Source organism: Campylobacter concisus, from assembly GCF_050447505.1.
Classification (GTDB): Bacteria; Campylobacterota; Campylobacteria; order Campylobacterales; family Campylobacteraceae; genus Campylobacter_A; species Campylobacter_A concisus_BP.
In genome coordinates this window covers 115,344-170,883 of the sequence record NZ_JALMFZ010000001.1, presented here as the reverse complement: position 1 = coordinate 170,883, position 55,540 = coordinate 115,344, and the positions used below count along the sequence as shown (strand labels likewise).

Annotated in this window: 62 protein-coding genes, 1 tRNA gene, 1 other RNA gene and 2 pseudogenes (2 of these 66 only partly in view); 36 read left to right on the top strand and 30 right to left on the bottom strand. The window is 40.5% G+C overall.

Going from position 1 to position 55,540, the window contains the following annotated elements:
• On the bottom strand, positions 1-670 hold the start of the coding sequence (locus MTT09_RS00815; RefSeq protein WP_149712408.1) for a nickel/cobalt transporter. The gene continues 824 nt to the left of window position 1, outside the view; only the first 670 of its 1,494 coding nucleotides appear in the window; its start codon is at positions 668-670; its stop codon lies off the left edge, out of view.
• A gap of 2 nt (positions 671-672) precedes the next feature.
• A complete protein-coding gene (locus MTT09_RS00810; protein ID WP_429801975.1) occupies positions 673-1,581 on the bottom strand; it encodes a metal ABC transporter solute-binding protein, Zn/Mn family in 909 nt (302 codons plus the stop codon).
• A gap of 145 nt (positions 1,582-1,726) precedes the next feature.
• On the opposite strand from MTT09_RS00810, the gene MTT09_RS00805 reads away from it, so the two are divergent.
• A complete protein-coding gene (locus MTT09_RS00805) occupies positions 1,727-2,086 on the top strand; it encodes a Fur family transcriptional regulator (RefSeq protein WP_103615929.1) in 360 nt (119 codons plus the stop codon).
• On the opposite strand, the gene MTT09_RS00800 is transcribed toward MTT09_RS00805, so the two are convergent.
• The gene (locus MTT09_RS00800; protein ID WP_194170984.1) at positions 2,077-2,469 is read right to left on the bottom strand and encodes an acyl-CoA thioesterase; all 393 of its coding nucleotides are present in this window, start codon (positions 2,467-2,469) and stop codon (positions 2,077-2,079) included. The two genes, MTT09_RS00805 and MTT09_RS00800, sit on opposite strands and share 10 nt — an antisense overlap.
• A gap of 46 nt (positions 2,470-2,515) precedes the next feature.
• Here MTT09_RS00800 and MTT09_RS00795 point away from each other — a divergent pair, with 46 nt between their 5' ends.
• Positions 2,516-3,241: a class I SAM-dependent methyltransferase gene (locus MTT09_RS00795; protein WP_429801972.1), complete on the top strand. Its 726-nt coding sequence runs from the start codon at positions 2,516-2,518 to the stop codon at positions 3,239-3,241.
• Here the strand turns inward: MTT09_RS00795 and MTT09_RS00790 are convergent.
• Together MTT09_RS00790 and MTT09_RS00785 are read right to left on the bottom strand one after the other, a co-directional pair.
• Complete coding sequence (locus tag MTT09_RS00790; RefSeq protein WP_429801970.1) at positions 3,238-4,116, bottom strand: DMT family transporter; 879 nt, start codon at positions 4,114-4,116, stop codon at positions 3,238-3,240. The genes MTT09_RS00795 and MTT09_RS00790 overlap by 4 nt on opposite strands.
• Entirely contained in the window at positions 4,113-4,862 is a 750-nt protein-coding gene (locus tag MTT09_RS00785) for a DUF4197 domain-containing protein (RefSeq protein WP_429801968.1), read from the bottom strand. The genes MTT09_RS00790 and MTT09_RS00785 overlap by 4 nt, the downstream gene beginning before the upstream one ends.
• Before the next feature lie 108 nt (positions 4,863-4,970).
• Here MTT09_RS00785 and MTT09_RS00780 point away from each other — a divergent pair, with 108 nt between their 5' ends.
• Complete coding sequence (locus MTT09_RS00780; protein ID WP_429801966.1) at positions 4,971-5,528, top strand: manganese efflux pump MntP family protein; 558 nt, start codon at positions 4,971-4,973, stop codon at positions 5,526-5,528.
• On the opposite strand, the gene MTT09_RS00775 is transcribed toward MTT09_RS00780, so the two are convergent.
• The gene (locus tag MTT09_RS00775; protein ID WP_429801964.1) at positions 5,525-6,283 is read right to left on the bottom strand and encodes an exodeoxyribonuclease III; all 759 of its coding nucleotides are present in this window, start codon (positions 6,281-6,283) and stop codon (positions 5,525-5,527) included. The genes MTT09_RS00780 and MTT09_RS00775 overlap by 4 nt on opposite strands.
• Positions 6,284-6,336: 53 nt before the next feature.
• On the opposite strand from MTT09_RS00775, the gene MTT09_RS00770 reads away from it, so the two are divergent.
• On the top strand, positions 6,337-6,702 hold the full coding sequence (locus MTT09_RS00770; RefSeq protein WP_429801962.1) for a diacylglycerol kinase: 366 nt from the start codon (positions 6,337-6,339) through the stop codon (positions 6,700-6,702).
• Positions 6,693-6,926 (top strand): winged helix-turn-helix domain-containing protein, encoded by a 234-nt coding sequence (locus MTT09_RS00765; RefSeq protein WP_149701115.1) that lies wholly within the window; start codon positions 6,693-6,695, stop codon positions 6,924-6,926. Before MTT09_RS00770 ends, MTT09_RS00765 begins: the two co-directional genes overlap by 10 nt.
• 27 nt (positions 6,927-6,953) lie before the next feature.
• Here MTT09_RS00765 and MTT09_RS00760 read toward each other — a convergent pair whose 3' ends face one another.
• The 4 genes from MTT09_RS00760 to rpsT all read right to left on the bottom strand — a co-directional run bounded on the left by MTT09_RS00760 (position 6,954) and on the right by rpsT (position 10,966).
• A complete protein-coding gene (locus MTT09_RS00760; protein ID WP_429801959.1) occupies positions 6,954-8,519 on the bottom strand; it encodes a flavocytochrome c in 1,566 nt (521 codons plus the stop codon).
• Between the two features lie 363 nt (positions 8,520-8,882).
• A complete protein-coding gene (locus tag MTT09_RS00755) occupies positions 8,883-9,302 on the bottom strand; it encodes a TOBE domain-containing protein (protein WP_429801957.1) in 420 nt (139 codons plus the stop codon).
• A gap of 312 nt (positions 9,303-9,614) precedes the next feature.
• Positions 9,615-10,682, bottom strand: a complete 1,068-nt coding sequence (gene prfA, locus MTT09_RS00750; protein ID WP_004317452.1) for a peptide chain release factor 1 — start codon at positions 10,680-10,682, stop codon at positions 9,615-9,617.
• A gap of 14 nt (positions 10,683-10,696) precedes the next feature.
• Positions 10,697-10,966: a 30S ribosomal protein S20 gene (gene rpsT / locus MTT09_RS00745; RefSeq protein WP_004317319.1), complete on the bottom strand. Its 270-nt coding sequence runs from the start codon at positions 10,964-10,966 to the stop codon at positions 10,697-10,699.
• A 157-nt stretch (positions 10,967-11,123) separates the two neighbouring features.
• Between rpsT and glmM the strand changes: the two genes are divergently transcribed.
• From glmM to MTT09_RS00715, 6 genes are all read left to right on the top strand, one after another.
• Entirely contained in the window at positions 11,124-12,464 is a 1,341-nt protein-coding gene (gene glmM, locus MTT09_RS00740) for a phosphoglucosamine mutase (protein ID WP_021086624.1), read from the top strand.
• Complete coding sequence (lspA, locus tag MTT09_RS00735) at positions 12,457-12,909, top strand: signal peptidase II (protein WP_021086998.1); 453 nt, start codon at positions 12,457-12,459, stop codon at positions 12,907-12,909. Before glmM ends, lspA begins: the two co-directional genes overlap by 8 nt.
• Positions 12,899-13,261 carry an NINE protein gene (locus tag MTT09_RS00730; RefSeq protein WP_103615258.1) on the top strand — a complete coding sequence of 121 codons (363 nt, stop codon included), beginning with the start codon at positions 12,899-12,901 and terminating at the stop codon, positions 13,259-13,261. Before lspA ends, MTT09_RS00730 begins: the two co-directional genes overlap by 11 nt.
• A 9-nt stretch (positions 13,262-13,270) precedes the next feature.
• Positions 13,271-13,705 (top strand): CopD family protein, encoded by a 435-nt coding sequence (locus MTT09_RS00725; protein WP_004317437.1) that lies wholly within the window; start codon positions 13,271-13,273, stop codon positions 13,703-13,705.
• A gap of 9 nt (positions 13,706-13,714) precedes the next feature.
• Positions 13,715-14,260: a hypothetical protein gene (locus MTT09_RS00720; protein WP_429801954.1), complete on the top strand. Its 546-nt coding sequence runs from the start codon at positions 13,715-13,717 to the stop codon at positions 14,258-14,260.
• Positions 14,261-14,377: 117 nt separating this feature from the next.
• Positions 14,378-15,817 carry an acetyl-CoA carboxylase subunit A gene (locus MTT09_RS00715; RefSeq protein WP_149706495.1) on the top strand — a complete coding sequence of 480 codons (1,440 nt, stop codon included), beginning with the start codon at positions 14,378-14,380 and terminating at the stop codon, positions 15,815-15,817.
• Positions 15,818-15,857: 40 nt separating this feature from the next.
• Here MTT09_RS00715 and MTT09_RS00710 read toward each other — a convergent pair whose 3' ends face one another.
• Positions 15,858-16,787 (bottom strand): PQQ-binding-like beta-propeller repeat protein, encoded by a 930-nt coding sequence (locus MTT09_RS00710; protein ID WP_429801952.1) that lies wholly within the window; start codon positions 16,785-16,787, stop codon positions 15,858-15,860.
• 100 nt (positions 16,788-16,887) lie between these two features.
• Here MTT09_RS00710 and MTT09_RS00705 point away from each other — a divergent pair, with 100 nt between their 5' ends.
• Together MTT09_RS00705 and gdhA are read left to right on the top strand one after the other, a co-directional pair.
• Positions 16,888-17,460: an SMI1/KNR4 family protein gene (locus MTT09_RS00705; protein ID WP_103645889.1), complete on the top strand. Its 573-nt coding sequence runs from the start codon at positions 16,888-16,890 to the stop codon at positions 17,458-17,460.
• A 195-nt stretch (positions 17,461-17,655) separates the two neighbouring features.
• A complete protein-coding gene (gene gdhA / locus MTT09_RS00700; protein WP_149722429.1) occupies positions 17,656-19,014 on the top strand; it encodes an NADP-specific glutamate dehydrogenase in 1,359 nt (452 codons plus the stop codon).
• Positions 19,015-19,190: 176 nt separating this feature from the next.
• Here gdhA and MTT09_RS00695 read toward each other — a convergent pair whose 3' ends face one another.
• Positions 19,191-19,331, bottom strand: a complete 141-nt coding sequence (locus MTT09_RS00695) for a hypothetical protein (RefSeq protein ID WP_429801951.1) — start codon at positions 19,329-19,331, stop codon at positions 19,191-19,193.
• Positions 19,332-19,395: 64 nt separating this feature from the next.
• On the opposite strand from MTT09_RS00695, the gene MTT09_RS00690 reads away from it, so the two are divergent.
• Entirely contained in the window at positions 19,396-19,545 is a 150-nt protein-coding gene (locus MTT09_RS00690; RefSeq protein ID WP_429801950.1) for a hypothetical protein, read from the top strand.
• Between the two features lie 647 nt (positions 19,546-20,192).
• Here the strand turns inward: MTT09_RS00690 and infC are convergent.
• The 3 genes from infC to MTT09_RS00675 form a co-directional block, all read right to left on the bottom strand.
• Positions 20,193-20,711: a translation initiation factor IF-3 gene (gene infC / locus MTT09_RS00685; RefSeq protein WP_009295104.1), complete on the bottom strand. Its 519-nt coding sequence runs from the start codon at positions 20,709-20,711 to the stop codon at positions 20,193-20,195.
• Positions 20,708-22,528: a threonine--tRNA ligase gene (thrS, locus tag MTT09_RS00680; protein ID WP_103581238.1), complete on the bottom strand. Its 1,821-nt coding sequence runs from the start codon at positions 22,526-22,528 to the stop codon at positions 20,708-20,710. The genes infC and thrS overlap by 4 nt, the downstream gene beginning before the upstream one ends.
• Before the next feature lie 341 nt (positions 22,529-22,869).
• Positions 22,870-23,445: a YbaK/EbsC family protein gene (locus MTT09_RS00675; RefSeq protein WP_429801949.1), complete on the bottom strand. Its 576-nt coding sequence runs from the start codon at positions 23,443-23,445 to the stop codon at positions 22,870-22,872.
• Positions 23,446-23,509: 64 nt separating this feature from the next.
• On the opposite strand from MTT09_RS00675, the gene ung reads away from it, so the two are divergent.
• Complete coding sequence (ung, locus tag MTT09_RS00670; protein ID WP_429801948.1) at positions 23,510-24,202, top strand: uracil-DNA glycosylase; 693 nt, start codon at positions 23,510-23,512, stop codon at positions 24,200-24,202.
• 1 nt (position 24,203) lies between these two features.
• Here ung and MTT09_RS00665 read toward each other — a convergent pair whose 3' ends face one another.
• Positions 24,204-24,497 carry a hypothetical protein gene (locus tag MTT09_RS00665; RefSeq protein WP_429801947.1) on the bottom strand — a complete coding sequence of 98 codons (294 nt, stop codon included), beginning with the start codon at positions 24,495-24,497 and terminating at the stop codon, positions 24,204-24,206.
• Positions 24,498-24,576: 79 nt separating this feature from the next.
• Here MTT09_RS00665 and MTT09_RS00660 point away from each other — a divergent pair, with 79 nt between their 5' ends.
• The 4 genes from MTT09_RS00660 to MTT09_RS00645 all read left to right on the top strand — a co-directional run bounded on the left by MTT09_RS00660 (position 24,577) and on the right by MTT09_RS00645 (position 28,356).
• A complete protein-coding gene (locus MTT09_RS00660; RefSeq protein ID WP_429801946.1) occupies positions 24,577-25,107 on the top strand; it encodes a pyridoxamine 5'-phosphate oxidase family protein in 531 nt (176 codons plus the stop codon).
• Between the two features lie 20 nt (positions 25,108-25,127).
• Positions 25,128-26,294: a replication-associated recombination protein A gene (locus MTT09_RS00655; RefSeq protein ID WP_429803690.1), complete on the top strand. Its 1,167-nt coding sequence runs from the start codon at positions 25,128-25,130 to the stop codon at positions 26,292-26,294.
• Positions 26,295-26,333: 39 nt separating this feature from the next.
• Positions 26,334-26,849 carry a hypothetical protein gene (locus tag MTT09_RS00650; protein WP_429801945.1) on the top strand — a complete coding sequence of 172 codons (516 nt, stop codon included), beginning with the start codon at positions 26,334-26,336 and terminating at the stop codon, positions 26,847-26,849.
• A gap of 88 nt (positions 26,850-26,937) precedes the next feature.
• Positions 26,938-28,356, top strand: a complete 1,419-nt coding sequence (locus tag MTT09_RS00645; RefSeq protein ID WP_429801944.1) for an alanine/glycine:cation symporter family protein — start codon at positions 26,938-26,940, stop codon at positions 28,354-28,356.
• Between the two features lie 43 nt (positions 28,357-28,399).
• Here MTT09_RS00645 and MTT09_RS00640 read toward each other — a convergent pair whose 3' ends face one another.
• On the bottom strand, positions 28,400-29,716 hold the full coding sequence (locus tag MTT09_RS00640) for an Ig-like domain-containing protein (RefSeq protein WP_429801943.1): 1,317 nt from the start codon (positions 29,714-29,716) through the stop codon (positions 28,400-28,402).
• Between the two features lie 250 nt (positions 29,717-29,966).
• Positions 29,967-30,042, bottom strand: a tRNA-Val gene (locus MTT09_RS00635).
• Between the two features lie 224 nt (positions 30,043-30,266).
• On the opposite strand from MTT09_RS00635, the gene MTT09_RS00630 reads away from it, so the two are divergent.
• The 5 genes from MTT09_RS00630 to MTT09_RS00610 all read left to right on the top strand — a co-directional run bounded on the left by MTT09_RS00630 (position 30,267) and on the right by MTT09_RS00610 (position 32,286).
• On the top strand, positions 30,267-30,704 hold the full coding sequence (locus MTT09_RS00630) for a cytochrome c3 family protein (protein ID WP_429801942.1): 438 nt from the start codon (positions 30,267-30,269) through the stop codon (positions 30,702-30,704).
• A complete protein-coding gene (locus MTT09_RS00625) occupies positions 30,701-31,402 on the top strand; it encodes a cytochrome c3 family protein (RefSeq protein WP_429803689.1) in 702 nt (233 codons plus the stop codon). Before MTT09_RS00630 ends, MTT09_RS00625 begins: the two co-directional genes overlap by 4 nt.
• Entirely contained in the window at positions 31,402-31,722 is a 321-nt protein-coding gene (locus MTT09_RS00620; protein WP_429801941.1) for a hypothetical protein, read from the top strand. Before MTT09_RS00625 ends, MTT09_RS00620 begins: the two co-directional genes overlap by 1 nt.
• A complete protein-coding gene (locus tag MTT09_RS00615; RefSeq protein ID WP_429801940.1) occupies positions 31,691-32,050 on the top strand; it encodes a winged helix-turn-helix domain-containing protein in 360 nt (119 codons plus the stop codon). Before MTT09_RS00620 ends, MTT09_RS00615 begins: the two co-directional genes overlap by 32 nt.
• Before the next feature lie 62 nt (positions 32,051-32,112).
• Positions 32,113-32,286 (top strand): hypothetical protein, encoded by a 174-nt coding sequence (locus MTT09_RS00610; protein WP_180995816.1) that lies wholly within the window; start codon positions 32,113-32,115, stop codon positions 32,284-32,286.
• Positions 32,287-32,431: 145 nt separating this feature from the next.
• On the opposite strand, the gene MTT09_RS00605 is transcribed toward MTT09_RS00610, so the two are convergent.
• The 4 genes from MTT09_RS00605 to MTT09_RS00590 form a co-directional block, all read right to left on the bottom strand.
• Positions 32,432-33,316 (bottom strand): methylenetetrahydrofolate reductase, encoded by an 885-nt coding sequence (locus MTT09_RS00605; RefSeq protein WP_429801939.1) that lies wholly within the window; start codon positions 33,314-33,316, stop codon positions 32,432-32,434.
• Positions 33,317-33,320: 4 nt separating this feature from the next.
• Positions 33,321-33,779, bottom strand: coding sequence for a hypothetical protein (locus MTT09_RS00600; protein WP_107943892.1), 459 nt, complete (start codon positions 33,777-33,779; stop codon positions 33,321-33,323).
• Positions 33,780-33,804: 25 nt separating this feature from the next.
• A complete protein-coding gene (metE, locus tag MTT09_RS00595) occupies positions 33,805-36,078 on the bottom strand; it encodes a 5-methyltetrahydropteroyltriglutamate--homocysteine S-methyltransferase (protein ID WP_429801938.1) in 2,274 nt (757 codons plus the stop codon).
• Positions 36,079-36,615: 537 nt separating this feature from the next.
• Positions 36,616-38,112 (bottom strand): C69 family dipeptidase, encoded by a 1,497-nt coding sequence (locus tag MTT09_RS00590; protein WP_429801937.1) that lies wholly within the window; start codon positions 38,110-38,112, stop codon positions 36,616-36,618.
• A gap of 201 nt (positions 38,113-38,313) precedes the next feature.
• On the opposite strand from MTT09_RS00590, the gene rpmI reads away from it, so the two are divergent.
• Positions 38,314-38,505, top strand: coding sequence for a 50S ribosomal protein L35 (gene rpmI, locus MTT09_RS00585; protein ID WP_012000969.1), 192 nt, complete (start codon positions 38,314-38,316; stop codon positions 38,503-38,505).
• 100 nt (positions 38,506-38,605) lie between these two features.
• A complete protein-coding gene (rplT, locus tag MTT09_RS00580; RefSeq protein ID WP_004317321.1) occupies positions 38,606-38,962 on the top strand; it encodes a 50S ribosomal protein L20 in 357 nt (118 codons plus the stop codon).
• A 146-nt stretch (positions 38,963-39,108) separates the two neighbouring features.
• Here the strand turns inward: rplT and dapF are convergent, their stop codons facing one another.
• Positions 39,109-39,852 carry a diaminopimelate epimerase gene (gene dapF / locus MTT09_RS00575; RefSeq protein WP_429801936.1) on the bottom strand — a complete coding sequence of 248 codons (744 nt, stop codon included), beginning with the start codon at positions 39,850-39,852 and terminating at the stop codon, positions 39,109-39,111.
• A gap of 75 nt (positions 39,853-39,927) precedes the next feature.
• Here dapF and MTT09_RS00570 point away from each other — a divergent pair, with 75 nt between their 5' ends.
• Positions 39,928-40,548 carry a DNA alkylation repair protein gene (locus tag MTT09_RS00570; protein WP_429801935.1) on the top strand — a complete coding sequence of 207 codons (621 nt, stop codon included), beginning with the start codon at positions 39,928-39,930 and terminating at the stop codon, positions 40,546-40,548.
• On the opposite strand, the gene coaE is transcribed toward MTT09_RS00570, so the two are convergent.
• Complete coding sequence (coaE, locus tag MTT09_RS00565; RefSeq protein WP_107790850.1) at positions 40,538-41,140, bottom strand: dephospho-CoA kinase; 603 nt, start codon at positions 41,138-41,140, stop codon at positions 40,538-40,540. The genes MTT09_RS00570 and coaE overlap by 11 nt on opposite strands.
• Before the next feature lie 79 nt (positions 41,141-41,219).
• On the opposite strand from coaE, the gene purM reads away from it, so the two are divergent.
• On the top strand, positions 41,220-42,203 hold the full coding sequence (purM, locus tag MTT09_RS00560) for a phosphoribosylformylglycinamidine cyclo-ligase (RefSeq protein ID WP_107790849.1): 984 nt from the start codon (positions 41,220-41,222) through the stop codon (positions 42,201-42,203).
• A 193-nt stretch (positions 42,204-42,396) separates the two neighbouring features.
• On the top strand, positions 42,397-42,816 hold the full coding sequence (locus tag MTT09_RS00555; protein WP_107790848.1) for an RDD family protein: 420 nt from the start codon (positions 42,397-42,399) through the stop codon (positions 42,814-42,816).
• Positions 42,817-43,196: 380 nt separating this feature from the next.
• Here the strand turns inward: MTT09_RS00555 and MTT09_RS00550 are convergent, their stop codons facing one another.
• Positions 43,197-43,631, bottom strand: a complete 435-nt coding sequence (locus MTT09_RS00550; RefSeq protein ID WP_193798593.1) for a hypothetical protein — start codon at positions 43,629-43,631, stop codon at positions 43,197-43,199.
• Between the two features lie 113 nt (positions 43,632-43,744).
• On the opposite strand from MTT09_RS00550, the gene ffs reads away from it, so the two are divergent.
• Positions 43,745-43,842, top strand: an RNA gene (ffs, locus tag MTT09_RS00545) — signal recognition particle sRNA small type.
• Here ffs and MTT09_RS00540 read toward each other — a convergent pair.
• The 5 genes from MTT09_RS00540 to dnaA form a co-directional block, all read right to left on the bottom strand.
• Positions 43,829-45,064: an HD domain-containing protein gene (locus tag MTT09_RS00540; RefSeq protein WP_429801934.1), complete on the bottom strand. Its 1,236-nt coding sequence runs from the start codon at positions 45,062-45,064 to the stop codon at positions 43,829-43,831. The genes ffs and MTT09_RS00540 overlap by 14 nt on opposite strands.
• A complete protein-coding gene (queF, locus tag MTT09_RS00535; protein ID WP_258032098.1) occupies positions 45,064-45,681 on the bottom strand; it encodes a preQ(1) synthase in 618 nt (205 codons plus the stop codon). The genes MTT09_RS00540 and queF overlap by 1 nt, the downstream gene beginning before the upstream one ends.
• Before the next feature lie 53 nt (positions 45,682-45,734).
• Positions 45,735-48,044: a DNA topoisomerase (ATP-hydrolyzing) subunit B gene (gene gyrB / locus MTT09_RS00530; RefSeq protein WP_103581634.1), complete on the bottom strand. Its 2,310-nt coding sequence runs from the start codon at positions 48,042-48,044 to the stop codon at positions 45,735-45,737.
• Between the two features lie 17 nt (positions 48,045-48,061).
• Positions 48,062-49,129, bottom strand: a complete 1,068-nt coding sequence (dnaN, locus tag MTT09_RS00525; protein WP_021088742.1) for a DNA polymerase III subunit beta — start codon at positions 49,127-49,129, stop codon at positions 48,062-48,064.
• A gap of 153 nt (positions 49,130-49,282) precedes the next feature.
• Entirely contained in the window at positions 49,283-50,593 is a 1,311-nt protein-coding gene (dnaA, locus tag MTT09_RS00520; RefSeq protein WP_103614207.1) for a chromosomal replication initiator protein DnaA, read from the bottom strand.
• Between the two features lie 122 nt (positions 50,594-50,715).
• On the opposite strand from dnaA, the gene ruvC reads away from it, so the two are divergent.
• From ruvC to MTT09_RS00490, 6 genes and pseudogenes are all read left to right on the top strand, one after another.
• Entirely contained in the window at positions 50,716-51,195 is a 480-nt protein-coding gene (gene ruvC / locus MTT09_RS00515; RefSeq protein WP_103567041.1) for a crossover junction endodeoxyribonuclease RuvC, read from the top strand.
• Between the two features lie 16 nt (positions 51,196-51,211).
• The gene (locus MTT09_RS00510; protein WP_429801933.1) at positions 51,212-51,901 is read left to right on the top strand and encodes an MOSC domain-containing protein; all 690 of its coding nucleotides are present in this window, start codon (positions 51,212-51,214) and stop codon (positions 51,899-51,901) included.
• 105 nt (positions 51,902-52,006) lie between these two features.
• Positions 52,007-52,741: pseudogene (locus MTT09_RS00505) on the top strand (cache domain-containing protein); the annotation flags it as partial.
• A gap of 819 nt (positions 52,742-53,560) precedes the next feature.
• Positions 53,561-53,932, top strand: a pseudogene (locus MTT09_RS00500) (methyl-accepting chemotaxis protein); the annotation flags it as partial.
• Positions 53,933-54,038: 106 nt separating this feature from the next.
• A complete protein-coding gene (gene luxS, locus MTT09_RS00495) occupies positions 54,039-54,554 on the top strand; it encodes an S-ribosylhomocysteine lyase (RefSeq protein ID WP_012140684.1) in 516 nt (171 codons plus the stop codon).
• Position 54,555: 1 nt separating this feature from the next.
• Positions 54,556-55,540: the 5' portion of a DNA adenine methylase gene (locus tag MTT09_RS00490; protein ID WP_429801932.1), read on the top strand. 122 nt of this gene lie beyond the right edge of the window; only the first 985 of its 1,107 coding nucleotides appear in the window; it begins with the start codon at positions 54,556-54,558; its stop codon lies off the right edge, out of view.

Below are 55,540 nucleotides of genomic sequence, written 5' to 3'. Positions count from 1 at the left end.
TAGCCTCATCGATCTTGTCTATCTGGCTTAAATTCTCATCGCTCACGCCCGCTACTGGCTCTTTTAGCAGCTCTTTAAGCGCTGGCTTTTCATTGTGAGCTTTGGCTGCAGCCTTGCTTGAAAATGTAAAAAATATCAAATTTGAGTTTGAATTTGGTATCGCCCAGAAGCTTTCACCCACCAAAAATGCGTTATTTTGCGTAAATTTGAAGTTAAAATAGCCCTCCTTGTCCTCCATATCAACCGACACGACAAGCCCCTCAGCTACCACTAAATTTGTCTTAAAACTCACGTCAAATTTAAGCCTGCCCTCGTCAAAATAGAGTTTGTATTCATTTAAATTTGGCTCTATTTTAGTGGCGTTTTCGTCCTTGTAATAATACTCAATGTCCGTTAGATAGTGCCTTGGCACAAGGTAGTCTAGTAAATTTAAGCGGATCTTTCTAAGCTCTTTTTCATCTATCTTTTCATCTTGATTTAGGTCAAAATTTTGCTTCATAAGATCTGAGAAATTTTGCGAAAAGGTCCAAGTAAAGGCTATCTGCGTGATGTTATTTTCGTGTGCGACAAATTTTGCGCTAACGTGAGCTGTTGGGCTATAAAGCGAGCATAGAGCACACCCGAAAGCATTTATGGTTAGTAGGCAAATGACGATCAGGCGTGCTAACATTTTTATAGACTTTTAGCGAAAATTTCAGCCGTTTTTTTCATCTCGGCTAGCCAGTTTTCAGGCAGTTGGTCTATCATGACGACCTTTGAGCTAGTCTCTTTTGCGATCAAATTTGCAGCCTTTGTTGGAAACTGTGGAGCCACGAAAATGACCTTTACACCGTGCTCTTTGGCTTCTTCTATAAGCTCTTTTAGCTCAGCTGGCTTTGGCTCTTTGCCCTCTATCTCGATGGCGATTTGCTCTAAGTTATAGCGTTTTGCAAAGTAGCCCCAAGATGGGTGATATACGATAAATTCGCGAGTTTTGACATCTTTTAGCTCATTTTTGATAAAGCTATCAAGCTCGTCAAGACTAGCTTTAAATTTAGCCAAATTCTCCTCATAAAGCTTTGCATTTTGCGGGAATTTCTCTATTAACGCCTTTGCGATGTTATCAGCTTGAGTTTTTACTAAGATAGGGTCAAGCCAGATGTGTGGGTCAAGGCCGTCATGGTGGTGATGATGGTGCTCGCCCTCGTGGTCATGATGCTCGTGCTTATGCTCGCCCTCGTGCTTATGCTCGTGGTGCTCTTCATGTTCGTGCTCGTCACTCATAGCGATCTTTTCGATGCCCTCTTGCGTCTTTACGATGCGTAAATTTTTAAACGTCTTTGAGAAGCGATCCAGCCACGCATCTTCAAACTCGATGCCAATAGCAAAGTAAAGCTCGCTCTTTTCAAGCTCCTTCATCTGCTTTGGCTTTGGCTCATAGGTGTGCGGATCAGCGCCTTTGCCAACCATCGCATTTACATCTAACGTATCTCCAGCGATCTGCTCGACAAAAAATTTCGTTGGCAGTATGCTAGTAGTCACAACCGGCTTTGCAAAAAGAGACAAAGCACAAACAGCTAAAAAAACGATAATTTTTCTCATTATCTCTCCTTTAAAAAATAATTGCGAAGTTTAGCAAAATGCAACTTGGTTGCAACTTAAAAAGCAAATGCCTAAATTTAGCCTTTTCTTTTAAATATAGTTTAAATCTTTTAGCGTTAATATACGAAAAATAAAAAGGGCAAAGATGAACGCGAGAAATTTCTTAGAAGAGCACAATATCAAAGCCACGACGCTTCGCATAAAGCTTGTTGAAATTTTACAAAACGCCAAGACGCCTCTAAGCTACGATGAAATTTTGCAAATTCTTGACGCAAACAAGACGACCTTTTATAGAAGTATGGAAATTTTTGAAAAAGAAAATCTCGTGATAAAAACTGAAAACAACCACAAGAGCTACTACGAGCTGGCAAATGAGGCCAAAGCCTACTTCATCTGCGACGTCTGCCACAAGGTGACAAACATCGACATGCCACATCTAAGCGTCGCTAAAAATATAAAAAGCGCCGTCATAAAGGGCGTTTGCGACGAGTGCGGTCACGAGTAAAGCGCGATGATCTGCGCTGGGATAGCTTTTGGGCGGTTTGTCTTTAGATCGATATAGACAAATTCCGTCTTGCCAGTTGCTATTAGCTCGCCATCTTTTTTAAACTCAAAATATCTGCATGATGTCGCCTTGCCCTCAGTCTGCGTGTAGGTGTAAATTTCTATCTCATCCATCAGCTTTGCGCTTTTTATATATTTTGCTTCATTTTTTCTAATGAGCCAAATTTCACCCCTTTTATACTGCGCCTCGACCGTGTCGCCAACAGCGGCGGAGTGGGCAAATGCGGCCTCTTGCATAAGCGTGAAATAATAGACATTATTCATGTGACCGTGCATGTCGATGGCTTGTGGCGGGATGGTGACGTGATATATAAAATCTCTCATTTTTGACCTTTTTTGCTAAAATTATAACCAAAAATGAGGAGCTAAAATGCAAAATTTATGGGATAAAAAGGCGTCAAACTACCAAAGATTTGACGGCAAGATCAGCACTATACAGCAGCAAATTTTTGGTAAAGCCTTGGCTTGGGGAGTTGATTTTAGTGGCAAAGATATCCTTGATATTGGCTGTGGTACGGGCGTTTGGAGCATATTTTTATCAAAAACGGCTAAGCATATAACTGGCATCGATAGCTCAGAAAAGATGATAGAAATTTTAAACGAGGACGCAAAGAGATTTGGCGTGACAAATTTAACCAGCGAGGTTTGCTCGTGGAGAGAATTTAAGCCAGCAAGGCTCTTTGATATCGCCATTTGCACGATGAGCCCAGCCATTGCAAGCGATGAAGATTTTTTGAAATTTCAAAACTGCGCCAAGCAAAAGCTCTATCTTGGCTGGGACAAGCCTAGAAGCTCTGATCTGCTTGAGCCATTTTTTGAAAAATTTGGCCGCACACTCTCGCAAAAAAACGTAGTAGATAGGCTTGAAGTGTGGCTAAACGAGCAAGGCATCGCCTATAAGAGTGAAATTTTAAATGAAACTAGGATCGCTAAACGAAGCGTGCAAGAAGCAGCTGAGAATATCTGCTGGCACCTTGAGATAAACGGGGCTAAAAACTACGATGAAAAGACGGTTTTAGCAATGTTAAAAGAGAGATTTGAGGGCGAGTTTATAGATGAGAAAATAGACTCGCAAATGAAGCTTTTTGTCTTTTAGAGCTTAAATTTAGAGCAAATTTGCTTGCCAAATTCGCTAAAAATGACGCCAAAGATGATGAGTGCTGCTCCAAAAATTTGCCAGATGCTAAGTATCTCGCCAGCAAAAAAGTAGCCAATTAGTCCAGCTGAGACTGGCTCTAGGCAGAAAAACAAAGCCGCCTTGCTAGCGGTCGTGTATCTTTGGGCGATAGTTTGCACAAAGTAGCAAAATATGGTGCCTATCACCGTCGTGATAAATATCGCTATGAAAAATTCCCTATCAAAATTTGGCACGATAGTGCCCTGAAAAAGCGCAAAAACAAGTGAAAGCAGGGCATTTGTGAGAAATACTACAAAGACAAGCAAATAAAGCTCGCTTTTTCTTACAAAGTGGCCATTTAGCGTAGTATAAAGTGCGTAAAATATCGCGCAAACAAGTGCTAATGCCTCGCCAGCCCCAAGTGCGAGCGTGGCGCCACTTAAGAGCCAAAGCCCAAAAACTGCGATGATAGCGCCTAAAATGGCAAAAATGGTTATCTTATTTTTAAAAATAAAAGCCGCCATAAAAGGCACTATCACGCACTCAAGCCCCGTGATAAAGGCGACGCTCGAGCTAAATGTGAGCTTTAGAGCATAAGTTTGCGTTGTAAATGACAAAAAGAGCACCACTCCAAGGATAACGCCGTAGATGACGCTCTTTTTATCAAATTTCTTAGTAAATTTAAGCGCGACAAAGCACATAAAGATAGCCGAGAGAAAAAACCGGCAAAAGAGCATGACAAAGACGCCATTTGTCTTTAGCGCATTTGCCATGGGTAAAAACGTAGCGCCCCAAACAACGGCAACTACGATAAGAGCGATGTCAGCTTTGTTTTGAGCGCTTAAATTTCTCATTTAAAGATCGAGTCAAGCACCTTTTTGCCGCTATCTAGGCTAAAGCCGCTTCTTAGCCCCTTTTCTTTCTCGCTCATCACGTTAAATAGCCCATCTAGCGTCTTTCTCGTTATATAAGCGTTTAGATCTTCGCCATCATCCGGCACATATTCGCTTGCGCCTAAATTTTTAGCTAGGCTTTTGACTGATTTTATAGTTTCGTTGTTTTTAGCTGAGCCACCGATGAAAGAATTTAGCCCATTATAGGCTGTTGCAAAGCTATTATCGCTCATCATTTTCTCAATTATCGGCGTAAATGCCGCCTTTAGCTTTTGGCTAGAGCTTTGTTGTAAATACTTCGTAACGCTGTCACTGCCGCCATTAAAGAGCTTTTTGACATCAGCCTCGCTCATATTTTTTATGCTCTCGCTAAAAATTTCAGCAGCCTTTGGCACAGCCGTGGTCGCAGCGTTGTTTATCGACTTGCTAAGGTCCTGCGCCCACTTCTCGCCGCCCACTTTTTTGGCTAAATTTGACGCCATTTCAAGGCTTTTTGGAAGTGGGATTTTAGCTGTGGCGTTGTTTATAAAGCCCTCTTTTGAAAGCTCGCTCACAGCAGCATTTAGCGCCTCACTAACTAAGCTTTTATAGTCGCCACTTGATGCGTGAGTGGCGATTTTGACGCCTTTATTTATCATATCATCCATGCTTGCGGCTTGTAAATTTAAAGCAAGCGCGCCACAAAGAATAACAAGAGATTTTTTCATCTTCTCTCCTTTTTTAAATTTAAAGCAAAATCATACAAAAAATATCTAAACGCTTAAAATAAATTTAATATTTTTGCACTAAAATTCACCCTTTTTTGAGGGGAATTTATGCAGCTTTTACTTCTTAGCTTCGCTCTTAGCATGGATAGCGCAGCGCTAAATATGGCAAACGGCGCAAGGTATAAAAGCCTTGGCTTTGGCAAAATTTTATTTATAGCTTTTATGCTTGGCTTTTTTCAGTTTCTCATGCCGCTTCTTGGCTATTTTCTAGGCATTAGCTTTGCTAAATTTATAAGCTCTATCGATCACTTCATCGCATTTTTTATACTTTGTTTTCTTGGCTTTAAAATGCTAAAAGAGGCCTGTAGCAGCGGGGCGGGCGAGTCATTAAGTATGGATATTAAGACCATTTTTGTAGGTGCATTTGCCACGAGCATCGACGCGCTTGCCATTGGTGTCACGCTTAGCTTTGAAGCGGTTAGTATATTTGAAAGTGCGCTCATCATCGGCGTAGTCTGCTTTGTGCTAAGCCTAGCCGCCTTTTACATCGGTAAATTTATGGGCAAAATTTTAGAGAAAAAGGCGCTTTTTTTAGGCGGAGCGATACTTATATTTCTAGGCTTTAAAATCCTAATCACCCACCTGATAGAAGAGGGAGTACTCTAAATTTCTATCTCTATGCCAACTGGGCAGTGGTCGCTACCAATGATCTCTGGCAGGATGAAGGCGTCTTTTAGCCTATCTTTTAACCCCTGCGAGATAAAGAAATAATCAATCCTCCAGCCAACATTTTTCGCCCTTGCGTTAAAGCGGTAGCTCCACCACGAGTAAGCGTCCGCAACGTCTCCATTTACGGCTCTAAAGGTATCTATAAAGCCACTTTTTAGCACCTCATCTATCCACGCTCGCTCGATAGGCAAAAAGCCTGAAGTTTTGGCATTTGCCTTTGGATTTTTAAGGTCTATCTCGCGGTGAGCGGTATTTACGTCGCCACAAAATATCACCTCTTTGCCGCTTTTTATAAGCTCTTTGCAATAAGCTAAAAATTTCTCGTAAAAGTCCATCTTAAATGCCAGACGCTCGTCGTCCTTTTGTCCGTTTGGAAAGTAGATGTTAAAAAGCACGATATCATCAAATCTATGCTCCAAAACTCGCCCCTCCGTGTCGTCAAAAAAGGCTGCTTTTTGCGTTTGCACGTCAAATTTAGCAAGGCTCATCACGCCAGAGTAGCCAGCTCTCGCGCCTGAGTTTACACTGATATCTTTAAAGCCAAGGTTGTAAATTTCTTTTGGTACGTCATCTTCTTTGACCTTGATCTCTTGCAGTCCTAAAAAATCAGGCTTAACCTCATCAAGCCAGCCAAAGCCATCTTTTGCCACGACTGCGCGCAGCCCATTTACATTCCAGCTAATAAGTTTCAAATTTCATCCTTTTTTTAATTATAATTATGCCAAAAATCGCAAAAAGGAAAGTTATGAGAAACCAGCCAACGTATAAATTTTTTAAAAATTTTGGCTACGCAAGAGAGGGTTTGGCTGAAATTTTTAAAAACGAAAAGAGCTTTCGCATAGAAATTTGCATATTTTTGATAGCTGCGATCTCGCTATTTTTTTGGAAATTTGACCTTATTTTTAACATATTTTTGATCTTTAGCATGGCGCTTGTGCTAGTTTGCGAGTGCCTAAACTCGAGCCTAGAGCGAGTGACTGATCTTGCAAGCCCAGACTATCATGCCCTAGCAAAGGCAGCAAAGGACGCTGGAAGTGCGGCTGTGATGATCGCAAATTTCTTATGTGGCGCGCTTTGGTGCGTAGCGATAGGATATAAAATTTGGGGCTAGACAAAGAAATTTACAAGGCGCTTCTTGGCGAGAAAAAGGTAGAGATCATAAATTTACTTTGCGAGCTAAGCGATGAAAATGGCTTTATCGTGCTTAAAATTTCAGAAATTTGCGAAAGGCTAAATGTAAGCAAACCAACCGTGATAAGCACGTTTAAGCTACTTGAAGAGAAGAAAATTTTTGAGCGAGTAAAAAACGGGGTTTATAGATTTAAAAATTTATAGTGGCAAGCAAATGCCTGCCACCTCTTTCTAGCCGATAGTCTCAGCAGCGATCATGCCAAATGTTAAGCAGTCAGTTATAGCCACTGATCCCAGACGGCTGGCTCCGTGAACGCCACCAGTGATCTCGCCAGCTGCATATAAATTTGGTATAGGCATAGCTGTTTGAGAGTTCATGACTTGGGCTTTTGTGTTGATATTTAGGCCGCCCATTGTGTGGTGAACTTTTGGCGTGCCACGCTCTGCGTAGAACGGCGGAACTGAGATATCAATGCCCTTTGTCGTAGTCTCAACAACTGGCTTGCCAAAGTCCTCATCAACGCCTTTTTTGACAAATTCATTGTATCTTGCGACTGTTTTTTTGAGCTCATCAACTGGGATCTTATACTCAGCTGCCAAAGCATCAAGTGTGTCAAATTTCTTGCAAATTCCCGCTGCGATAGCCTTTTCATAGTGGGCTGGAAGCATGTGAGGAAGGGCTCTTGAGTCGCAGAAGTTGATAGGGAAGTTTTTATCGTCTTCACCTTTTTCATGAATGACTTTAAACATAGCTTCAGTTCTTGTCCTGCGGTCAGCTAGCTCGTTCATGTAGCGTTTGCCAGTTCTTGGATTGACTGAAATTCCAAACGGAAAAGAGCCATTTACGTTAAACATCGATCCCACGCCAAAGCCTGTCTCATCGGCACATCCCCAAGGGCCGTATTGTATCCAGCTTGGCTGAACTGGATAAGCGCCCGCTCTAAATGCCGCTAAAAGTGCGCCCGCTGTTGAGCCTGGTTGGTTTGTTGAGTCTGTCTCAGGTGTGATCCTTGGATCTTGAAGGCGTCTAAAAATTTTATCCCTACAAAAGCCGCCAGCTGCTAGCACAACGCCTTTTTTAGCTTTTATATATTTTGTATCGCCGCCTTTGTTTTCGACATCATCACTCATCAAGTTGCCATCAAATTTGTAGTTTTCTCTGACGATGACACCCACAACTGCGCCCTTGTCGTCAAAGACAAAATCATCAAATTTTGTCCTTTTTTTGATCGATGCGCCTTCTAACTTTTCAAATGTCGCAGTCATAGGAAGCACGATGCCAGCGCCGCTGCCGACCTCTGTTTGAAGGCTTCTTGGCACTGAGTGACCGCCTGCGTGAGTGATCTGGTCGATGTATTTTGCACCACAATCAAGTGTGAGTTTGTATGCATCTTGCGCTCTCTCGCCGATCTTTGCCAAAAGATCAACGTGGTTGATGCCGCGACCTGCTTTCAAGCAGTCTTTGATAAATAGTTCGGTGCTATCTTTGATGCCAGCTTTCTTTTGCATGTCGCTATTTGGAACGGCAAAAATTCCGCCGTTGATGACAGAGTTGCCTCCTGTGCGGCCCATCTTTTCGATCAAAACGACTTTGTTGCCTTTTTTAGCCGATGTCACACCAGCAGCAAGAGCCGCAAAGCCTGAGCCGATGATGACTACGTCATACTCTTCGTCCCACTTGACATCTTTTTCGTTCATTGAGCTTGCCATTAAATTTGTTGCGCCCATGCCAAGTGCTGTGGCTCCGATAGCGCTAAATTTCACAAAATCTCTTCTAGATAAACCTGAATTTTTCATGCTCTCTCCTTTGAAGTAAGATAATTGCTATTAAGCATTATAGAGTAATTTATTAAAATTTGCAATTTAATTTTTATAATTAAATTTTATTAAAGATTATACCGAATAGGACGTAGTTTGGTAATATTTAATAAAATTAAATTCATTTAAATTTGACTTTATATTTACGCTATATAGGCTTTTAAAGTAAATTTAGTATAAAGTTTAGAGATTTTATCATTTAAATTTACAAAAAAATAAATATTAATTAAATTTTGTATTTTGAAAAATTTATGAGAAATTTTTAGATTTAGTTTTGGATATTTACTTAAATTTATAAATTAGTTTAAAAGGAGAGTGTCGGAGCAAATTTGCTCCGAAAAATTATTTAACACCAACTATGATTTGAGTTGCTTTGATGATAGCAGTTACTTTGTCGCCTGCTTTTAAAGCTAAGTTATGAACTGACTCTCTTGTGATGATAGCTGAAATTTTGCTGCCATTTGCGTCGATGATAATCTCAGCATTTACAGCGCCGTCTTTTATCTCGCTAACAACGCCTTTAATTTGATTTGTTGCGCTAAGCTTGATGCTATCATCTTTTGAAACGATAACGCTTGAAGCTTTGAATAAAAATATAGCTTTTTTACCAACTTTAAGATCAAGAGCTTTCTCACTATCAACTGTAATAGTTGCTTTTAGCACCTCGCCACCTGCTAGCTTGCCAGCTATTAGCGAATTTACCGCACCTGTTCTTACTTCTGATATCTCAACATTTAGTTGATTTCTTGCACTTAGTGACATATTTTCTCCTTGTTTTGATTTAATGTTTGGGTATTATAGAGTATTATTATTAATGCGAACTTATGATCAATTAATAAAATTTTTTAATATCACAAGTAAAGGTTTATAATTTACCAAAGCCTAAAATATCGCGCTAAATGAACTAAAATCTAAAAATTTAATTTAAATTATTTTTGAAAAAATATATAAATAAATATTATTTTTTATTATAAAACAGACAAACTAAGATCGTTTCAAGACCAAATGACTTTAGATCTTAGTTTGTAGATTTTTGATTTTTAATGACTTAGTGAGAATTTATAAATTTTAGACTTAGATGCCAGCCTCAAGCATAGCTTCTGCTTGATAGTGAGTGATAAGCGGCTCGATGATCTCGTCAAATAGCCCTGCAGCCATGATCGCATCAAGGCGGTAAAGTGTTAAATTTATTCGGTGATCGCTTATGCGGTTTTGTGGGTAGTTATAAGTTCTTATCCTGCCTGAGCGGTCTCCAGTGCCGACTTGACTCTTGCGCTCGCTAGTCTCTTTAGCAAGCCTCTCTTGCTCTTGCATCTCGTAAAGTCTAGCTTTTAGCACCTTCATCGCAGCTTCTTTGTTTTTGTGCTGACTCTTGCCATCTTGGTTTGTGACAACAAGTCCTGTTGGTATGTGGGTGATCCTAACGGCACTATCAGTTGTATTGACCGACTGGCCGCCGTGGCCCGAGCTTCTCATAACATCAACTCTTATATCATTTGGGTTGATCTCGATCTCGCTATCTTCAACCTCTGGCATGATAGCCACAGTCACAGCCGAGGTATGCACCCTGCCCTGGCTCTCAGTCTCTGGCACACGCTGAACCCTATGTGTGCCACCTTCAAATTTTAGCCTAGAGTAAGCACCTTTACCCTTTATAAGCACGATGATCTCTTTAAAGCCGCCAGTGTTGCCCTCGCTTTGGCTAACGATCTCAAATTTATATCCACGAAGCTCTGCATATCTGATGTAAGCGTTAAAAAGGTCCCCAACAAATAGTGCAGCCTCGTCACCACCGGTGCCTGCGCGAATTTCTAAAAATATATTTTTATCATCGTTTGGATCTTTTGGAAGAAGTAAAATTTTGATCTCTTCTTCAAGCTTCTCTCTTGAAATTTCTAAATTTTTAAGCTCATCTTTTGCAAGCTCGCCAAGCTCAGAGTCCTCAAGTAAAGCTTTATTCTCTTCGATGTCGTTTAGAATTTGTAGATATTTTTTTGCAGCAGTTGCGACTGGTTCGATAGATGATTGCTCTTTTGAGAGCTTTGTCATCTTTTCGATATCGTTTGCTATATTTGGATCGCTTAGAAGCGTAGAAATTTCATCATAGCGATCCAAAAATGGATGAAGTTTATCAGCAAACATTAAAATTTAATAGATTAAGCAGCTTTTAGAGTATTTACTAATTGAGCAAGGCGACTAACGCGACGAGCAGCAGTTTGTTTCTTCAAAAAGCCTCTACTTACGAAGCTGTGGATGCTTTTGTTAGCAACTTTTAAAGCTTCATTTGCAGCATTTAGATCTTTAGCTTCTACAGCTACACGCACTGCTTTTGTGATATTTTTAAGTCTAGTGCGGTAAAATCTGTTTCTTTCTGTTCTTTTTATAGTTTGTCTAGCTCTTTTTTCAGCAGATTTATGGTTTGCCATAATATACCTTTTTTGATAATTTTAGTCCGTGATTATATGAAAAATATATTTAATTGTAACTGAATTTAAGTCAGCTTTAAAACAAATAAAATTTTAGATTTTAAATTTGATAATTTCTGATAAAATAGCACCATTTTATAATAAAAAGGATAAATTTATGAAACTTTTTGGAACAGACGGAGTTCGTGGTAAGGCTGGCGAAAAGCTTTCAGCTCAAACATCTATGCGCCTTGCAATGGCTGCTGGAATTTACTTTAGAAAGACCTCAGCGACAAATGTGATTTTAGTTGGAAAAGATACTAGAAAAAGTGGCTATATGATCGAAACTGCCATCGTTGCAGGACTAACTGCAGTTGGTTACAACGTCCTTCAAATAGGCCCTATGCCAACGCCTGCGATCGCATTTTTAACAGAAAATATGCGCTGTGACGCTGGCATAATGATAAGCGCCTCACACAACCCATACTACGATAACGGCATCAAATTTTTTGATAGCTTTGGCAACAAGCTTGATGAGACGATAGAGGCCGAGATAGAAAAAATCTTCTACGACGATGAGCTCATCGCAAACGCTCAAAAAACGATGACAGAGATCGGTGCAAACAAGAGGATCGACGATGTTATCGGCAGATATATCGTCCAGATCAAAAATTCATTCCCAAAAGAGCTAAATTTAAAGAATTTACGAGTAGTTTTGGACGTGGCAAACGGAGCTGCTTACAAGGTTGCGCCAACTGTATTTAGCGAGCTTGGAGCTGATGTCATCGTCATAAATGACGAGCCAAATGGTAGCAACATCAACCAAAACTGCGGCGCACTTCACCCAGAAGATCTAGCAAGCGAGGTAAAAAGGCTTCGTGCTGACATCGGCTTTGCATTTGACGGCGATGCTGACAGGCTTGTCGTTGTCGATGAAAACGGCGAAGTTGTGCATGGCGACGCGATACTTGGCTCACTAGCTGCATTTTTACACGAGCAAAAGGCGCTAAAAGGTGGAGCTATCGTGGCTACGGTTATGAGTAATGCCGCGCTTGATGACTATCTAAAAGCTCATAAGATCAAGCTACTTCGCTCAAACGTAGGCGATAAATACGTGCTTGAGATGATGAAAGAAAATGGCATAAATTTTGGCGGCGAGCAAAGCGGCCACGTCATATTTAACGACTACGCTAAGACTGGCGACGGCCTTGTTACTTCGATGCAAGTTGTTGCGATGATGCTTAAAAAAGGCAAAAAAGCTAGTGAAATTTTTGGCGAGCTAAAGCCGTATCCGCAAATTTTGCTAAATTTAAAGATCACAGAGAAAAAGCCGCTTGATAAGATAGAGGGACTAAAAGAGCTTGAGGCTAGCCTTGCAAAAGAGGGCATAAGATCGCTCTTTAGATACTCTGGCACTGAAAATTTGATCAGACTTTTGCTTGAAGGTAAAAATCAAACTTTAGTTGAAAAACGCATGGATGAAGTTGAGAAATTTTTTGTAAAAGCCCTAAATGCGTAAAAGCTTAGTTAAATTTTTCATCGCGTTTTTTCTCATTTTTATCGTTGATCAAGCGATAAAAATGATATTTATAGATGGTTTTTCGTGGGAGGGCGAGTTTTTCTCGCTAGTTCTTACATATAATAAGGGCGTTGCATTTTCGATGTTTGCCTTTTTAGATGAGTGGCTTAAATTTATCCAGATAGCTCTCATTTTAGGCGTTTTTGTCTATCTAGTCGTTGAAAAAAAACTGCTTTGCTCGCATGCCATTTGGCTTGGAGCTTTGTTAGGAGCTGGCAGCTCAAACATCACAGATAGATTTATCCATGGCGGCGTCGTGGATTATGTCTTTTGGCACAAGTGGTTTAACTTTGCAGTCTTTAACTTTGCTGATGTGATGATCGATCTTTGCGTCGTGATGATACTTTGGCAAAGTTTTAGAAAAAGGAGAGAGAGTGGGAAATAATATCTACGTCGCATACGCGCTTTGGCTACTTACTGGCTGGCTTGGAGCGCATAGAATTTACCTTGGTAAATTTATCACTGGCTTTTTGATGATGGGACTATTTTTTATCGGTTACTCTTTGCAAATCATCCTCATTGGTTACTTATTTTTGGCTATTTGGGGCATTTGGTGGATCATCGATGCATTTTTGGTTGGCGCTTATGTCGAGAAAAATTTACAAAAGGCCGAGCTAAAAGAGAGAGTAAAACTAAAAGATAAAGAGGACGACTTAAAAAGGCTTTACGAGCTTTTTGAGAGTGGTGCGATCAGCAAGGCTGAATTTGAAGCTAGAAAAGAGATACTTTTTAGATAAGGAGACGTTATGGCAGAATATTATCTTTACTTAAAATACCTCCACTATTTGTTTTTCATCTCGTGGATGGCAGTGCTGTTTTATCAGCCAAGGCTCTACGTTTATCACGTAGAAAACATGGACAAACCTGACTTTGTAAAAGTGGTCGAAGTGATGGAGTATAAGATGTATCACTACATCGGCTGGGTCGCACTCATAGGCTCATTTGTCACTGGCATTTTGATACTTATCGCGATGCCTGATCTTATAAAAACTGGTCACATCCATGTCAAAATTTTAGTTGTCATCTTGATGGCTATCTATCACCTAGACCTTGGACGCTACATGAAGCAGCTCAAAGAGAAACGCTGTAACAAAAGTGGCATCTTCTTTAGAGCTTACAACGAAGTGCCAACTATCGCGATGCTCATCATCATCTGGGTAATGATAGTAAATCCATTTTAAAGGAATTTGATGAAGAAATTTTTAGCATTTATCGCTTTGCCAGCGCTCTTGCTCGCAGCTACTCAGTATTTTGAACCGATGCAGATAAAATTTGACAACAGACTCTACTCGCTAGCAGGCTCAGCCAAGCCTGTGCCAAATTTATTCACGCAGGAGTACTTGCTCCCTGGTGAGAAGATAGATAGTTTTAGCTACATGCTCTCGCTAAATACCCTTAAATTTGACGCTACACCAGAGCAAGCGGTCGAGCAAAAGATAAATGATCTAAAAGAGCTAAAAGCAAAAGGGCTAAAAGTGGCCTATAAAAAGGGCTCGCTGGCAAATGAAATTTATCTTGATATCACGATATTTTCAAATTTAAATGGCACTCCAACAGCCGAGCACTCGATATACCGCTACACCAAACAAGGCGGAAATTTAGTCCTTTTCACCATCCAAAGGCGTGCGTATAAAAAAGAGGGCATACAAAAATTTGCTACAAATTTCACCATCGAAGCGGCTGATTTTAGCAAAAAAGCCCTAGCCACGCCTTTTCCACAGATCATCCAAAGATGACTAAATTTGAGTGTAAATTTAGCCTTTGCACTCAAATTTTAAAAATACTCTTAATAAATTTATCTAAAAATAAATCGAATAGTTATATGATAAGAAAAACCTAAAAAAGGATAGCCTATGATACGTAAAATTCTTATCGCAAACCGTGGCGAGATCGCAGTTAGGATAGTCAGAGCTTGTAGGGATTTATACATCCAAAGTGTGGGAATTTATACAGCGCCAGACAGCGAGTGCTTGCACGTCAGGATCGCTGACGAGGCCTATCAAGTGGGCGACGACCCAATAAAGGGCTATCTTGACGCCAAAGCGATCGTAAAGCTCGCCAAAGAGTGCGGGGCCGACGCGATACACCCAGGATACGGCTTTTTAAGTGAAAACTACGAATTTGCAAAGGCAGTCGAGGACGCTGGGCTTATATTCATCGGTCCAAAAGCCGAAGTGATCAAGAAAATGGGCGATAAAAACGTCGCAAGATATCTTATGAAGAAAAACGGCATACCAATAGTACCAGGCACAGAGAAGCTAAACGACGAGAGCATGGACGCCATAAAAGAGCACGCCAGACGCATAGGCTACCCAGTCATCTTAAAAGCAAGCGGCGGCGGAGGCGGCCGTGGCATTAGAGAGGTTTGGCAAGAAGAAGATATGCAAAACGCCTTTGAGTCGTGCACCAGAGAGGCAAAGGCATACTTTAACAACGATGAAGTTTTCATGGAAAAACTAGTCGTAAACCCTCGCCACATCGAGTTTCAAATTTTAGGCGACAACTATGGCAACATCATCCACCTTTGCGAGCGTGACTGCTCTATCCAAAGGCGCCACCAAAAGATCATCGAGATCGCACCTTGTCCTTCGATCAGTGAAAATTTAAGAAAGATCATGGGCGTGACCGCAGTGGCCGCTGCAAAGGCTGTGGGCTACTCAAACGTAGGAACGATCGAGTTTTTGCTAGATGACTACAACAACTTTTACTTCATGGAGATGAATACTCGTATCCAGGTGGAGCACGGCATCACCGAAGAGATCACAGGCCATGACCTAGTCGTTAGGCAGATAAGGATCGCAGCTGGTGAAATTTTAGAGATCGAGCAAAGCGACATCAAACCACGCGGCTACGCGATAGAAGCAAGGATCACGGCTGAGAATGTCTGGGAGAATTTCATCCCAGCACCAGGCACGATCGAGGGCTACTATCCAGCTCTTGGCCCATCTGTGCGTGTCGATAGCCACGTCTATAAAGACTACACCATACCGCCATTTTATGACTCACTAATCGCAAAGCTGATCGTAAAAGCCACCGACTACGACCTCGCGGTAAATAAGCTTGAAAGAGCACTTGAAGAATTTACCATCGAGGGCGTGCGAACGATCATTCCATTTTTGCTAACGATCAGCAAGAGTAAGGAATTTAGAAGGGGATTTTTCGATACTAGCTACGTTGAGAAAAACTTAAAAACTATCCTTGAAAACACCTACGACGATATGAACAAAGAGCCAAATGACGACCTAGAAGAGGTCATCGTAGAGGCGATAAAAAGATATAAAAAGAAGAGATAAATTTATCTTATTGCGGCTTTGGCGATAAATTTCGCCAAGGCTAAATTTCCGTGCAAACTGCGTAAATTTTAGCTCCGTCATTTGCCACAGCATAGAGCCTGCCACCGCTTACTAGCATGATCTGATCTGCGCTAAGGCTAAATTTCTCAAACTCTATCTCTTTTAATAGCAAGCCATCTTTGGCGCTTATCAAAACTGGCTTATTTTTGCTGTTTGCGAGTAAAATTTGACCATCGACCCAAACAAAATGCTCCGTGCCACTGGTTTTAAACTTAAACACCACCTCGCCACTTTTTGCATCCACGGCGTATAGATCTCCGCCCTTGCCAGCGGTGCCAAAGTAAAGCACTCCCTCACGCAGGCAAACTGGCGTGTAGAGATATGCGCCAAGCTTTAGACGCCAGATGGTCTTGCCTATCCTTGCGCCCTGCTCTTTGGGCGGCAAATTAGCGTTTAAATTTTCATCTTTTGCTTCGCAATTAAGCGCTGCACCGCCCAAAATTTCTTTACACTCCATCATAAATGGCGAGCTCATTCGCACGTAAAAACCATCAAATTCATACGTTTTAGCGTCGTTATATATCTCTTTTATAGGCTCCTTAGCAACGCCGAGCTCGCTCATCTGCCCGTTATCTATCTTTATGAGCTTTGCTGGGGAGTTTATGTAGCCCTTGTAGTATCTAGTATTTAGCACGAAGTAGCCATTTTCTGGGTAGCAAAGTGCGTCGCTGGCTATGAAAATTTCGCTTTGCTTATAGGTAAGCATTGATCTTTTATGCTCGCTAAAGTCGCGTGAAAATGTATCTAGTAGCACGTAGTTTGGCGTTAGTTTTTGAGCTATCTCTAGCTCACTAGGCACCCCAAAAGCAAAATGCACAAATGCAATGCGCTCACCCATCTCATAAATGCCAGTTACACCGTGCCCGCGAAACTCCACGCCAGGCATATCAAGAGGATATGATCTAACCACGCTAGCTCCTTAAATTTATGGCGATTATAACCCAAATTTAAAAGCACACTGGGTTAAATTTGATAAAATTTGCCAAAATTTATCAAATTTAAGGAGCGATATGTTTTTAAAATTAGATGAGATCGCTGGGAAGCTAGATCAAATTTTCTTGCCGCTAGAGCAAGAGGGTATGACTGGTATGAGACTTTTGCCGCAAAAGGACGCTTCGGCGTTTATGCAAGCGCAAAAGAGCCTTGTCGTAAATTTCCCAGCTAAATTTACAGAGCTTTTAAGCAAATTTGACCTTGGTAACTTTGAAATTTGCAATATCAGCTTTGGCTCTAGAGGTGACTACACAAGCGAGCTAGTGCGCCTAAACAGCGTAGATGAGTTTGGTGGAAAATGGTGGAGTGGCGAGGAGAGGCCAGCAAATTTGATAGTTTTTGCCGTGGGTGATCCTTGGATATTTTTGCTTGATTGCGCGAGTGGTGCGGTCTATGCGTGGTTACTTGGAGATGAGGAGCTTTGCAGTAGGCGCGTTGCGAGTGACTTTGAAAAATTTTTCATAGCGCTTGCCAGCACCTATATAGCAAGACTAAATGGCAAAACCATGCCATCATCCGAGCAAATCCTAAATTTTGTCCAAGTAGACGACGCGGCACTACCTTTTTGGCAAGAGATGGCGCAAATTTAGTAAATTTAGGCTCACTCTAACCAAATCCTCTTTTATAAATTTATCCCAACAAATGATGCAAAAACCACTTTTTATAAATTTAGTTTCGATATGTAACACTCATTGCCCAAAATAAAAATATTAAAATATCTTTAAATAAAAATTTTTTCTAGCCGAGTTAATATTTAACTACAAAAAAAGGAAAAAGGAGCAAAAATGAGCGAGTACATCGAACAAACGATGGAGTGGATAAAGAAGACCAACCCAGGTCAAGGCGTCTTTGTCCAAGCTGCGACTGAGGTTTTAAACAGCCTAGAGCCGCTTATCAAAAGAGAGAGCAAGTACCAAAAACACGCGATCCTAGAGCGCATCGTCATCCCTGAGCGCACGGTGATCTTTCGCGTGACATACACAGGCGACGATGGCAGACCGAAGGTAAATAACGGCTACCGCGTGCAGTTTAACTCAGCCGTTGGCCCATACAAAGGCGGTCTAAGACTCCACCCAAGCGTCGATCTTGGCGTGCTAAAATTTCTTGGATTTGAGCAAATTTTCAAAAACTCGCTCACTGGCGTAAATATCGGTGGCGCAAAAGGCGGCAGCACCTTTGATCCAAAGGGCAAGAGCGAGGGCGAGATAATGCGCTTTTGTCAGGCATTTATGAGTGAGCTTTACCGCCACATCGGCAACACCGTAGATGTGCCAGCAGGTGACATCGGCGTGGGCGCTAGAGAGATCGGCTATATGTTTGGCCAGTATAAAAAGCTAACTGGCAGGTTTGATGGCATCCTAACTGGCAAGGGGCTAAACTGGGGCGGCAGCCTAGCGCGCACAGAGGCTACTGGATACGGACTAGTATATTTCACTCAAAACATGCTAAAAAAAGCTGGACTTGATCTAGAGGGCAAAAAATGCAGCGTCAGCGGTAGCGGAAATGTCGCCATCTACACAGTCGAAAAGCTCTATCAAGCAGGCGCACTGCCTATCACCGTCTCTGACTCAAACGGATATGTCTATGACGCTGAGGGCATCGATCTAGCGGTGCTTAAAGAGCTAAAAGAAGTGAGACGCACTCGCCTTAGCGAATACACCAAATTTAGACCAAACGCAAAATATGTAAGCGTGAGCGAATACAAAGAGGGCAGAAACGGCGTCTGGGACGTGCCATGCGACGGAGCCTTCCCGTGTGCGACACAAAACGAGCTTCACCTAGCTGACATAAAAGTGCTTTACGCAAATGGCTGCCGCTTCGTGGCTGAGGGCGCAAACATGCCAAGCACGCTTGATGCGATAAATTTCATGCTTGCGCAAAAAGACTTTCACTTTGCTCCAGCAAAAGCAGCAAACGCTGGCGGCGTGGGCACAAGCGGACTTGAGATGATGCAAAATGCTGGCATGACTTCGTGGAGCTTTGAGGAGGTCGATCGCAGACTTCATGGCATCATGAACCACATCTTTGAACTAAGCTACGAAACAAGCAAAGAGTTTGGCGATGAGGGTAACCTAGTGCTTGGCTCAAATATCGCTGGCTTTAGAAAAGTGGCTGATGCGATGATAGATCAAGGATATGTGTAGGCCAATTTGGCTCTGTAAATTTACGTCCAAGTTAAATTTGGGCGTAAATCGATACGAGGCAGGCTATGATTTTTAGCCAAAATAGAATTTGCCTTTTATATAGCAAATTTTACTAGCAAGCTATCAAATTTACGCTAGTTTGAAGTATTTTATGCGGCGTTCGTTTTAACAAATTTTTACTGGCGTGGCAGATGTGGATTTGAAGCTTGGGTAAATTTCATTAGGGTGGCTAGCAGATCACATTTTTTAGAGTTTTTGGTATAAATTTTTGTCAAAAGAGCCGATATGGCGGCAAATAGTGGTGTGGCAAGGCTCATCCAGTAAAATTGAAAGTTTTTGCCATGGGTGATATTTTGCTTGATCGCACGAGTGGTGCGTTCTATGCGTGGCTACTTGGCGATAAGAAGCTTTGTAGCAGATGCATTTCTAGCGACTTTAAGGATTTTTAATAGCGCTTGCAACTTCGGCATAGAAAGACTAAATAATGAAGTCCTACCATCAGCCGAACAACTCCTAAATTTCTCTTATTAAATTTTGCTACTGCATAAACAAAAATAGTCAATACCTTTATAAAAAGAATTTTAAAGCGATAAAAAATCGAACAAATTCCAGCAAGCAAAAATTAAAATTTTATAAATTTAAGCTATAAACAAAGAAATTTCTTGCCAAATTTAGCTGCAAATAAAATAAAAGCGGCCAAAAGATTTGCAAAGGGCACTTATTAAAGCTATATTTCTCTCGTCAAGTTTAGCAACCTATTAGATGAAATTTAGCTCATGACACTCACAAAAGCACCATAAATTCACAAATCGCAAGATGATTATCAAATTTACTCTATCAGGCGAGCTTTTGCCTACTCAAATTTCAGTAAAACAATCCACGCTAGCGATAGCAAAATGATTAAATTCTGCTAAGCAAAGATTAAAATTTGATAAATTTAATCTACAAACAATCAAGTTTCTTACCAAATTTAGCCTGCAATTAGACAAAATTTGGTTTAAAACACCCATGCAAACACTCAAATTTACAAACTCGCAAGCCACATCAGCCACGCAAACACCCTTGCGTAAATTTAGCAGATATAAAATGATAGGATTTTTGAAAAATAGTTATTTGTGAGTTTTTGTATTAAAAATTTAATGAAAAAGAGCAAGCCCTAGCCTGCTCTTTGTGAGAATTTAACCCTTTTTTGGAGTTACAAGCATATTTACATAACGACCTTCTATTATAGGCTCTTTGTCGCGGTCGGCCTCATCTTTGATCATCTCCCAGACCTTCTCAAGCATGGCTACGCCAGCCTCTGGGGTGCTCATCTCGCGACCCTTTAAAAATACACGAAATTTAACGTGTTTGCCATCTTGCAAAAACTCGCTTGCGTGTTTAACCTTGTAGTTTATATCGTTTTGGGCGATCTTGACAGAGAGTTTTATCTCTTTTATCTCGATGGTTTTTTGCTTTTTCTTGGCCTCTTTTTGCTTTTTCTCTTGCTGATAGCGGAATTTACCATAGTCCATTATCTTGCAAACTGGCGGCTTCGCATCTGGCGCTATAAGCACTAGATCAAGCCCAAGCTTGTTTGAGATCTCCAAAGCCTCATCTCTTGAGATGACACCGTATGCCGTGCCATCATCCCCTACACATCTTACCTCTCTCGCCCTTATGTCCTCATTGAGCAATACTTCATTTTCCTTACTCAAAAATGTACCTCACTAAGTTTCTCCTTCGTTAAATTTATAAATTCCGCCAAGCTCATATCGCTCTGCGTCCTAGCCTGTCTGTCGCGCAACGCAACGCTTTTGTTCGCTACTTCGTTGTCTCCTAGCACGACTATCATAGGCACCCTTTGTTTTTCTGCCGTTCTTATTCTCTTATTTAAACTCTCATTTTTACTTGCGATCTCGCTATCGACGTTGATCTTTCTTAGCTCGCGTGAAATTTCTTTTGCGTAGTCTAAATGCGCGTCGCTAATAGGCACGATGACGACTTGCGTAGGAGCTATGAAAAATGGTAGCTCGCCAGCAGTGTGCTCAAGTAAAATTCCTATAAATCTCTCAAAACTGCCAAGCAAGGCTCTGTGAAGCATTACTGGGCGCTGTCTTTCGTTGTTTGCATCGATGTAGCCTAGATCAAAGCGCTCTGGCAGGTTAAAATCGACTTGTATCGTGCCGCACTGCCATTTTCTCTTAAGCGCGTCAGTTATCTTAATGTCAATCTTCGGTCCATAAAATGCGCCGCCACCCTCGTCGATGCCGTATTTAAAGCCGTTTTCATCAAGAGCTTCTTTTAGCGCTTTTGTAGCAGTTTCCCAAATTTCATCGCCACCGATAGCTTTGGCTGGCTTGGTTGAAATCTCCATCTCGTAGTGGAAACCAAAATTTTCCATTATCGTGCCAGCAAATTTTAAAATTTCTAAGATATTTTCTTTGATCTGGCTTGGCATACAAAAGATATGTGAGTCATCTTGTGCAAATTCGCGAACTCTGAAAAGTCCGTGAAGCACGCCGCTTTTCTCATGGCGATGTACGACGCCATACTCGAAAAATTTAAGCGGCAAGTCGCGGTAAGAGCGGATGTCACTTTGATAGACTTTGATGTGACCAACGCAGTTCATCGGTTTGATGCCATACTCTGTCTCATCGATCGTTGTAAAGTACATATTTTCTTTATAGTTTGCGTAATGGCCGCTTCTTCTCCACACGTCAGCCTTTAAAAGCTCAGGACCTCGCACTGGCTCGTAGCCGCGGTCGCGGTGAGCTTTGTATAGAAGTTGCTCTAGTTTTGATCTTAAGCGTCCGCCATTTGGTAGCCAGATAGGCAAACCGCCGCCCACTTCTTCATCAAATGTAAATAGCTTCATCTCGACGCCAAGCTTTCTGTGATCGCGCTTTTTAGCCTCTTCGATGATGCGGATGTGCTCTTTTAGGCTCTCTTTGTCTGCGTAAGCTGTGCCGTAAATTCTAGTTAGCATCTCACGGCTCTCATCGCCGCCAAGATATGCGCCAGCCACGCGTGTAAGCTTGAAGAATTTTAAAAATTTAGTATTTGGCACGTGTGGTCCGCGGCAAAGGTCTTCAAAATCGCCTTGTGCGTAGCTACTCACTTCGCCATCTGGAATTCTTTTTAAGACCTCTTGTTTTAGGTCGTCGTTTTTAAATTTCTCACTCATATTAGCTTTAGTTGAGCAGGTTTTAACGATGTCAAATTTCTTCTCAGCAAGCTCTTTCATCTTATCTTCGATCGCTGCTAGATCGCTCTCGCCTAGCTTCGTGCCCTCATCATCAACTCTAAAATCATAATAAAATCCATCTTCTACGTTTGGTCCGACAAAGAATTTCGCCTTTGGATAGAGTGATTTGATAGCTTGTGCCATGAGGTGTGCACAGGAGTGTCTGATAACGTGTAGTGCCTCTTTTGAGTTGTCAAAATAGATAGGCTCAGCACTACTCTCACGCCCTGCGATACTTTGAGTATCGACTATTTCGCCATTTAGTTTGTATGCGATGATATCGCTCATTGTTTTTCCTTATATCAAATTGTCTTTTTTACGATAAAAGAACGATTAAGGATTTTATCGAAATGGGCTTTAAGCTAAACTTAATAATTGCTAAGCAAATTTTTATAAATTCTTTTTAAATTTAGTAAAATTTGAGCCAAAATTTTTGCTTTTTAAAATATATTTTTTTATATATAAAGATAAATATCCCTAAAATATGCATATTTTATCAATATAATTTATTATATTTTAAGATTATCCTTGATAATATTTGCTCTTGAAATGAATTTAGCAATTTCTCGTCTTTGCATTACTTAAATTCATTTTTCTCCCGACAAATTTAGTGCTAGGAAGTGGTTAGCCTAGCACTTTTCTTTTGCAAATTTAACAAACACCGGCTTTACTATCCTAACGTAGTCTTTTGCGTTTAAAACGACTGATCTATCAAGAAGCCCTGCATTAAAGGCGATCTCCTCGTTTTGCTCTAGCAAACTCTCGTCCACAACAAGGTGCAAATTTTTATGAAAACTAAATGGCGGAACCGAGCCAAATACGCAATCAGCCAAGGCCGTAACCTCCTCTGGACTAGCAAGGCTCGCTCTTTTACCATCAAATTTTTGTGCAAGCGCGTTAAGATCAGCCTGCTCGTCCGCTGGCAAAACCGCTAGCAAGTAAATTTTACCAGCCTTCATCGCTGGCTTTTCATCATCTAGCAAGTAGCCATCTAGCACATTTTCATCTTTAAAAATTTGCCTAAATTTCTCCTCATCTACGCCCTTTATAGAGCACACCAGCGCCTTTGCGCCCTGACTCATCTTCGTGCCCCTTATCTTAGCGACCTCCTCTGAAGTCCTAGCACTCTCATGCTCTATCACTCTAAATTTAGCCCCATTTTTGCTAAGTAGATCGTGGATTTTATTAAAAATTTGCTCAGACACAGCTCTTTCCTTTGGATAAATTTAGTTAAAATTATAGCGCTAAAAACCAAAAAAGGGCAGGAAAATGCAGATAAATTTAGATGACGTAAAGATCGAGCCAAGCTGGAAAGAGGTGCTAAAAGATGAGTTTTTGAGTGAAAATTTCGCACGCATCAAAGAGAATTTCTTAAAAGCAAAGAGCGCTGGCGTCGTCTATCCACCAAGCGGACTTATATTTAACGCATTTAACTTAACGCCATTTCACGATGTCAAGGTAGTTATCCTTGGTCAAGACCCATATCACGGCGCAAATCAAGCCATGGGACTAAGCTTTTCAGTGCCAAGTGGCGTGAGAGTACCGCCAAGCCTTGTGAATATTTACAAAGAAATTTACGCCGATCTTGGCATAAAAGAGCCAAATAGCGGCGATCTTACAAAGTGGGCAAAGCAAGGCGTGCTGCTTCTAAACTCTACCCTTAGCGTTAGTGCTGGGCTTGCAAATTCTCACGCTAGCTTTGGCTGGCAGGGCTTTACAGACGCCGTCATAAGAAAGATTAGCCAAAATTTACAAAACGTAGTTTTTATGCTCTGGGGCAACCCAGCCAAGGCAAAAGCACCGCTAATAGACGCCAGCAAGCACCTCATCTTAGAAGCAGCGCACCCAAGTCCGCTAGCTCGTGGGGCGTTTTTTGGCTGCAGGCACTTTTCAAAGGCAAATATCTACCTAGCAAACCACGGCAAAATGCCCATCGAGTGGGACTTAAACGCTAAAATTTGAGCTATTTTTTAAGCTCACTAAGAAGCTTATTTACCTTTTTAAGCTCGCTTTTGCAAAATTTCTCATCGTTATTTTGCATTATCATCGCCTCTTGGCCGATTTGCCTTTGCTTAAACTCGTCAAATTTAAGCTCAAAAAGCCTTAGCGCCTTCTCATCACCTGCAAGCTTCTTGCTCTCTTTTGCGTAAAGCTCATCAAGATAGAGCCTGCTTTGCTTTACATACTCCTTGCAAACTTCATTTGCACCAAATAAATTTACGCCCAGCAAAAGGGCAAAAATGGCAAATTTTTTCATATTTTTCCTTGAAATTTTTGCGTTATACTAGCCTTTAAGCACTTAAATTTTAAAATATTTTGCAAAAAAAGGATGAAAAATGAGGCGAAAAGATAGAGAGCTTAGCCAAGACGAGGCGCTTGAGATTATCGATGATTGCGAATACGCGGTGATCTCATGCGTAGATGATGAGGGAGAAATTTTTAGCGTGCCGATCTCGCCTGTTAGAGTTGGTGAGAGCATTTTTATCCACGGAGCGATCGCTGGTTGTAAGGCAAAACTGCTTCAAAATGGGCGAAAAGTGGAGTTTGTCTGCGTAAGCTTCAACAAGGTCCCACATCTAAATGATAGCGAGCTAGAAATGATAAAAGACGATGGCAAGGCGCTTGGCGGCAAGGTCTTTACGACTGAGTATAAAAGCGCCATCGCAAAAACAATAGCCTACGAAGTGACAGATGATGCCAAAAGATATGAAATTTTAAAAATTCTAAGCCTTAAATACACCGCCTACGCGATGAGCACCTTTGACGTGGCTGCGGAATATGGGCTAAAAAATATGAAAATTTACGAGCTAAAGATAGAGAGCCTTAGCGCAAAGGCTAAAATTTTGCCAAAAGCGGTAAAGGGGTAAATTTGAGCTCACTTGCACTGATGTTTAGACCAAAAAATTTGGATGAAATTTGCGGTCAAAAGGCGGTTAAAGCGGCATTTTTAAAATTTATAGCCACAAGCAAGATACCGCACTCCATATTTTATGGTCCAGCAGGCTGTGGCAAGACGAGCTTTGCAAGGGCAGTCGCAAGCGGGGCAAACTACGACTTTTACGAGTTTGACGGCGGAAATTTAAAGATAGATGACTTTCGCAAAATTTTAAAAAACTACGAAAACGCCCTAAACAAGCCACTCTTTTTCATAGACGAGATCCACAGGCTTAGCAAAACCCAGCAAGAAGCACTACTCATCCCCATGGAAAACTACAAAGCCCTAGTCATCGGCGCTAGCACGGAAAATCCCTTTTTCACGCTAAGCTCAGGCATCAGGAGCCGCTCGATGCTCTTTGAGTTTAGACCGCTTAGCAGTGGCGATTTCGAGGAGCTTCTTGGCAAGATAAGAGAGCAAATTTCATTTAGTATTGATGAGGAGGCGAAGGAGTATCTCTTTAAAAGTAGCGGCGGCGACGCAAGAGCTATGCTAAATTTACTCGAATTTGCCATCACGCTTGATGAAAATGTGAGCCTAGAAAATTTAAAAACACTTCGCCAAAATGCCCTAAAAGAGGGGGCAAAAGAGGATGATACGCACTACGAGCTAGCAAGTGCTTTTATAAAAAGTCTGCGTGGAAGCGACGAAAACGCCGTCATCTACTACCTTGCAAGGCTCATAGACTCTGGCGAGAGTGCGGACTTCATCGCTAGAAGGATGGCGATATTTGCCAGCGAAGACATCGGCAACGCAAACCCAAATGCGCTAAATTTAGCCGCAAGCACGCTAAGCGTTGTAAAAGAGATAGGCTTCCCAGAGGCTAGGATCATACTGGCTCAGTGCGCCGTCTATCTAGCTAGCTCGCCAAAGTCAAACTCCAGCTACAACGCGATAAATGCCGCCATAAGATACGTGCAAAGCGAAGAAATTTTAAAAATTCCGCCATATCTAAAAAATCACACAAAAGAGAGCAAAGACTACCTTTATCCGCATGATTTTGGCGGCTGGGTCGAGCAAAAATACCTAGAAAAACCGCTCGTTTTTTACAAAAGCAAGGGCATAGGCTTTGAAAAAACGCTAAATGAGTGGTTAGAAAAGATAAGATCAAAGGGCTAAATTTAGGCTTTACTCTTTTAAATTTAAAAAGGTACGCGCATGAACGAGCAAAATTTAACATATATCGCAAATTTAAAGATAAAAGACGTGCCATGGGATAGACTAAGCTGTAGTTACGGCATGGCGGAGCTTTTTGCACAAATTTTAAACACACTTACAAAGGCTGTGAAAAAGTCTAAATTTGATGAAAAAGAGCTTAGCGAGCTGCTTGATGAAATCTTTGGTGAGTGTGAATATCAAGAGACATTTTGGCACGCAACGCCATTTGCGCTCGTTTTTTTGGTGCGAATTTATAAAAGTGCGCTAAGTGAAAAAAGTGAGGCGGCTAAATTTATCTCGCGTAAGCTTGAACTCTTTTTTAAATTTATGCTTGAAATTTGCGAAAAAATAGAACAGATGGATCATGCAAAGCCGCTTGTAAAGATGGAGCAAATGCTAGAGTCAAAGTATCTTGATATCGTGGATCAAGACGAGCTAAGCTATGACGATAGGCTATTTTACAGCTTTTACTACTACTCAAGCATGGTTTTACAGGGCGCTTTTGTAAAAATTTAGTTTGGGTATGATTTTTTAGCTATTAATTTAAATTTTATATTTATTCAAATATACTTCTCAAATCCAAATCAATCACGAAAGTTAAAAAATGCCTACAAATTTTGCTGAAATTTTAAATAACTGCGTTGAAAGTATAAATTCATTTCTTTGGGGTCCATACTTCCTCATCGCCCTACTTTGCGGCACTGGACTATTTTTCACCATTAGACTTGGCTTTGTTCAGATTTTTAAATTTAAAATGGGTTTAGGCGAACTTTTTGGAAATTTCTCACTTCACGGCGAGGCTGCTGGCAAGGCTGGTATGAGCTCGTTTCAAGCAGTAGCAACCGCGATCGCGGCGCAAGTTGGCACGGGTAACCTCGTGGGTGCGACCACAGCGCTTATCATGGGCGGTCCTGGAGCCATTTTTTGGATGTGGTGCGCGGCCTTTTTGGGCATGGCTACAAATTTCGCTGAAATTTGCCTCGCTCAAATTTACCGCACAAAAGACGACAGCGGCCACACGATAGGCGGTCCAGCATTTTATATAAGCCGTGGTTTAAGGGGCAAATGGGCGAAATTTCTAGCTGGATTTTTCGCTATCGCTATCATCATCGCACTTGGCTTTATAGGCAACATGGTTCAGGCAAACTCGATCTCAGACGGCTTTAGCGGCGCTTTTGGCATACCGCAGTGGCTAACAGGGGCGTTTTTGGCTCTCATTTGCGCGTTAATTTTCATAGGTGGCGTAAAGGCGATCGCAAGGGTCGCTGAAAAGATCGTGCCGCTAATGGCGCTACTTTACATCGTTGTTGGCGTAGCTATCATCGCTTTAAATTTTCACCAAATCCCAGAGGCGATCTCGCTAATATTTAAAGCCGCATTTGATCCTTCGGCTGCTTGGGGCGGGGCAACTGGAGCTAGCATCGCAGCTGCTATGAGATACGGCATCGCAAGGGGACTTTTTAGCAACGAAGCTGGCATGGGCTCGACTCCGCACGCACACGCTGCTGCAAATGTCAAACACCCAGTCGATCAAGCCGTCCTTGGCATAATGAGCGTCTTTATAGACACCTTTGTCATCCTAAATATAACCGTTTTTGTGGTGCTAACCGCAAATGTCATCAGCTTTGAAAACGGCAAGGCAGTCTTTACTGGCATCACCTTGGTGCAAGAGGCGTTTTCGTCACATATATTTGGCAAAACTGGCGGCTATAGCTTTGTGGCGATCTGCCTATTTTTCTTCGCATTTACGACGATCATTGGCTGGTATTACTTTGCTGAGATCAATGTGCGCTACCTTTTTGGCGCAAAAGCGGTTAAAATTTTTAAAATTTTAGTTGTTGTTTTTGTCTTTTTAGGCAGCTTGCAAAAGGTCGATTTTGTCTGGAGTTTAGCTGATATGTTTAACGGTCTTATGGTCGTGCCAAATTTAATCGCCATTATCCTTCTAAGCCCAGTTGTGGCTAAACTTTTAAAAGATCACGACGCTGGCAAAGAGTACGACGTAAAAGAGTATTTGAAGTAAATTTAAAAGTGCGTGGAGAGATTTCTCCACATTAAATTTATGATTATAGATGGTCAGTTGGAGCAACAGTTATAGGCTCAAGTGGCATATAAAATGTCGTTGCTTGTGGCTCAGAGTATTTGTTGCCAGCCTCATCTACTGATGAAGCTTGAACTGTGTATTCATTAGTGTCAAGAGTATCCAACACACTACTCTCGACTTTCCAGTTACCATCAGCATCAGCCTTAGCGCTTAGTTTCTCAACCACATGAGCTTCGTTGCCTTTCTCTACCCAAGAGTTACCTAAGCCATCATTGTAAACAACTTCAGCTTTTGTGATGACTAAATTTATATCAGCAAACGCCTCTGCCTTGCCCTCGATAGTCGGTGAAAAGTCATATTGTTTATTGCTATCATACATTGTGTTATAGTGTGACAGATCGGAAAAGTCATCAGTAGATATTTTTGTGATAGACAAGGTGTTATTGTCTGTATCAACAGTTATCTCTTGCGTGCTTGTAGCTTTTAGCTCTTCGCCATTTGCAACTACTTTGCTAGCTTCAATTGTAAATTTATGGTCTCCATCAGCTAAAGGCGAAGTTGGAGTATATGACCAGTTGCCATCATTATCAGCAGTTGTCGTGCCAAGTAGTGGTGCATTTTCACCTTCGCCATCAAATATACTTATAGTAGCGTTTGAAGTAGCCTTGCCAACTAAAGTTGGAGTGTTATCATTTGTGATATGCAGACCTGTTCTTTGTGAATTTTCATGCTCTAAGATATTGCCCTCGATGTCAAGGTTGCTGCTTACTGCCTGATCTGTATTACCAGTAACTACGTTATCATCCACTGCTGTGACAGATACTTCTAGTGGCTGCGACAATATATTGTTATATGCATTATCTATCGCAGCTGCAAGTGTATCAAGACTAAAGCCCTCCTCGCTTGCGCTACCGCCTACATTTGTAAAAGCCTCTGCGCTAGCATTTGCTTGAGAGCTTAGATCGCCAAAATTTGCATTTACGTTTGAGTAGTGACCGCCATTTGCAAAGCCAGCAGCGCCAAGGCTCACGCCATTCGAGCTTACTCCGCCTGCTGATTGAGTGCCTCCAGCTGCAGTCTCTTCAAGATCAGAGATATTTTTACCATTTAATAATTGCTCTTGTAGCGATGCTATCTCTTTGCCAGTCTCATCGCTAGCATTTTCATTTTGAGTTTGTGCAGCTTGCACCTCAACCTTTACGCCGTCTTGCTCTTTTATGACCTCATTGTCATAGATCACGTCGCCTGCTTTTAGAGTTCTTTGATTTCCATTAGCATCAACTGCGACGATGGCATCCGTGCCGATTATTGATTTGATTAGTCCTTTAACTTTACTCATAACATTTCCTTTTTATGTTTTTGGATTTTATGCTGGAATTATAAGTAAATATTTTAGTTCTTTACTATTGTACTTTGGTACAGTTGTGACATTTTAGAAATATGAAGTTGTAAATTTTTGAGTTAAATTTAGTAAAAATTTGCCATATTTTAGGAGTTTTGCACAAAATTTAAAAATGACAGAGTTACAAAAAATATTTTTAAATTTTATTTTTTGGATTTTTGTGTTTTTGGAGAATTTGATATAAAAATGGTGGCCCCGAATGGACTCGAACCATCGACCACTACCATGTCAAGGTAGTGCTCTACCAACTGAGCTACGGGACCAAAGATTTGGGATTATATTTTATTTTCCTTTTTATTTAGCTTAATTGCCATTTTCTTTAAAATTCAACTTCATAAAACTAGCCTATATTTTAATACTCTAAAATATTATTAATGCAGATTTAATCAAGCAAGGACTATAATTTAATAAAAATAAGTTTAAGCAAAAATATTAGTTTTCCGTTGAAATTTGATGTTTATAAAATCTTAATAGAAAGGAAAAGGGTATGAATAAGCTTAAATTCATCGCTATTTTTGCCTGTTTATTTTCGCTTCATCTCTTTGGTGCTGATATGCCAAAGGGCGATCTAAACGTCACAAAAGTAGCAGTCTCTGATGAGCTAAGAGCTAAGTATAAGATCAAATCTCATCACGAACATCTAAGCTTTGACTGCGTTGATTGTCACCAAAACCAAGGCGATGATCCTAGCAAATTTAAAGCGATCGGCGACGCTGGCTGCCTATCCTGTCATAAGAGTAAAAAGCTCTTAGCTCAAAGGCTAAAATTTATGGATACTCTAAAGGCAAATCCTCACAACTCTGTTCACGATGGTCCGACTTTGTACTGCGACGAGTGCCACAACGAGCACAAACCATCTACAAACATGTGCTCTGAGTGCCATGAACACGAGGTGCCACAATGGATGAATGGAGTAACACCATGAAAATTTCAAAAAAATTACTAGCGCTTATAATCTTCATAAGCGGAATTGTTGGATTTTTAGTCGTTTTGCCAGTTCATTACGCGCTTGATGAGACGAGTGGGGATAAATTCTGCATCGTTTGCCATGAGATGGATCCTATGGTCATCGCCTACAATGACGACATCCACAGCGGCAATGGCAAAACTGGTATCAAAGCAAGATGTGTGGATTGTCACATACCGCATGACAACATCGCAAAATACGCCCTAACAAAGGCGAAAAACGGCATTTTAGAGGGCTGGGTGCATTTCTTTGGCGATCCTAATGCTATTGATTGGCACAAAAACCTCAAAAACCGCGAGCATTTCGTCTTTGACAACGGCTGCACAAGCTGCCACACAAACGTGATAGATAGCAACAACACTTCAGCGCAAGCTCAAAAGATGCACGCTCACTACAAAAAGCTTCTTGGCAGCGATAAAGAGCTAAAATGTGTAAGCTGCCACTATGACGCAGGTCACGGCGCTGACTTTAGAAACTATCTTGAGTACTGGAAGCCGTCATATAAAATTTATGATAAGAAGATGCTTGAAAAGAGGATCGAAACTAAGCAAAAATTCTTCAAGGATGAGTACAAACCTACAAAAGACGAAGAGGAATTTTTAAAGCAAAAAGCTGAAAAAGACGCCAAAAAACCAGCTGGTGGTTTAGCTGGCTGATGAAGAAGATCTTGCTGCTCTCAAGCGACTTTGAGCAAAATGTCATCCTAAATGCATCGCTTTACCGCTTTGGGTTTAGGATGATGCAGCTAAAAAGCGCCAGCGAAGTCATCAAGGACTTTGAGCGCGGCAACAGATATGATCTGTATGTTTTTGACGTAAAGGCTAGAAATTTAAACCTTGATCTGGTTAAATTTATAAGAGATAGCCAAAACATCACTCCCATTATGCTTTTGCTAGACGTTAGCGTCCCTAGCGTTTTTAAGAGGATTTACTACGCTAGGGTTAATGATTTTATCATTAAGCCATTTTGGTCCTGAAGAGTTTTTATTTCACGTTTTTAGGCTTTGCAAGGTGCTTTTAGGCTCTAAATTTGAGCTAAAAAATGGCCTAGTCTTTGACAAAGACTCCCAGTGTATAAGAAAGGATGACGAGGTCATCTACCTTGGCAAAAAAGAGAGCCAGCTGCTTGAAATTTTATGCAAAAACTCGCCCCACGTCGTCACCTACGACGAGATAGATCACCACCTATATAAAAACGAAACCTTATCACAAGACTGTATAAGATCACTCGTACGTGAGATAAGAGCTAAGATGCCAACTATTTGCCTAAAAACCGTGAGAGGCACTGGATATAAGGTGGAGTGAGGGGGTTTAGTTAAAATTTAGATCTTATTTGAGGGCTAAATTTCTATACTTTTGGATCAAATTTGCTTAAATTTGTAAAAACTCTTGCCTTGTTTGGCTATTTTGACTTCAAAGATTTTCACAGCACCTTTGATAAATTTACCTTGCCAAAGCAGCGCCTTTTTTCTCTTAGCAGTTTGCCGTATTCGTATATCTCGTCAAATTTCTTACATAAAGCAACATCTTTTTTGCTATAGCAACTTTTTGAAAATCGCCAAGCAGTAGCTAACCGACATTTAAAACAGCTTGTAATCGCTAATGATAACGACTATTCTTTGTGGATTTGTGGTGCCATTGCGCTATCAAAAAAGAATTTGTATAAATTTATAGCAAGAGCTGGCGTTACACCAACTCTCTTATGCTTTTTGTTAGTTCAAGGCTCGCTTCGATCTCGGCGCGTTTTGCCATGACGCTTTCTATATTTATGCTTAAATTTAGCCCATTTTCATCGCCAAATTTCTTTAGCTCGCACCAAATTTCTTTGATGATCTCGCAGCTACTGGCTAGGTAGTCAGAGCTTAAATTTAGCCTCTTCTCAACCAAGCTTGGCACGCTCACTCCGAGCCATTTGATAAATTCAAGCGTTTTTGCATTACCCGCTGTGCTAAATGTAAGAAATATCGGCTCGCTTATCTTTGCAGCCGCACAATCCTCTAAAAATTTACGCGCTAGCTGTGCGTCAAATATCGCTTGCGATATGAAAAATTTAGCTCCAGCTGCGATCTTTTCACGCATCCTTTGTGGCTCATCACCCTTTTTGCCGTGACGCTCTGCGATACAAACGCCGCCCACTGCTAACTCTTTAAATTCGCTAGCGATCTCATAGGCGCGAGCTAAATTTAGCCTCACTTTTTGCGTGCTTGAAGTTGCCCCCACTAGCACGTTTAAATTTGAGCTTTGAGCCTTAAGTGCTGCGCGAAATTCATCCTCGCCGTATCCGCTAGCCACGCGATAAAATATGCTAGGAGTAGCGACGTCTAGGTACTTTTTGTAGTAAATTTCTGGGCTTAGCGTCCCACTAAACTCAAATGTCCTCTCGCTATCATTTCGCTCGCTCTCATCTTGCACCTCGTAAAGCACGAGCCCATCAGCCTTGATATCATTTATCCGCCCGCTCCAGCGCTCTGATATCTCACGCAGCTTTGCCTCGTCAAATTCAGCCTTTGGCGGCGTGAGGCCATAGAGCACGAGCCCTTTTTCTTTGTTTAAAATTTTTTCTTTTAGCATTTTCTCACTTTTGAACTAGATCAGCCCTCATCACCACACCAACAGAATTTCTTGACGACATGCAGACAAACTCGTCTTTTAGATATTTCGCGTCGGCTCGCCAAAAGCTCACGATATTTGCCACGTCGGCATTTTGCTTTTTAGCAGCTATCATATATCTTTTTATAACAGCGACAAAAGCCTCTTGGCAATACCCCTTTATATCTCCGCTATCAGTGATAAATCTTTGAACCTTTACATTTGCCTTGATGACGCTTTTATTTTGGTCGTTTGAGCCAAACTCAAGCCTCACATTTTCAAAGCCCGCTAGCTCTTTTTTGGCAGCTTCCAAATTTAAAGTCTCGCTGATACTATAGATATTTGTTTGCTTGTACGCACCTTTGTTGAGTGGTATAGAGTGGCGTCCAGAACTACATCCGGACGCAAAGATAACTAATATTACAAATAGAAAAATCCTTTTCATTTTTCAAATCCTTTTTAATTAAATTTTATAGACCTCTTACGATCTTGACAGCTTCTACCATGTTTTTAAGGCTTGGCTCGACCTCTTCCCATTTTCTTGTTTTTAGGCCACAATCTGGGTTGATCCAGAGTTGCTCTTTTGGCAAGACTTCAAGTAGAGCTTTGATCTGAGCGACGATCTCCTCGACACTTGGCACGCGTGGGCTGTGGATGTCGTAAACGCCAGGTCCGACCTCTTGTTTGTAGCCAACGGCTTTGAAAATTTTAAGTAGCTCGTTGCCACTTCTTGCAGTCTCGATACTGATAACATCAGCGTCCATAGCCTCAATGGTCTTAATAATATCGTTAAATTCAGAGTAGCACATATGCGTGTGGATCTGAGTTTTTGCCTCTGCTGAGCTTACTGAAAGCTTGAAACAATCAACCGCAAATTTCTCATAAGCTGGGATATTTTCAGCTCTTAGCGGATAGCCCTCTTTAAACGCTGCCTCATCGACTTGGATCACTCTGATGCCCGCATTTTGAAGGTCTGCGATCTCGTCATAGATACAAAGTGCGAGCTGTTTTGCTACCTCGCTTCTTGGCAGATCATCACGCACAAAACTCCAGTTTAGCATAGTCACAGGACCTGTTAGCATGCCCTTCATTACGTGTTTTGTGATGCTTTGAGCGTATTTCATCCACTTAACAGTCATCGGCTCTGGGCGGCTTACGTCACCAAAGAGGAGTGGTGGCTTGACGCAGCGGCTGCCGTAGCTTTGTACCCAGCCATTTTGGCTAAATGCGTATCCGCTGATCTGCTCGCCAAAGTACTCGACCATGTCGTTTCTCTCTGGCTCGCCATGTACTAGCACGTCTAAGCCGATATCTTCTTGGAATTTCACGCAGTGATCGATATATTTTTTGATACCAGCTTCATAAGCGGCCGCGTCGATCTCGCCTTTTTTGAAATTTTGGCGAAGTACGCGAAGATCAACCGTTTGAGGGAAGCTACCTATCGTTGTTGTAGGCAATATGCCGTATTTTAGCGTTTCACGTTGGATTTTGATGCGGTCTTCAAATTTCTCGTCACGCTCAAATTTGCTTAAATTTTTAACGCGATTTTGAACGCTTTCAGAGTGGATGAGCTTTGAAGTGGCGCGAGTTTTAACAGCATTTTTATTCTCTTCATAGATTTTAGCCTCAGCCTCATCAAGCTTCTCACCGTTTGCTAGTTTTGTGATGATCTTGATCTCATCAAGCTTCTCAACCGCAAAGCTTAGCCAGCTTTTGATCTCAGGGTTTAAATTCTCTTCATATTTTAGCGTGTATGGCACGTGAAGAAGCGAGCATGAAGTACCGATATAAAGGTCTTTTCCGCCTATTTTCTCTGAAATTTCACGAACAAGTTTTACTTTTTCATCGATGTTGCTTTTCCAGATATTTCTGCCGTCGATCACGCCAGCAAATAGCGTTAAATGGCTATTTTTGATAGTCTCAAGTGCTTCGAAATTTCTCTTGCCGTGGATGAAGTCAAGTGCGATGCCGTAAATTTTAGTTTTAGCCACTTCGCTAACTGCCTTGATCGCATGCTCAAAATATGTCGCAAACACGATTTTTATGTTATTTGCAACGCCTGTTAGCTCGTTATAAACCTTAGTTATAAGTGGCAAAAGGTCGCTTTCGTTTTTGTCAGTTACAAAGATCGGCTCGTCAAACTGCACTAAAATTTCATCATCAAGTTTAGAAATTTCCTCAAGTAGCTTTTTATACTCGCCTACAAGTGCGTCAAGGTGCTTAAATGGGCAGCTGCCGTCAGTCGTCTTTGAAAGAGCCAAAAACGTGATAGGACCGATCAAATTTACCTTGCCTTTTACGCCGTTAGCCTTCGCCTCTTTGTACTCATTTAAAATTTTGTCCGCTTTTAGGCTAAATTTACTCTCGCTGCTAAGCTCTGGCACGATGTAGTGGTAGTTTGTGTTAAACCACTTTGTCATCTCCATCGCAACGCCATTTTTATTGCCTCTTGAGCAAGCAAAATATTGCTCCAAGCCGCTTAAATTTGCAAATCTTGGAGGTGTAGCGCCAAAAGCGATGATGTTATCAAGCATTAGGTCGTAAAATGAAAAATCATTAACGCTAATGGCCGAAATGCCAGCGTCTTGTTGATATTTCCAGTGTCTTTGGCGAAGCGTCTTTGCAGTCTCTTGCAAATTCTCTTCACTAAAGCCCTCTTTACCAGCCCAAAAGCCCTCTAATGCGCGCTTTAACTCTCTTTTCTCTCCGATTCTTGGAAAACCTAAAACATAACTTTTTATCATTTTTATCCTTTATAAATTTCTATTTTTTAATTAAATCTGTGCAAGGCACAGCAACCTTGAATATTTTTATGCAGGTACAAGGGGGCTAGAATTACGAAACCGCCACCTTATCCCTACAACCCAATCCCCCAGCACGTTCAATGTTGTTGTGCTGCGCACAAGTCTGGTTCACCCAAAATGCGGTGGATGGCACCCGCTTCTTCTTAAACTAAAGTAAAATTTATAAAAAACCCTACTAAAAAGATCCTTGCCAAATTTCAGGCATTGTTTAGCTTTGCTGTTAAAAATGCAATTACAATGCAGCGGACCTGCTAGCAAAAATGGATTTATCTCAATGTGAAAAAATGTAAAATCATTTAAAAATTTGCGTGTTTTTTGAAAATCGCTGATATGTTTTTTGCCGAGATTAATGAGCTTTACGCATGGGACAAGGCATCAGCGTTTTTCCTTTGTAGTGAATTTTTGCCGCATTATAAACGCTCTTTGCCAAATTTTTGTTTAAAGATTGGGCGCTACTAAATTTCGCGCCCAGAATATTTAGTCTTTTTTGCCTTTATTTAGAGATTTTAGCTTAGCATCCATATCGGCTGTAAGCATAGTAAAGACTTTGTTTGTAAGCTCCTGTGTTAGATCCTTTGCCTCTTGCATAGTCTTTTTACTAAATTCATTTAAAAGTTTGTCCGCTTTTTTCTTATCTTTTTTATAAAGCTTTACGTACTCATCTTCAAATTTAGCCTGTTTTACCGCCAACTCTTTTTCAAATTTAGCATAAGCCTCTTTTACCACTGGCGAATACTTCTCGTAGTCAGTCATCACAAGGGTTTGAAGCTTTCTATAAACCCAGTATATCGAAGTATCATCAGCCTCGTACGAGCCATCTGAGTAGCCTTTTATAAAGCCATCAAGCCCCTCGTAATACGGCAAATAAACGCTAAGATCAGCCATGCCAAGAGCGACGTAGGTCACACGGCCGATCTCTTTTGGTAACCATGGGCGCACCTGCATGACGTGAGACTCATACGTTCTAAAGACGCTTATAGCGCGGTAGATGTTTTTCTTATCTTCATCTTTGCTAGCGTAGTTATCAAACGGGGTGCCGTCGTAGTGGGCTCTCATCGCAGCTTTTAGATCTTCAACACTTAGTTTTTTCTCTGGTTTTAAAAATACTGGAAATTTCTGACCGTCAGCGAAGTCTTGTTTTAAGCTTGGGTTAAACATGCTTTGAACCCAGCAAACACGTGGGTAGTTGTAAGTTACATCTCTATCATCGTCCCTTGTATAGGCCTTTGTAAAGTTAAATTCACCATCTTTTGCAGGGTCATAAGTCTTGTTATCGATCGCAAATTTGATGACATCTTTTGCGCCCATGAAATTTGGATCGTTTTCTTTGTAAGCGTGAAGTCTGCCTTGGTTTGCAGTGACGAAGTATTCATCTTGTGGAATCTTTGAAGCGATCCATTTATGGCCTGTGCCTGTTTCAAAGTACCAAAGCTCGTTTGCATCTACAAATACCACGCCAAAGCCCTCGCCAGCGCCTTTTGTCTCAACTATCTCGCCAAGAAGCTTAACGCCCTCTTTTGCGCTTTTGATGCGTGGCAAAAGCACGTCTGGGATGTCATCTTCTGTGATGCCGGTCTCTTCGTTGTATGGATCAACTTTTAAAAGCTCATCTTTTGCGTAGATGGTCTCAGTGCCACTTAGTCCAACGCCAGCCTCGTTGTAGCCGACTGCTCCGTGAAGTTTTGTGTGTGAGTTTGCGATAGTTGTGTATCTCATACCATCTTTTGGAAGCGGATATGTAAAGTCATTTGCGCCGTCATGGGCCTTTGAGCTGTGCATGCCAGTTTGGTTTTTCGTAGCTGGATGGATCAAAAAGACTTGAGCTTTTATAGCCTTGCTATCAGCGCTTCTAGCCACTAGCATAGAGCCGTCGTTTGAAGCTTTATCTCCTACTAAAATGGTAGTGCATGCCAAGCTACTTGTGCCTAAAATCGCACTCATAGCGACGATTGATGCAAGAATTTTCCCTTTCATTTTTACTCCTTTAGTAAAATAAATTTCTTATATGTGATTATATTTCAAATTTAATAATTTAGTTCTAAATTTTAAAAATTTTTTAAGTTAAATGTAAATTTATCGCAAATTTTGTCTAAGTGAAATTTAAATTTTCTAAAGGATTTTTCGCTATAATCCAAATCTTACGCATTTGCGTATAAAATTTCAAAAAGGATTAGCATGCCAAAGATGAAAACCGTTCGCGGTGCTGCTAAGCGCTTTAAAGTAGGTAAAAATAAGATAAAAAGAGGCTCTGCTTTTAGAAGCCATATCTTAACAAAAAAACCTAGTAAGCGTATGAGAGATTTGCGTGGCCCACAATACGTGGACAGCACAAATGTCCCAGCCGTTCGCAAAATGCTCGGCGTATAAGCAGCTGTAGATTTAAGTTTTTGACAAAAAAGTCATTCAAACTCCCCCAAATTTAGGGGCAAGACTCACTTCGTGAGCGCCAATTTGTAAAAGGATAAATATGGCAAGAGTAAAAACAGGCGTAGTTAGAAGAAGACGCCATAAGAAAGTTTTAAAGCTAGCACGTGGCTTTTTCAGTGCTAGACATAAACACTTTAGAAAAGCTAAAGAGCAACTAGAGAGAAGTTTAGTTTATGCATATCGCGACAGACGCCAGAAAAAACGTGATTTCAGACGTTTATGGATCGTTCGTATCAATGCAGCTTGCAGACTAAACGACATTAGCTATTCAAGATTTATCAACGGCTTAAATAAAGCTAAGATCGAACTTGATAGAAAAATTTTAGCTGATCTAGCTATGAATGACGCGAAGGCATTTGCGGCACTTGCAAAACAAGCAAAAGATGCTTTGAAATAACACCTTTTCTCCGCTTCGGCGGAGATCTTCTTTTTTATACACTTTAAAATTTAATAACAAAAACTCTATAAACTCTTTGTTTTAATTTGCTACCCGCGACTTTTACAAACTACTAGCCAAATTTAACTACCAGCAGTCAAAATAGCCTAAATTTCGATACTCGTATCAAAGCAGTGTTTCACCGCTCCGCTAAATAAGATTTTGCCATTTTCTAGCCTAAGACCAAGCTCTTCGCCGCTTTTTGGATAGACTTTTAGGCTTTGCGCTGCGTTTAAATTTAAAGTAGCACCGTAAAAGCAAGCCGCCATGCCAGTGCCACAAGCTAGCGTCTCGTCCTCCACGCCCCTTTCATAGGTTCTCACCTTTAAAACGCCGCCATCAAATTTGGCTAAATTTACATTTGCGTTGTACTTTTGACGAAGCGCCCTGCACTCTTTGATGTCAAATTCATCTAAATTTTGTGTGAAATTTACAAGATGAGGCACGCCTGTGTCGTAAAAATACCAAGTTTTGCCGTTTTCATTTAGCGGTTCGCTTAAAATTTTTGGACTTGTTAGCACGACCTCAACGCACTCATCTTTCACACTTGCCATCACCTCGCCACTACCAGTTAGCAAGGCAAATTCGCTTGAACTAACAAGGCCGTTTAGATAGGCATATCTAGCAGCCGCACGCGAGCCGTTGCCACACATCGCAGCGTAGCTTCCGTCGCTGTTGTAAAACTCCCATTTTACGCCCTTTTCGTAAGGCAAAAGCACGATGAGCCCATCAGCTCCCACGCCGTTTGTTCGGCTGCAAATCTGCCTTGCAAGCTCGCTTCTATCTTTGCTCAAAAATGTGTGAAATATGACAAAATCGTTGCCGCTAGCGTTATATTTTGAGACTTGCATGAGTCATCCTTTTATTTTTTGCTTGATTTTACTAAAATTTAGATAAGAGTTATTAGTGATTTTAAAGGAGCCACTTTGAAGAGCTACATCTTAAATTTAGAAAAAGAGTTTTCTTTGATAGAAAATGGCTTTAAAGAGCAAGAAAGTAGGGCTTTGGCTGACTATAAAGAAAAGGGAGCAGAGCGCTGCAAAAAGCTTGCGCGTCTAGCATACGGCTCGAAGCTCTATCAAGTGCGGATGTATGCGGTTTTTCTCTTTGGGCACCTATCAGATAGTGAAGAAATTTTGGCGTTTATGAGGGATGAAGTCTCAAAAGATGAAAACTGGCGAGTTCAAGAGGTGCTAGCAAAGGCGTTTGACGAGTTTTGTAAAAAAGTTGGCTACGAGCAGGCGCTTTTAACGATCGATGAGTGGCTAAAAAATGGCAACGCAAATGCAAAAAGAGCCGTAAGTGAGGGGCTTAGGATATGGACAAATAGACCCTATTTTAAAGATAATCCAGATGAGGCCATTAGGCGGCTAGCCAGCCTAAAAGAAGACGAGAGTGAGTATCTTAGAAAGTCGGTTGGCAACGCTCTAAAAGATATAAGCAAGAAATTTCCAAATTTAGTAAAAACCGAGCTTGATAGCTGGAATTTGAGTAGTAAAGAGAGCTTGCAAACATATAAATTTGCTAGTAAATTTATCAAGAAATAGCACAAATTTGCTTTAGAAATTTCTCTATCTCTAGCTTTAAATTCTCCATGTCGCTGCTATTATCGATAACAAATTTTGCCATTTTTCGCTTTTGCTCGATGTCCATCTGAAGCCCTACTCTAGCTTTTGCATCCTCTAAGCTTAGCCCATTTCGGCTTATTAGTCGGCTTAGCAAAAGCTCTTTTGGCGCGTAGATCACGGCTACATTTTTAAACTCAGCGTAACACTCCTTTTTTTCAAAAAACAAAGGGATATCGACAAAATAAACTTGCCCCAAGCACTCAAGCTGCGAAGCTTTGAAAAAAATTTCAGCTTTTATCTTTGGATGTAAAATCTGTTCTAAATTTTTAAGCTTTTTTGGCTCGTTAAAGACGATAGCACCCAGTTTTTTGCGATCTATCCTGCCAGTCTCATCTAAAATTTGCTCGCCAAAAACTTCTACTATCTCGCATTTACAAATTTCAAGCTGTTCGTGCGCGATGAGGTCCGCATCTATCACGCTAAAACCTCGCTCTTTTAGTAAATTTACAACCGTGCTTTTGCCACTAGCTATCGAGCCTGTGATGACGTAGGCGTTTGGAAAATTCTGCAAACTCGCTCCATTTTTGAAAATTGATAACAATTTTAGCAACTTTTGGCTAAAGTTTTAAAAAATAATCAAAAGGGTGAAAATGATAAGTTATAAAGATGCCGGAGTTGATATAGATGCTGGAAACAGCTTTGTTGAGGCGATCAAGCCTTTCGTAAAATCTACGCAAACACCAAACGTCATAGGCGGCATCGGATCATTTTCAGGTGCGGTCAGACTGCCAAGCGGATATAAAAATCCAGCCATTTTGGGAGCGACAGATGGTGTCGGCACGAAGCTTCGCCTAGCTATCGACGCTAAGAAATTTGATGGCGTTGGCGAGGATCTAGTCGCTATGTGCGTAAATGACCTCATCTGCAACTTCGCCATACCACTCTTTTTCCTCGATTACTACGCGACTGCAAAGCTTGAGATAGAGAGCGCCAAAGAGGTGGTAAAAAGTATCGCAAACGGCTGCAAAAAGGCGCAATGCGCGCTGATCGGCGGTGAGACAGCCGAGATGCCGTCGATGTATGAAAAGGGCGACTTTGACCTTGCTGGATTTGCCGTGGGTATCGCTGAGGCTGACGAGATCGATAGGAGCAAATTTGTAAAATCTGGTGACGTTTTAGTCGCACTTCCAAGTAGCGGCCTGCACTCAAATGGCTTTTCGCTTGCAAGAAAAGTGGTAAGCGAACTCGGGCTAAAATTTGATGAAAAAGTGAGTGAGCGCAAGCTCATCGACGTGCTTCTTGAGCCAACTAGAATTTACGTGAGCGACTTTTTAAGATTAAAAGATAAGATCACAGCGATGGCGCATATAACGGGTGGTGGCATAGTTGAAAACTTGCCTCGCGTCTTCCCTGCTGGACTTGGCGCGAAGGTACAAAAAAGCGCTATAAAAACGCCTGAAATTTTTAAAATCTTAGCTCAAAAAGTAGAAGATAGCGAGATGATGAGGACATTTAACATGGGCGTTGGTATGATCCTTGTTGTACCTAAAGAAAACGTTGATCCTGTGCTAGCAAATAGCGATGGCTACGTGATCGGCGAAGTGGTAAGTGGCAAAGGCGTTGAGCTAGTTTGATGCAAGAATTTAGCAAAAAACGCCTGCTAAGATCAAAAATCTTAGCGTTTTTATAGGTTGTTTTGGCGTGCTAAAAAGCGAGATAAAAAAGCTTGATATTTATACGAAGTCTCGCGCACCTCTACTATGCTTTGCGTCACGCATGATAACGGCTAGAAATTTAGCCAAATTTTTATAAATACAGGAAAGTAACTTGGCAAAACAAAAGGCAAAAATCGCACCTATTTGGGCTAGAGTGAAGGCCTTTATCATCGATCTTTTTATCATCGGTATGCCAATATTTTATGCGACAACATATCTTGTACTTGATGGCAAAGAGGCATTTTTGCATAACCAGCTTGCGATCTTTGGCGTAAATAGCCTCATCTCATTTATAATGTGTCTATTTTTTAGCATAAAGGCACAAACTCCAGGCTACAAAGCGCAAGAAATTTATCTCATAAATTTACAAACCGGCAAAAAGATAAGCCTTCTTCACGCGATCTTGCGTCAAATTTGCTTTGCATTTGCTGGCTTTAGTGTCATCGGACTTTGCCTTTGCTTCTTTAGAAAAGACAAACTAAATTTACACGACATCATAACCCATTCAGCCGCCGTGCAAAAAGCAGCTTAAATTTACTTCGCTCCGTGCCAAAGTAGGCGGTTTTTGCCTAGCATTGTGTCGATACTCTCTTTTATAATGGAGCAGATATACTCTTTTGAAAGCCCTTTGTATTATCCTTTGCAGGATAGCAAGCAAGCGACGCCAAGAGAAAGTGTAACCAGTCCCACTAATTACAAGCGAGCTAATCTATACGCTTATTTTTTATCTTGGCAACAAGCTTTATCACAAAATAACGCACATTTATCAATGTAAATTTTTGTGATAGGTATTGTTTCGAATTTTAGTCATAAATCGCCTAATCTAGCGAGATAAATAGAGAAAATCAAGGCTAAAAACGAGAAAATTTAGCTACAAGCTACAAGAAATTTTTGATTAAATTTGAGTGAAATTTAAGCGCTTTGCGAGTAGAGTTTGACCTCGTTTATCAAAAACTCATAGACCCTTTGCTGCACTAAAATTTCCTCCTCGCAGCCACTCATCAAGCGGCGAAGGTGTGAAAAGTCTATTTTTTTAGCATACCTTTTGTGATCTTTCATATCTTTATCTATGCTTAAAAGAAGTGTGTCAAGTGTGATCCTATCGTTTCTTTTGACCCTTGCCACATACTCTCTAACGGTTTGAATTAAGAAGTCTTTTCTGGTCTGATCGTTTTCATAAATTTCATTTACGATGTCGTTTAAAACGTCAAAATCATCCTCGTCTGGGTCAAATTTGGCCGAGATAATCGCAGCAAAAATTTTGGCACGAAACTCTAAAGACTTGTGATGATAGACAAAAAAATCTCTAAAGGCCGATAAAAAACGAAGTTTGATCTTTCCTGACATTGCCCTACTTTTGGTGAAATTTATGTGAGATTATATACTCTTAAAGCTAAATTTTTAAAAATGTAACTATAAAACTAAATTTAAGTATAGTTTTTGTATGATTGCGAAGCTCCTTCTTAGACCTGTGCAATGCTTTTTATGAGCACCGCTTCAGGGTGGGAACACAGCAGAGCACTTGTATTAAGTGTGTGCCGCAGTCATCTGAGAGGGGGTCTTTCTAAACCAAAATGCTCATTAAAATCATCGCAAATTTCTAAAAAATCCACTCCATCGATCTTAGGTTTTTCGCTAAAAAATTTATACATATTATTAAAACCATCGGTTAGCTCTTTTGACTTGACGCCATAGCTTATGGAAATTCCAGCTTCGATGTAGGCTGAGAGCTTGTCACAGTATTTTAACGCTTTGCCGTCTATTGGGTTAAATTTATCCTCATTTACGTTCTCCATAGTCCCTTCGTGGCAGATGATCTTGCGCTCGAATGTTCTATTTTCAAACTCATCTTTTATAAATTTCTCGCCATCTTTTCTGATACCAAGGATGTAGCTAAACTCATCTCTGATCTTTTCTGGCACAAATGGCAAAATCCTCTCATCAATAAGCCTCATCTCATACTCGCTGATGATCTCATTTAGCCCCTTTACGCCGTATTTTACAGGGCTTATGATATCCCTTGTAAGGCTCTCTGGTAGGTCGTGAAATAGTGCGCAAAAGAAGTTATTTTCTAGCCGTTTTTTGCAAGCTTTTGCTTTTAGTGAGTAAAAGTAGCTAAGTATCGCAACAACTAGCATATGTCCTAAGACCGCAGTTTCAGGGATGCGAGGCGTTTGTGCCCAGCGCTTTTGAAACCTTAGCCTACCACTAAGATCAACAAGACGGGCTAATTTTTGATTCATAGCGATCTTTCTAACGCCAATTAACTCGTAATAATCCTCCATCTCCTCCTCAACCTTCGCCTTAAGCTCGTCGATATCGCTTAAAAACTGGCTCGTTTGATAGACGATAGAAAATTCCCACCTCGTGGCAAGATAGCTCGCCGCTTTTAGTATAAGGCGCTCTTTTTCGTGACTTTTGTCGTTTTTATAGTGGTTTTTAAATCTCTCTAAAAATTTGCCATCTTCGATTTCTGAAATCAGCCCATCTAGTTTGCTTAAAACCCAACTATTTATTTGATCTTTTTTGGTATTTTGTATGTGATGAAAGACGTCTGGTCGTATATCTGTAACTACGACCCTGCTTAAAAACTCAAAAATTCCAGCCTCGATGATGTAATTCATATCGGCATTTTGCTCTTGTTTTGCTATGAAATAAGCGATGATAAATTTATGAGCCTGCTTGTCAAGCTCGACTAAATTTGTCATCTTTGGATAGTCGTTCCAACGTGATATAGATGCTGCTTTAAAGATATGTTCTATAAGCTTAGCACTTATCATTATTTATCCTTTTTGACTACTTTTGGCTTTTTATCATCGGCGTAGCTTATCTTTCTAAAGCCCTCTTTGTTTGAGCTTCTTCTTGGTTTGTCATCTTTTTTAAATTTGTCATCTCTGCTGCCTCTACTACTGCCGCGATCGCTTGTGCTACGTCTCTCACGCGGCTTGTCGCTAAAGCTTCTCTCTCTACTTCTTGGAGCGTATTCTTTCTCTTCAGCTGGCTTTTTTACCACTAGATCAGAGCTGATCTCGATAACTGTATGGACGTTTCCACGTGGATTAAAGTCGCCAACTATCTTCATAAATTTAGGCTCAAGCTTTTTTTCTAAAACAGAGTAAATTTCATTTATGCTATCTTCGTGGCTGATGTTGCGGTTCATAAAGCTATTTATATAAAGCTTTATCGCTTTTAGCTCGACAACTAGCTTATTTGGTATGTACTCAAGGTATATGGTCGCAAAGTCAGGATAACCAGAGCGAGGGCAAAGGCAGCAAAACTCAGGCAGAGTGATCTTTATGACATAGTCCCTTGTTTGCTTATTTTCCCAGACCTCAAGGTCACTCTCTACGTCAAATTCTTTTAAAATTTTCTCGCCATACTTCATCTCTTCGCTCATTCTTTATCCTTTATATTTTTGCTAACCAGGTCAAATTTAAATTTGATCACCTTTTATATATCCAAGTGTTTAACGTCTTTTGCGTGGTCTTGGATGTAGTTTCTTCTTGGCTCGACCTCATCGCCCATGAAGAGATTAAACGTATCAGAAGCACTTATAGCGTCGTTTATATCGATCTTTAAAAGTCTTCTGTTCTCAGGGTTCATTGTAGTCTCCCAAAGCTGCTCAGGGTTCATCTCACCAAGACCTTTGTAGCGCTGGATATATGCACCTTTTTTCGCATTTTTCTCTACTTCATCAAGCACGTCTATAACGTCACTATGCAAATCTAAGCCACGCTCTTTTATCTTTTGGCTGATGTAAAGCGCCTCTTCGTAAAGTGGATTTGTGAATAAATTTTCATTTACCACAAGCTCTTCTAGGCCACTTTCAGTTTGGACATAAATTCTAACCTCATCTTCGCTAACGTAGTGGTTTAGGATGTTGTGACCCTCAGCTTTTAAGAAGTCTCTTAAAATTTCAAAAATTTCATTGTAGCTTTTTGAGACGATGTCTGGATTTTCTATCATATAGCGGATCGCCGAAAGGACGTTAAAGCGTTTTTCTAGCTCTTTTAAGACGCTTCTATAAGCTGCAACGATCTTTAAAAAGTCAATCAAATCCGCACTGCCAATGCCCTCTATATCAACGCCCTCAATGCCAGTTTCGATAAGAAATTCGTTTAGCGCTTTTTCATCTTTTAGATAAATTTCTTTCTTACCTTTTTTATAGCGGTAAAGTGGCGGCTGAGCTAGATAGATGTGGCCGTTTTCTACAACTTTATTTAAAAATCTAAAGAAGAAAGTTAAAAGCAGCGTCTGGATGTGGCTACCATCGACGTCAGCATCGGTCATGATGATGATCTTATGATATCTAAGCTTTTCAGCGTCAAATTCATCTCCGATGCCGCATCCTAGAGCTGTTATCATATTTTTTATCTCATCAGATTTTAAAATTTTATCCAGTCTTGCCTTTTCAACGTTTAGAATTTTACCCTTAAGCGGCAATATCGCTTGAAAAACTCTATCACGTCCTTGCTTTGCAGAACCGCCCGCAGAGTCGCCCTCCACTAGATATAGCTCGCTAATTACTGGGTCTTTACTCTGGCAATCAGCTAATTTGCCAGGGAGTGTGCCTACGCTCATGCTCTCTTTTTTACGAGTTAGATCCCTTGCTTTTTTAGCAGCTTCCCTACCACGAGCTGCCATTAGGGCTTTATCCATTATCGCTCTTGCTTCGATAGGATTTTCTTCAAAATACTTTGTAAGCACGTCAAAAACCATCTTTTGAACGATAGGTTTTACGTAGCTTGAGCCTAGTTTGCCCTTTGTTTGTCCCTCAAACTGCGGCTCTGGCACCTTTACGCTCACAACTGCAATAAGTCCCTCGCGGATATCTTCGCCAGTTATCTTTGTATCTTTTTCACGTGCAGCAGCGTTTGCTTGAACGTAATTTGTGATAACTCTTGTAAGGCCAGCTCTAAAGCCAGCCTCGTGCGTACCACCATCTGGAGTTTTGATGTTATTTACAAAGCTTAGTAAATTTTCACTATAAGTGTCGTTGTAAAGCAGGGCAAAATCAACCATAACATCATCTTCGCCGCCGCTAAATGAGACTGCTTTGCTGACAGCATTTGCCTTGTTCATATCAGTTACAAAGCTCTCAAGTCCGCCCTCAAAATGAAAGCTCTCGCTTCTGCCGTTTCTTTGATCTTTAAAATTTATAGTTATCTTTGGGTTTAGATAAGCTAGCTCGCGAAATCTTTTTACTAAAATTTCATCGTCAAATTCAGTCACTTCAAATATGCTATCATCTGGCCAAAACTCGACTTGCGTGCCTGTGCGGTTTGTAGTTTTTATCACTTCAAGATCGCTTTGAGGGATACCTTTTGCAAATTCTTGTCTGTGAAGCTTACCATCGCGTTTGATATTTACGACTAGCTTTTTAGAAAGGGCATTTACGACAGATACACCAACGCCGTGAAGACCGCCTGAGACCTTATAAGTGTCCTTGTCAAATTTACCACCAGCGTGAAGCACAGTTAGAACAACAGTCGCAGCTGAAATTTTCTCAGTCGGGTGCATATCTACTGGGATACCACGGCCATTATCGCTAATGATCGCTGAGCCCTCACGTGTAAGCTCAACATCTATCGTATCGCAGTATCCTGCCATCGCTTCGTCGATAGAGTTATCAACGACTTCGTAGATCATATGGTGAAGACCGCTTATGTTAGTATCGCCTATATACATGCCTGGGCGCTTCCTAACCGCCTCAAGCCCTTTTAGTACTTTAATATTTTCTGCGCCGTAATTATTTTCCATCATAAACCTTTTTTAACTTATATATTTAATGGACTTATAACCGTTAAAAGCTCTTTTGAGCTAACAACGAAAGGTAAATTTTTATCTTTAAATCCAAACTCAAATTTCTCATCTTCTATGCTTTGTAAGAAGTCTATTAAATTTCTATTTTTTACATTTATGCTGATATCTTCTTCAAGTCCTGTTTGAAACTCTATCATCGTTTTTGCTTCAGAGTTATCCTCTATGATGCTCTCAAATGTTATGCTCTCTTTTGAAAAAGTTATCTTCATCTGATCGCTTAGCATAGAAATAGTCTTGATACCCTCAACCATCTTATCTCTGCTTAGCTCAAATCTTATAGCAATATCTTTTGGTATAACGCGCTCATAGTCAGGGAATTTGCCATTTATTAGCTTTGTGAAAAACTCAAAATTTTGACTTTGAGCGATGAGGACGTTTTCATCATAGTAAATTTCTATCTTGTCAAAAAATAGCTTTTGAATTTCATTTATCGCTTTTTTAGGGATGATCAGTGAAAACTCATTGCTAGCTTCATTTGCAAATTTAAATACAGCTAGCCTTTTTGTATCGGTGCCTACTATATTTATATAGTTTTGTTTTATGTCTAGTAAAGCGCCATTTAGCTCAAATTTAGGGTTATTGCTATCAATGCATGGCAAAATTTTCTTTAAGCTTCTGCCTAGCATTATGGCGTCTATGTCAAATTTAGCCTTGCCTTCTATCGTTGGAAACTCTGGGAAGTCTTCAAATTTATACATTGGAAGTTTGTATTTTGAGTTTTTTTGCTTGATGTAAAGATAGTTATTAACAGTTTCAAGCGTTACCTCTTCATCTTTTAGGCTTTTGATGATGTCAAGTAGCTTTTTACCATTTGCAGTCGCATAGCCCTCATCAACTATCTTTGCGTTGCTTAGTTTATATGCTAGTCCTATCTCGTGATCAGTCGCTTTTATGTTTAAAACTCCATCTTTTGCAGAGATATAGATGTGAGAAGTGATAGCACTAAGATCTCTTTTTTCGAGATATGGATTAGTGTTTGTTACTATGCTCTCAAGCATGTTTTTGTTTATTAGAACCTTCATTAAATACTCCCTCTTATTTTTAATTTTCTTTTTGTTGTATTAGTTGGTAGCGTGAAAGTGTGAAAAGCATCTTTTCTCACGCCAGCATCGTTATTTAAAATGTGAAAAGAATTTTTCATTTCTTCACATTTATTCACGAATTTCATTCTGTTTTTATCCTTTTGTTAAAATTTTGTTCTTTATCTCAGTCACTCTGAGGTTGAAAATTTCGTTGCTCTCCATGAGCTCGTTTATCTTTTTTATATTGTGACTAACGGCGCTATGGTCTTTCATACCAAAATAGTTTGCAATTTGTGGCATTGAATTTGTAGTGAGCATCTTTGCAAGGTAGATGATGATGCGTCTAGCTTCGACGATGTTTTGCACTCTTGACTTGCTTTTTATGTCACTTGGCTTGATATTTAGCTCTTTGCTCACGATCTCTATAATGGTCTCTAAATTTATATTTTCATGCTTCTCTTTGATGAGATCTTTTAGCGTGTTTTTAGCAAATTCAAGCGTTATATCAACTCTCATCAAGCTTGCGTAGGCGTTTAAATTTATAATAGCGCCCTCGATCTCACGGATATTATCGCCCATATTTGTAGCGATGTAGTCAATCACCTCTTTGTTTAGATAAATTTTGTCAAATTCACATTTTTTGATGATGATAGCTATCTTTGTATCAAGCTCAGGCGGCGTGATATCAGCCATTATGCTTTGCTCAAACCTAGACTTTAGCCTCTCATCAAAGCCTTTTAGTATCTTTGCTGGGCGGTCTGAGGTCATGACGATCTGACCTTTTTTGGCGATGAGTTCGTTAAAGGTGTTAAAAAACTCCTCTTGAATTTTATCGGTCTTGCCAAGAAACTGCACATCATCAATTAGTAAAACGTCGCAGTTTCGGTACTTTTCACGAAATTTAGTCATTGAGTGGCTATTTAGATGTGTGGTAAAATCGATCATAAACTGATCGCTCGTCACGCAGATGACGACCTTGCCTTGATCTAGGCAGTAGTTGCCAACTGATTGAAGCAGGTGCGTCTTGCCAAGACCAGTTGTGCCATATATAAAAAGTGGGTTGTAAAGCACGCCAGGCTTGTCTGCAACTGCTTTTGCGTTTAGAAATGCAAACTGATTTGAGTCACCACAGACAAAATTTTCAAATGTATATCCAGGGTTTAAAATGCTACTTTGCGCCTTGATCTGCTTTACATTTACTTGGTTTTGCTTTATGTTTTTTAGCTTTGTTTGGCTAGTTATCTCGACCTCTGGCTTTTTGCCGGTTTTTACTTCGTAAAGGTAGGCGATCTTTTCAGCGTATCTAGTTTTTATAAATTTAGCCATCAATTCACTCGTGGCGTTAAAAACTATAAAATCTTCGTTTGAAGCCTTTTCGTTAAATTTTAATTGTTTGATGTAGCAGTCAAATTCATTAGCGGATATTTTTGTCTGTAAAAGCTCTAAAATCTCGTCTGCTAGCAAATTTAAACCCTTTTGAAGTAATTAATTTTATTAGCGATTTTATCTTAAATTTAATAAAACCTTTGTTAAACTCCGACAAACTTTTTCACGCCGTGAAAAAGTCGTGAAAAAGTATTGAAAAGATTGTGATGAAAATTTTAGGAATCGATCCAGGCACGAAAAATTGCGGTTACGCGATACTTGAAAAGAGCAAATTTAAAACTACTCTTCTTGAAGCTGGGCTTATAAAGATAAAGCCAAACACGCTTCAATACCAAATAACAGAGCTTTGCGAGGGACTTGATCTTATCTTTAAAAACCATAAATTTGATGAGGTTGCGATAGAGGACATCTTCTTTGCCTACAACCCAAAAACGGTCTTAAAGCTCGCTCAGTTTCGCGGGGCACTTAGTCTTAAAATTTTGCAGCTTCATGGGGACTTTGCCGAATACACGCCGCTTCAAGTGAAAAAAACTGTCACTGGCAAGGCAAAGGCTGACAAAGAGCAGGTGGCATTTATGGTGAAGAAAATTTTAGGCATAAATAAAGAGATAAAACCGCTTGATATCACCGATGCTATCGCGATCGCACTAACTCACGCGAATAATTTAAGAATAAACTAAATTTGATAGGAAAAATATGGCAACACTAAAAGCTTTACTAATCGGCGATGTGAAAAACTACGGCTCGCAAAATGCGACTGATAAGCTAAATTTACCTTGGAGCTCAGCTATTTTTAAAGTAGCTCAAAATGGCGAAATTTTCGCAAATGAGCTTGGCTTTGAGGGCGATAGCGTCGCTGATACGAAGCATCACGGCGGCCCTGAAAAAGCAGTCTTTGCAAATTCATTTGCAAACTATGCCGAGTGGGAGAAATTTTTAGGATTAAAAAATATGGCTTATGGGGCGATGGGGGAGAATTTATGCGTTGATGGGCTTGATGAGAGCTGCGTTTATGTGGGCGATATCCATAAGGTGGGCTCGCTTGTGCTTCAAGTCTCGCAGCCTAGAAAGCCATGCTTTAAGCTCTCAAAAAGATGGGGCAATGAAAATATGGCAACTCACATCTTTGAAACAGGCCTTACTGGCTGGTACTACCGCGTTCTTACGCCAGGCTCGTGCAAAGCAGGCGACGCGATAGAGGTTATAGAAAGTGATCCAGTTCATATGAGCATTTTAGAGATAAATAGGCTCTTTTACGCGCCAAGTAAAAATTTAAATTTACTAGAGAAATTTAATGCCCTTACCACTCTTACAAATGGCTGGCATGATGATATGAAAAGACGCATCGAAGGAATTTACAGCACCGAATTTATGAGAACACTATAAACATTTATACTTTTGCTCCGATTTTGTTTTACAAATGAATTTCAAACAAAATTTAAAGGAGCAGAGGTGTTTCGTTCTATCACAAATAAGATAGCACTCGCCTTGATGATCTTACTCATCATCTCGTTTTGCGCTATCTCGGCGGTTAGTTATTTTACTTCAAAGGACAAGATCGTTGAGCTTGTCAGTGGCAAAGAGGATCAAGTCCTTAAAGATATAAAGAGTGTTGCAAATACTTTTTTTGATGAAAATTTAGAGCATATCAAGAAAATTTCATCAGTCGTTGAAGGCGCTCAAAGTGGCGATGAGATAATGAACTTTGTCTTATCAGAAAAAAAGGTCGCAAACTCTGCGGTGAAATATGTCTATTACGGCGATGAGGACGGACACTTCTTTCAGTCAGACGGTAAAAGAACAACCGTAGCTGATAACTACGACCCAAGAACTAGAGGCTGGTATAAGAGCACAAAAGAGAAAAATAAAGAAATTTATACCGAGCCAAGGGTCACTTCTACAAATGATCTTGTTATGAGTTTTACTGCTCCTGTTACTAAAAATGGTAAATTTGTTGGCGTTGTTGGTATAGATATAGATGTAAAAAAAGTTAGTGACAAGATCATCGAGATAGGCAACACTGGCGATGGCGGATATGCCTATATAATGAAAAAAGATGGCACTATGCTCTTTTCAGACGTAGCTTCAGAAGTTGGCACTATCTTGCCAGCTACAAAGGTCGTCTCAGAAAAATATGCTAATAAAGAATTTGACGAAAATGGTCTGATCTCATATAAAAACTCTAAAGACCAAGATGTGACGGCTAAAATTTTACCTATCAACGATGATGGCTGGCTTGCAACCGTCGCCATAGGTGCGGATACCTTTTCAAACCACACTATGCCTATCTTAAAAGCTCAACTAATGCTTGCAGTGCTCTTTATAGTCATACTCTCAGCCATTGTTTTCGTGCTACTAAAACGCTCGCTTAAGCCTATCAGCATTATCCAAGAGAAGCTTTCTGATACATTTAAATTTATCACTTATGAGAGTAGCACCGCCCCAAACAAGCTAGATATCCACACGACTGATGAATTTGGCGTGATGAGTGAAGAGATAAATAAAAACATAGACAAAGTCATAGCTGGCATCAAGAAAGATAACACCATGCTTGAAGAGCTAAACGTAGCTGCAAATAACATGATAAGAGGAAATTTAGGCGTCAAACTAAGTGAGAATCCAAATAACCCATCTCTTATTAAACTAAAAGATCTGCTAAATACCTTCTTTAGCTCTATCAGTCAAAATTTAGGCAGCGTCATAAATATCTTAAAAGCCTACTCAAATAACGACTACACCGCTAAGATCGAACTAAGAGATGACATAGAGGCTGATCTAAAGGCCATGATAGTTGGCATAAATAATGCAGGTGATGCTATAAGCGCTATGCTAAATAGCAACCTAAATCAAGCTCAAATCTTAGAAGAAAAAGCAACGATGCTTGCTGAGTCTATGAGAAATTTAACTGATGGTGCTAGCAAACAAGCTGACTCTATCCAAGAGAGCGCGGCTGCGGTTGAGCAGATGTCAAGCTCTATGAATGCTATCTCACAAAAGACAGGGGACGTCATAAGACAAAGTGAAGAGATCAAAAATATCATCGTCATCATCCGTGACATCGCTGATCAGACAAATCTGCTAGCCCTTAATGCCGCCATAGAAGCGGCTCGCGCAGGTGAGCATGGACGTGGCTTTGCAGTCGTGGCTGATGAGGTTAGAAAGCTAGCTGAACGCACACAAAAATCTCTAGGCGAGATCGAGGCAAATACAAATGTCCTTGCTCAGTCAATCAATGAGATGAGCGAATCTATAAAAGAGCAAGCTGAGGGCATAAATATGATAAATAGAAGTGTCGCTCAGATAGATAACGTCACAAAAGAAAATAGAAGCGTTGTTAGTAACACAAACGACGTAACTAGCGAGATAGACGGCATGGCGAAGGTCATACTAACAGACGTTAGAAAAAATAAATTTTAATATCTCAAACTATTAAAATATTACTAGGCTCATGTAAATTTACGTGGGCCTTTAAATTTTTAAATCTTTTTTACGCTAAAATTACCAAAAATTTAAAGGAGAATATATGCCACTACTTGATAGTTTTTGCGTAGATCATGTGAAGATGAAAGCCCCAGGAGTTAGACTAGCAAAAAGTATGAAAACGCCAAAGGGTGATGATATCAGCGTTTTTGACTTGAGATTTTGCAAGCCAAACGAGGAAATTTTGCCAGAAAAGGGCACTCACACTTTAGAGCACCTATTTGCTGGCTTTATGAGAAATCACCTAAATGGCAACGGCGTGGAGATCATAGACATCTCGCCGATGGGTTGCAGGACTGGCTTTTATATGAGCGTGATAGGCACACCTAGCGAAGAAGCTGTAAAAAAGGCATGGCTTGCTTCTATGAAAGATATCTTAGAGGTCAAAGATCAAGATAAAATCCCAGAGCTAAATAAATTTCAATGCGGCACTTACAAGATGCACTCACTTGATGAAGCGCACGCCATAGCAAGCAAAATTTTAGCACAAGGTCTAGTCATCATAAATAACGATGAGATCAAGCTTGACGTTGATGCTATGGGACTAAAAAAGCACTGATTTGAAACCAGTTAAACAAGAAAATCAAGCCTATCTAAAAGAGCAAATTTTAACCTATCTTGGTAACAAACGCTCTCTTTTAGGCTTTATCGAGCGAGGCGTAAAATACGCAAAAGACGAGCTTAAAAAAGAGAAGCTTAGCTGCTGCGACCTCTTTAGTGGAAGCGGCGTGGTGGCTAGGTTTTTAAAACAAAATAGCGAATTTCTAGTCGCAAACGACTTGGAACTTTACAGTTTCATCACAAACTCATGCTATCTGCAAAACGCCACAAATGAGCTAAGAGATGAGATAAATTTCTGGCAAAAAAAGCTTGAAAAAGAGATAAAAGATAATCTTTCTGAGGGCTTTATAACAAGGCTTTATGCCCCGCAAGATGATGAAAATATCGCTTTTGGCGAGCGGGTCTTTTATACAAGAAAAAATGCCAAATTCATTGACACCGCAAGAAGACTCATAGATGAGGTGTTGCCAGAGGAGATGAGAAAATTTTTCATAGCTCCACTACTTTATAATGCAAGCGTTCATGCAAATACGAGTGGAATTTTTAAAGGTTTTCATAAAAATAAAGAGGGCATCGGTCAGTTTGGTGGCAGGGGGCAAAATGCCATCTCAAGGATCACTTCTGATATAAATTTGACTAAGCCAATTTTCTCAAATTTCAGCGTGCCATTTGAGGTCTATCAAAAGGACGCAAATTTACTGGCAAAAGAGCTTGATGGGCTTGATCTAGTCTATCTTGATCCGCCTTATAACCAGCATCCATACGGCTCAAACTACTTCATGCTAAATCTCATCGCAAGCTATGAAGAGCCAAGTAAAATTTCAAAAGTCTCAGGCATCGCAAAGGACTGGAACAGATCAGTTTTTAATAAAAAATCATCAGCGAGCGAGGCATTTTTCGAGCTGATAGCAAATTTAAAGGCTAAATTTGTGCTTATCTCGTTTAACTCAGAGGGCTTTATCAACCAAGATGAATTTGATAAAA

Bases quoted from the DNA above. Each gene is read 5' to 3' on its own strand.
- MTT09_RS00795 (WP_429801972.1), top strand. From the start codon at position 2,516: ATGCAAAATTTATGGGATAAAAAGGCGTCAAACTACCAAAGATTTGAC.
- MTT09_RS00600 (WP_107943892.1), bottom strand. From the start codon at position 33,779: ATGAAAAGGATTTTTCTATTTGTAATATTAGTTATCTTTGCGTCCGGA.
- dnaN (WP_021088742.1), bottom strand. From the start codon at position 49,129: ATGAAGGTTCTAATAAACAAAAACATGCTTGAGAGCATAGTAACAAAC.
- MTT09_RS00510 (WP_429801933.1), top strand. From the start codon at position 51,212: ATGGCAACACTAAAAGCTTTACTAATCGGCGATGTGAAAAACTACGGC.
- MTT09_RS00790 (WP_429801970.1), bottom strand. From the start codon at position 4,116: ATGAGAAATTTAAGCGCTCAAAACAAAGCTGACATCGCTCTTATCGTA.
- MTT09_RS00615 (WP_429801940.1), top strand. From the start codon at position 31,691: ATGATTTTATCATTAAGCCATTTTGGTCCTGAAGAGTTTTTATTTCAC.
- purM (WP_107790849.1), top strand. From the start codon at position 41,220: ATGATAAGTTATAAAGATGCCGGAGTTGATATAGATGCTGGAAACAGC.
- MTT09_RS00695 (WP_429801951.1), bottom strand. From the start codon at position 19,331: ATGAGCCTTGCCACACCACTATTTGCCGCCATATCGGCTCTTTTGACA.
- MTT09_RS00540 (WP_429801934.1), bottom strand. From the start codon at position 45,064: ATGATAAGTGCTAAGCTTATAGAACATATCTTTAAAGCAGCATCTATA.
- rpsT (WP_004317319.1), bottom strand. From the start codon at position 10,966: ATGGCAAACCATAAATCTGCTGAAAAAAGAGCTAGACAAACTATAAAA.
- MTT09_RS00550 (WP_193798593.1), bottom strand. From the start codon at position 43,631: ATGTCAGGAAAGATCAAACTTCGTTTTTTATCGGCCTTTAGAGATTTT.
- MTT09_RS00805 (WP_103615929.1), top strand. From the start codon at position 1,727: ATGAACGCGAGAAATTTCTTAGAAGAGCACAATATCAAAGCCACGACG.
- thrS (WP_103581238.1), bottom strand. From the start codon at position 22,528: ATGAGCGATATCATCGCATACAAACTAAATGGCGAAATAGTCGATACT.
- MTT09_RS00590 (WP_429801937.1), bottom strand. From the start codon at position 38,112: ATGAAAGGGAAAATTCTTGCATCAATCGTCGCTATGAGTGCGATTTTA.
- MTT09_RS00720 (WP_429801954.1), top strand. From the start codon at position 13,715: ATGAAGAAATTTTTAGCATTTATCGCTTTGCCAGCGCTCTTGCTCGCA.
- MTT09_RS00800 (WP_194170984.1), bottom strand. From the start codon at position 2,469: ATGAGAGATTTTATATATCACGTCACCATCCCGCCACAAGCCATCGAC.
- MTT09_RS00645 (WP_429801944.1), top strand. From the start codon at position 26,938: ATGCCTACAAATTTTGCTGAAATTTTAAATAACTGCGTTGAAAGTATA.
- MTT09_RS00690 (WP_429801950.1), top strand. From the start codon at position 19,396: ATGCGTGGCTACTTGGCGATAAGAAGCTTTGTAGCAGATGCATTTCTA.
- metE (WP_429801938.1), bottom strand. From the start codon at position 36,078: ATGATAAAAAGTTATGTTTTAGGTTTTCCAAGAATCGGAGAGAAAAGA.
- gdhA (WP_149722429.1), top strand. From the start codon at position 17,656: ATGAGCGAGTACATCGAACAAACGATGGAGTGGATAAAGAAGACCAAC.
- ung (WP_429801948.1), top strand. From the start codon at position 23,510: ATGCAGATAAATTTAGATGACGTAAAGATCGAGCCAAGCTGGAAAGAG.
- MTT09_RS00785 (WP_429801968.1), bottom strand. From the start codon at position 4,862: ATGAAAAAATCTCTTGTTATTCTTTGTGGCGCGCTTGCTTTAAATTTA.
- lspA (WP_021086998.1), top strand. From the start codon at position 12,457: ATGCGTAAAAGCTTAGTTAAATTTTTCATCGCGTTTTTTCTCATTTTT.
- luxS (WP_012140684.1), top strand. From the start codon at position 54,039: ATGCCACTACTTGATAGTTTTTGCGTAGATCATGTGAAGATGAAAGCC.
- prfA (WP_004317452.1), bottom strand. From the start codon at position 10,682: ATGTTTGCTGATAAACTTCATCCATTTTTGGATCGCTATGATGAAATT.
- MTT09_RS00665 (WP_429801947.1), bottom strand. From the start codon at position 24,497: ATGAAAAAATTTGCCATTTTTGCCCTTTTGCTGGGCGTAAATTTATTT.
- MTT09_RS00760 (WP_429801959.1), bottom strand. From the start codon at position 8,519: ATGAAAAATTCAGGTTTATCTAGAAGAGATTTTGTGAAATTTAGCGCT.
- MTT09_RS00630 (WP_429801942.1), top strand. From the start codon at position 30,267: ATGAATAAGCTTAAATTCATCGCTATTTTTGCCTGTTTATTTTCGCTT.
- gyrB (WP_103581634.1), bottom strand. From the start codon at position 48,044: ATGGAAAATAATTACGGCGCAGAAAATATTAAAGTACTAAAAGGGCTT.
- MTT09_RS00660 (WP_429801946.1), top strand. From the start codon at position 24,577: ATGAGGCGAAAAGATAGAGAGCTTAGCCAAGACGAGGCGCTTGAGATT.
- MTT09_RS00725 (WP_004317437.1), top strand. From the start codon at position 13,271: ATGGCAGAATATTATCTTTACTTAAAATACCTCCACTATTTGTTTTTC.
- MTT09_RS00770 (WP_429801962.1), top strand. From the start codon at position 6,337: ATGAGAAACCAGCCAACGTATAAATTTTTTAAAAATTTTGGCTACGCA.
- MTT09_RS00715 (WP_149706495.1), top strand. From the start codon at position 14,378: ATGATACGTAAAATTCTTATCGCAAACCGTGGCGAGATCGCAGTTAGG.
- MTT09_RS00705 (WP_103645889.1), top strand. From the start codon at position 16,888: ATGTTTTTAAAATTAGATGAGATCGCTGGGAAGCTAGATCAAATTTTC.
- rpmI (WP_012000969.1), top strand. From the start codon at position 38,314: ATGCCAAAGATGAAAACCGTTCGCGGTGCTGCTAAGCGCTTTAAAGTA.
- MTT09_RS00620 (WP_429801941.1), top strand. From the start codon at position 31,402: ATGAAGAAGATCTTGCTGCTCTCAAGCGACTTTGAGCAAAATGTCATC.
- MTT09_RS00650 (WP_429801945.1), top strand. From the start codon at position 26,334: ATGAACGAGCAAAATTTAACATATATCGCAAATTTAAAGATAAAAGAC.
- MTT09_RS00625 (WP_429803689.1), top strand. From the start codon at position 30,701: ATGAAAATTTCAAAAAAATTACTAGCGCTTATAATCTTCATAAGCGGA.
- queF (WP_258032098.1), bottom strand. From the start codon at position 45,681: ATGAGCGAAGAGATGAAGTATGGCGAGAAAATTTTAAAAGAATTTGAC.
- glmM (WP_021086624.1), top strand. From the start codon at position 11,124: ATGAAACTTTTTGGAACAGACGGAGTTCGTGGTAAGGCTGGCGAAAAG.
- MTT09_RS00755 (WP_429801957.1), bottom strand. From the start codon at position 9,302: ATGTCACTAAGTGCAAGAAATCAACTAAATGTTGAGATATCAGAAGTA.
- dapF (WP_429801936.1), bottom strand. From the start codon at position 39,852: ATGCAAGTCTCAAAATATAACGCTAGCGGCAACGATTTTGTCATATTT.
- rplT (WP_004317321.1), top strand. From the start codon at position 38,606: ATGGCAAGAGTAAAAACAGGCGTAGTTAGAAGAAGACGCCATAAGAAA.
- MTT09_RS00640 (WP_429801943.1), bottom strand. From the start codon at position 29,716: ATGAGTAAAGTTAAAGGACTAATCAAATCAATAATCGGCACGGATGCC.
- MTT09_RS00810 (WP_429801975.1), bottom strand. From the start codon at position 1,581: ATGAGAAAAATTATCGTTTTTTTAGCTGTTTGTGCTTTGTCTCTTTTT.
- MTT09_RS00605 (WP_429801939.1), bottom strand. From the start codon at position 33,316: ATGCTAAAAGAAAAAATTTTAAACAAAGAAAAAGGGCTCGTGCTCTAT.
- MTT09_RS00655 (WP_429803690.1), top strand. From the start codon at position 25,128: ATGTTTAGACCAAAAAATTTGGATGAAATTTGCGGTCAAAAGGCGGTT.
- MTT09_RS00780 (WP_429801966.1), top strand. From the start codon at position 4,971: ATGCAGCTTTTACTTCTTAGCTTCGCTCTTAGCATGGATAGCGCAGCG.